The organism is Pseudomonas sp. GV071 (assembly GCF_003050835.1).
Classification (GTDB): Bacteria; Pseudomonadota; Gammaproteobacteria; order Pseudomonadales; family Pseudomonadaceae; genus Aquipseudomonas.
In genome coordinates, this window is sequence record NZ_QAOJ01000013.1 from 1 (window position 1) to 56,400 (window position 56,400).

Below are 56,400 nucleotides of genomic sequence, written 5' to 3' on the forward strand. Positions count from 1 at the left end.
CGAATTGCTTGACGACCATAGAGCGTTGGAACCACCTGATCCCATCCCGAACTCAGTAGTGAAACGACGCATCGCCGATGGTAGTGTGGGGTTTCCCCATGTGAGAGTAGGTCATCGTCAAGCTTAAATTCCAAACCCCTCATTCGCGAAAGCGAGTGGGGGGTTTTTTTTTGCGCCGAGAAAAGTGGGCGGCAGGCTGATCATTGCCCCATCCGGCCAGCAAACGAAGAAATAACAGGTCGCGATAGACGCATTCCTCCTTATTGCGTCTAGGATTGCCAGCAGTGGTCCGCCACGCGCAGACCTGTTCGTTTACCCTGTAGGCAAAACCCTCTAGAGCTTTTTCCATGTCTGATGTTGCAGATGCTGGTGAACTGTCCGAGATGCCATTGGAGGCGTTGACCGCCTGCCATGAGTGCGACTTGCTGATGCAAAAACCCGAGCTGCAGGTCGGCGAAAGTGCTCACTGTCCGCGCTGCGGTTATGAGTTGTATATGAGCCGCCCGAAGGTGGTGAAGCGCAGTATGGCGTTGGTGATTGCAGCACTATTGCTGTATTTCCCGGCCAACTTTCTACCGATCATGGAACTGAGCCTACTCGGCCAGAACAGCACCGACACCGTTTGGAGTGGCGTCCTCGCCCTCTACGAGTCCGGCATGCAAGGCGTGGCCGTGGTGGTATTTCTCGCCAGCATGGCGGTACCGTTGCTCAAGCTGGTCTGCCAATTCCTGGTTTTGCTCAGCATCCAATTGAAATTCGGCCGCAGTTACGGCCTGCTGCTTTACCGCATTTATCACCATATGCGTGAGTGGGGCATGCTGGAGGTCTATCTGATGGGCACGCTGGTATCGGTGGTGAAACTCATCGGTCTGGCGGACATAACGCTGGGCGTCGGCTTGGCCTGTTTTGTATCGCTGCTGCTGATTCAGGTCTGGCTGGAAGTGACCATGACGCCACATCAAATCTGGGATGCGTTATCGGGAGAGGATGACCATGCGGGCCATTGATGCAGGCATTCTGGTGTGCCACGAATGCCACCAACTGAACCGGGAAGAGCCCGACAGCCACAGCCAGTTCTGTACTCGCTGTGGTGGCAGCGTGCATGCGCGCAAGCCTAATAGCCTCACACGGACCTGGGCATTGCTGCTGACCTCTGCCGTGCTTTATGTCCCCGCCAATCTGCTGCCGATCATGACCGTCAGCACCCTCGGTAAAGGCGAGCCCGACACCATCATGTCCGGGGTGATCGCCCTGGTTCAGTTCGGCATGATCCCCATTGCCGCCGTGGTGTTTATCGCCAGTATTCTGGTGCCCACTTTCAAGCTGGTGGGCATTGGTTTGCTGCTGTACTCGGTGCAACGCCGGCTACCGATGTCGCCCCGCCAGCGCATCGTCATGTACCGCTTTATTGAATGGATAGGCCGCTGGTCGATGCTCGATGTGTTTGTCATCGCCATCCTGGTGGCCCTGGTCAACTTTGGCAGCCTGGCCAGTATCGAACCGGGTTATGGCGCCGCCGCTTTTTGCAGTGTGGTTATCCTGACCATGTTGGCTGCATTAACCTTCGACCCGCGCTTGCTCTGGGACAACACCGAAACGGACGACGATGACAATGACTGATCTGCCCAAAGCCAAAATCCGCCCGGCCTCCAACTGGTCCGCCATCTGGGTCCTGCCGCTGATTGCCCTGCTGATTGGCGGCTGGTTGGCCTGGCGCGCCTACGACCAGGCAGGCATCGATATTCAGATCATCTTCGCCACCGGCGATGGTATTCAGGCTGGCAAGACCGAAGTTATCTACAAAGGCATGCCGGTCGGTAAGGTCAAAACCCTCACCCTGGACGACACCGGCGCCCGCCGTGGGGTCATCGCCACGGTGGAAATGGATAAAGACGTCGAGAAATACCTGCGCACCAACACCCGCTTCTGGCTGGTCAAGCCTAGCGTCAGCCTGGCCGGTGTGACGGGTCTGGAAACCTTGGTGTCGGGTAATTACATCACCGCCGCGCCGGGCGACGGCGAGCCGGAACGTAAATTCACCGCCCTGGACGAAGTGCCGCCGATTGCCGATTCGGTGCCCGGTTTGCACCTGACCCTGAAGGCCGAACGCCTGGGCTCGCTGAACCGCGACAGCCCGGTGTTCTACAAGCAAATCCAGGTGGGCCGGGTGAAGAGCTACAGCCTTGCCGCCGACCAGACCACCATCGAAGTGAAGGTATTCATCGAGCCGCAGTACGCGCAACTGGTGCGTAAACACACGCGCTTCTGGAACGCTAGCGGCGTGACGGTGAACGCCGATCTGAGTGGCTTCAAGGTCCACACCGAATCGCTGGCGAGCATCGTGGCCGGTGGTATCGCATTCGCCACACCTGAGCACCGTAAAGACAGCCCGCCCACGGACCCAAGCCTGCCGTTTCGTCTATACGAAGATTTCGACGCCGCCCAGGTGGGTATCAAGGTCAACGTCAAACTCGCTGACTTTGAGGGCTTGCAGGCAGGCCGCACGCCCGTGATGTACAAGGGGATTCAGGTCGGCACGCTGAAAACCCTGAAGATCAATGACGACCTGTCCACTGCTTCGGCCGAGTTGGCGATGGACCCTCGTGGAGAAGACTATCTCGTAGAGGGAACCGAATTCTGGGTGGTCAAACCTGTCATCTCGCTGGCGGGAATCACCGGCATCGAAGCCTTGGTGAAGGGCAACTACATCGCAGTGCGGCCGGGGGAGCGGCCTAACCCGCCGGCCCGCGACTTTGTCGCTCGCCTCAAGCCTCCACCGCTCGACCTCAGTGCCCCTGGCCTGCACCTTGTACTCTACAGCGAAGTATTGGGCTCGCTGGAGGTTGGCAGCCCGGTGCTCTACAAACAGATCAAAGTCGGCACCGTGCAGAGCTACCAACTGGCCCGCGACCGCAAACGCGTGGCCATCGGTGTGCATATCGAGCCGGAGTACGCCAATCTGGTGAACAACTCCACGCGCTTCTGGAACGCCAGCGGCATCACCCTCACCGGCGGCCTGTCCGGCGTCACGGTGAAAAGTGAGTCGCTGCAAACGCTGCTCGCCGGTGGTATCAGTTTCGAAACCCCAGACCCCAAAGCCGCGCCGACCAAGCGGGTGCAGCGTTTTACCTTGCACACCGATCGCGAAAACGCGCTGCAAAAAGGCACGGTGATCAACATTCGCGTCGACTCGGGTGACGGTCTGAAACCCGGCACGCCGATTCGCTACAAAGGCATTGATCTGGGCAAAGTCGAAACCGTGACCCTCACCGACGATCTGCAAGCCGTGCAGCTCACCGCTCGTATCACCGAGGGCGCGGACAAAGTTGCCCGCGTCGGCTCGCAGTTCTGGGTGGTGAAACCGGAGTTAGGCCTGATCCGCACCGCCAACCTCGACACCCTGGTCAGCGGTCAATACCTGCAAGTGCAGCCGGCGGCCAAGGCTGTCACACCACAGACCAACTTCGTCGCACTGAGTGAACCGCCGGTGCTGACCACTCAGGAAAGCGGGTTGCGTCTGACCCTCAGCGCACCGCGCCGCGGCTCGATCAAGATTGATGTGCCGGTCACCTACCGCGAAGTGCAGGTTGGCAAAGTCACTGGCATTGAACTGGGCTCCAACGCCGACCGCGTGCTGATCCGCATCCTGATCGAGCCGAAGTATGCCGCTCTGGTCCGCAGTGGCAGCCGCTTCTGGAGTGCCAGTGGTTTCTCGGTGGATTGGGGCCTGTTCAAGGGCGCCAAGGTGCGCACTGAGTCGGTTGAGTCGTTGCTGCAGGGCGGCATTGCCTTCGCGACTCCAGATGGCGAGCAGATGGGTGCGCCGGTGAAGGCGGAGCAGACCTTTGCGCTGAATGAAGAGGCCAATGATGAGTGGCTGAAGTGGGCGCCGAAAATACCTGTGGGTAAATAAACAAAAAGGGCCGCAATAGCGGCCCTGTTCCATGGTGGTCAAAAGCTTCGCGGCTAAAGCCGCTCCTACGAGATCGCACGATTCGTAGGAGCGGCTTTAGCCGCGATTGGTCTTTACGCCGGTTCAACCTCCGCCTCAGCCTTCACCACCGGCGCATGCCGACGGATGTACTTCCAATCCGCCTCATCGATGTAAATCCCGTTCGGCCCACTGCCGCCTTCCAGGTCGATGGCGATATGGGCGCTCACCTGCGGTTTCACACTGGCCAGAATCGGCACGAAGCCCAGCTGCAGGCTGGTTTCGATCAGTGCCTGCTGGTTGCGTTCGTCGATGTCCGCGGCTTCGTCCAGGTAGTACGGCAGGCGTACCTTGCCGGCTTGTTCGCGGTCCATCAGGTGCAGCAACAGGTACATGTTGGTCAGTGCCTTGATGGTCATGGTGGTGCCGTTGGACGCGGCGCCATCAATGTCGGTGTGCACGATCGGCTGGCCGCCGACCTTGGTGATTTCGAATGCGAGCTCGAACAGATCCTTGAGCCCCAACTGGTTATGGTTGGCCGCTACCAGGCGTGCCAGGTATTCCTTGGCTTCCTCGTTGCGCACGTCCTGATCGGCCGACTGGTTGAGGTCGAACACGCTCAGGGTTTCGCCTTCTTCGTACTGACCGGCGCTGTGGATGATCTGGTCGATGTGCTTTAGCGCGTCCTTGTTCGGCGCCAGCACGATGCGAAAGCTTTCCAGGTTGGAGACCTGGCGACGGTTGATCTCGCGGTTGAACAAGGCCAACTGGTGTTCGAGGTTGTCGTAGTCGCTGCGGATATTGCGCAGGGTCCGGGCGATATCGGTGACCGCGGCGCGGCGCGCCTTGGCCAGGGTCAGGGCTTCGTCCTGACGGTGGGCGTAGGCGTTGACCAACAGGTGCAGGCGGCGCTCGACATCGTCTTCGCTGTCGAACTTGGCCACACCCTTGAGGCGGATCTGCGCGTACAGCGCGTCGATCTGCCCGTCGATGCGCTGCAGGCTCTGCCAGGCGTCTTGGTAGTCGTTGAGCAGCGGCAGCAGGTTGTCCAGCGAGTCGTCCACCGGATCCATAAACGGCGTACCGAACGGCAGGTTGGCCGGTAGCAACTGACGGCGACGCAGGGCGTCTTCCAGGGTGCGTTCCTTGGCCTCCAGATCGGCCAACTGGCGACCAACCAACTGCAGCTTGGCCGACAGTTGCTGGACGCGTTCGGTGAAGGCATCACTGGCGCGCTTGAGGTCATCCTGGGCCGCTTCGGCCTGCGCCAGCTGCTCCAGTTTGCCCGGCTCTTCGACGGCCAGGGTCTGGCTGCGACGGAAGTCTTCCAGGGCTTTCTGTGCGTCCAGCACCTGGTTGTACAGGCTTTCGGCCTGGGCCTTGCTGGCGGCACGGTCAGACGCCACGCTCTGCTGGGTCTTGAGCTGTTTCAGCTCTTTCTCCAAGCGTTCTTTCTGATCGCGCAACGCGGCACGGTCAGCCAGGGCTTGCAGGGCCGGCGGTTCGATATGGCTGAGGTCGATGCTCAAGCCCGGCACTTCGAAGCGCTCGGCTTTGAAGCCGTCGAGGATCACTTCCAGGGATTTCACCCACTTGCCGTCTTCGTCCAGGCCAATGCCGTGTTCGCCCAATGGCAGGCTGAACAGCGCACCATTGAACAGGCGCATCAGGCGCTCGACGTCCTGTTGGCTGAACTCTTCACGCAGGCGGGCGTAGCTGTTGTTGTCGGCGTGTTCCAGTTGTTGGCGCACCGACTTCAAGCGTTTCTCCAGGTCACGCAGACGCTCGTCGAGGTCTTCGCTGCTGAACTGCCGCGACTGCGCCAGGGCGCCAGCCAGTTCGTCGTGGGCATCCTTGGCGGCCAGCAGTTGCTGCTCCAGCACCTGGGCATTGTCGACCAGGGCGAAGCGCTGCTTGAGCACGCCGAACTCGCCGAGCCAGCGTTGAATCTCGCTGATCTCGCGCTCCAGACGCATCAGCTCCTGGGTGCCGCCGCGCTGGTTCTGTTGCAGGCCATCCTGCTCGCCACGGTAGTGCTCGGCTTGAATCACCAGCTCTTCGCGGCGGGCGCCGGCGTAGTCCTGCCAGGCGCCGAGCAAGGAATCGAGCAGCGGCGAAATGCGGTGCAGCTTGCCGCGCAGCACTTCGCGCTGGGCCACGCCGGCACTCAGCGCTTCCACCAACGGCCCGGCAGCGACCAGCGATTGGTAGTCGGCTTCCATCCGGCGTACATCGCGGAAGGCTTCTTCGCACGCGGCAATGTAATCGACGCTACCCGAACGCAGGCTGTGCTCGAAGGCATCGAGGAACAGCTGCTTGAGTTTGGCCGCCGTGATTTCGCGCATGTGCAGCAGGTTGATAAACAGCGCGCGGAAGGTCTTCAGGCTCTGTTCACTGGTGGAGCGCAGCGGGATCAGGGTCAGGTCCAGCGGAATCGAGGTGTGCCCGCCCACCAGCAAGCGCCGCAGCTCTTCGGGCTTGAGCTCGTAGGCCTTGATGTTCTCGCGTTCGAGGTTGGCAAACAGCTCGCGCTGACGCAGGCAGGTGCCGTTCTTCTGGTAGTGCTCCAGGTGCAGCTCGCCGGCATAGGCGAAGAACTGGTGACCGAAACCGCCACCCGGGCCACGACCGGCCACGCCGATCACGTGCGGGCCGTGCGGCAGGGACACTTCGACGAGGATGTAGCTGGTGTCGCTGGCGAAGTAGAACTTGCGCGAGGCTTCCAGGCTGTACTTGCCGAAGCTCATGTCGGACATGCGCGCCAGAATCGGGAATTGCAGGGCGTTGATCGAGGCACTCTTGCCCAAGTTGTTGGCGCCGTACACCGACAGCGGCTGTTCCAGCGGGAACAAGCCCAGGCTGTAGCCGGCGGTGTTCAGCAGGGCAAAGCGGCGAATACCGTAGCGTTCCTGGCTCATGCGTCGTTCTCCTGATTGGCACGCTCTTCAGCCATGGCGCGGACCAGGGCCTGTTCTTCGCTTTCTTCTTCCTGAACCAGCGCAACGACGGCGCCGGGCAACGGCGGTATATCGCCGTCGTCTTCGCCCTCGATCAGCAGAATGTCGTCTTCACTGCTGTCCTCATCCACCAGTACCGGGGTGGGCAGCGGCAACACGCTGTGCAGGCTGGCCGCCAGGTCGCGGTCCTGTTGCACCGACAGGCATACATCAAGGAAGCGGTGCATCGGCGGCAGAAAGCGGTAGATGCCGTTGTCTTCGCTGGCGAAACCCAGCTGCGTCATACGCCGCATGACCTTTTCTTCCAGCTCTTCCTGGGTGGTGACTTCGGCCTGCAGAAACAGGTCGCGGTACTTCTCCAGCAACGGTGGCAGCTCATCGCGGCCGAGGCTGCCGCCATCGAGCACCGCCAGCGGGTCGCGGCCCTGGTCGGCGAGGTGCTCGACCAGAATGAAGGTAAACAACGCCAGACGCTGGGCGGTCTTGTTCACCTGGGCGCCCATCTGTTCGGGCACGAAGTAGTAGAAACCGCGGCTGTCGCAGACCAATTCAAACCCCAACGCGCGAAATAGCGCGCGGTAGGCGTCCTGCTGGTTGGACAGTTGGCTGTACAGCTCGGCGTCGCGGTGGCTGACGTGGTAACCCTTGAACAGCTCGCGAAAGATTGGCGCCAGTTGGCTCAGTTCGGACAGGTCAATATTCATACACAGGCTTCTTCAGAAAGTCGGCTACGGGCTTACGCATGTTTGCTGGCCACCAGGGCAAACGAGCACAGGCTGACCTGGTGCTCGGCGGTGAGGTAATCGCGGCGCTCCAGGCGTTCGCGCTGGAAGCGGCCGTCACGCGACAGGCGCGAGAACCAGTACAACAGCTCGTCGGTGGCGCCAGTGGGCTCCTGCTCCAGCAGCCAGACCATCAGGTCCGGCAGCGGCAGGGCGCTCTGGCAGCGCTCGAGCATTTCCCGCGCGGTGCGCGGCGCCTGGGGCGCATCGCCACCTTTGCGGGTGCCGCTGGCCTTGGGAAATTGCGTGGGTTTGGGTTCGAAACGAGCCAGGGCATAGACATACGACTCGACCTGGCTGGTACTGCCGAGAAAGGTGCTCTGCGGCCGGGTGAACAGCGGCATGGCCGCCTGCGGTACGGCGTCCAGGCCCTTGCGGCGAATCGCCGACAACGCCAGCGCCGCGCCGCGGGTCACGGCATTGTGCCGGCGCGCTTCTTCACGCAGCGGCAGCAGCAGCTCGCGGGCGCGGCGCAGGGTCAGTTGGGCGGTGGTCTGCATTTCCAGAATGCGCGCATGGGTGCGCAGCAGCAGGTCGTCATCCACCAGTTGGCCCAGGCGATGTTGCTCGCTGAGCAGCTTCAACAGCACCTGCTCGACACGGCGCACGCCCTGTTCGAAGGCACCGTCGGCGTTGACCAGCTGAATCATCGGCTCGACGTACTCGTCCCAGGTCGCCAGGACTTCGGCATAACGCTGACGCAGGGGAATCTGCCGGTCGCTGGTCTTGGCCCGATCGGCTACGCCGACCAGCGCCTGTTCGTCATTGGCGAGTTTTTTCAGCACGTCGCGCACGCGCATATCCAGCAGCCGCAGTTGGCGGGCCAGGTCGCTGGCGTCGCGAATCTCGAAGGCATCCTGAATGTAACCGGCCAGGCGTTCGAGGTGGCGCAGATAGGCTTCGATTTCCAGGCACAGGCCAAGGCGGTGTTCGCGGCGCAGGTAGGCGAGGAAGTCGTGAATTTGCGCATTGAGCTCGAAGCGGTTCGGGCTCTTGGCCACCGGCACCAGGATGTCCAGGCGGATCCAGGTGTCCAGCAGGCCGGTGATATCGGCCGGGGTGCTCTCCACCAATTGCACCGCCAACTGCGCGCGCAGTTCGATCAGGCTCATGGTGCCTTGGTCGAACCGCTCACAGAGCGGCTCGAGTAACGTCCAGTGTTCAGCGAGGGCGCGCAATACGCGCTTGGGCTCGATCATGTGCACTCGTTTTTTTGATTAGGGGTGGGGCAAAGGTCGCGATTGTACTGCATGAGGGGTGGGGCGCTTCATTCTCAGGTGATCAAAGGCCATCCGATTCAGCCGCGATGCATTTACCCTGCAAAAGTGACCAATTACGGCACTTAGCGACCCCCGCGCGAACCTTTGTTTCAACCCTGTTACCTCCCCAGTCAGCGTTTCAAGTACTTGAAACCGTTGGCATGTTTTCTGCGATAGGGTTGGCAACTGCACTTTCTGGAACGCCCATGTCCGCTAACACTGCCGCCTACGCCCAAGCCCGCTGGGATGAGTTGGAACGCCAGAGCGACCTCGACTGGGACCTGGACGCGATCACCGATCGCCGCGAGGCCGTGGCCTTTTTGCAGCGTTTCGAAAACCGCCTGTGCATCTATTCCAGCTACGTGGAAAAGCTCTACAGCAATTACAGCTTCGTGGTGCCGGAAGCCGAAGAGGGCAGTATCACCATCCTCCCCGACGAGCAGGCCTGGCACGACACCTTCAACGACATTCCCGCCGACGCGGTGGAGCCCACCGGCATCCACATCCTGCCCGGCGAAACCATGGGTTACAGCGGCCTGTACTTGAAGATTCCGGGTGAACACCGTCTGGTGGCGTCCAAGGAGTTGCCGTTTCAGGAAGGGCTCAAGCTATTGATCCAGCGCTACCAGGCCAAGGGCGAAAGCTTTCTGCCGGTGCTGATCAAGGGCGACCTGCGTGAGTACGAAGCGCGCATGCCCTCGCTGCACCTGCACCGCATCAACCCGGCCAAGCTGGGTAACAGCTCCAAACTCAGCGTCGACGCGATCAAGGGCGCGATTGCCGATCACCTGATCGCGCTGTTCCGTCAGCACTGATCCCCCGCCTGCCAGGGTGGCGTTACGCCAGTGTGATTTTGCGTAACAGTCGCCCAGCCTCCCGCCCAAATTCTCCTGTGCAAACTCGACTATGGGTCGGGCGTGTGTGGCGACCGAGCTTCTTATAGTGATGCCGTGGATTCCTGCCGCGTTTACGCCTGGGGTCCGGCCACAATAAGAATAAGGAAATCACCATGCGCTCGCCCCGTAGCCTTGCCGCACTTGGTTATGTCTCTCTGCTCACTGGCGCTCTGCTGGCTGGCCCTGCCCAGGCCAAGCTGGAGGCGTTGGCCGATAGCGAGTTGTCGAATGTCACCGGTCAGGCGTTTATCAACCTGACCACCGACGCCAATGCCGGCATCAACTACACGCGGGTGAATCTGGGGGTCAACCTCGACACCCAGCTGAACATGAAAAAGCTCCAGCTCGGCCAATACAACGACAGCACCACACGGCCGGGTGAAGTCGCGGGCTCTTCCGACATCCTGATCAACAACTTTGCCCTCGGCACGGTGAATGCCGACGACAGCATCAACGCCTTCAAGATCGCCAACCCGTTTATCGAACTGGCCTACGAAGGCAACAAGGTGGTCGGTGTGCGCATCGGTTTTGGCGAGGCCAAGGGCACCTTGTCCGGCGACATCGCCAGCCTCACCGGCAACGTGCCGGTGCATATCAAGGGCAGTGGCCAGGCGATTTACGACGTGGCCAACGTGGGCCAGAAACTGATCTTGGGCATCGGCGGCATCTACACCACCAGTACGCTTGAGGCCGATGCGCAACTGGTCAACAGCAGCGGCGCTGCCGACCCGGTTCGCGGCACCCAGGCCGGGATCAAGAACGGTGATGGTCTGACCTGCACCAGCGGTTGCCTGCCGATTCTCACTGACGCAGCGCTGGGCATTATCAAATCTGACGGTTGCGCCCTGTTGGGCATCCAGACCTGCTTCAACCTGGCTCAATTCAAGTCGTTGCCAGTGGGCAATATGGCGGTGGTCGACCAGGCCAACACCGCCGCCATCGAGGGCGCGACCAAAGGCTTCTTCATTTCCTTGCAAACCAAGGATGTGGCCTGGCGCGATCTGGACAGCAACTCCTTCATGACCGCCCTCAAAGGCGCCTTCATGAACATGCCCAAGTACAAAGACGCCAACGGCAATATGGTTTCGCCGATCAACATCGACTTCAACCAGGCCTTCAATGGAATTCCGCGGCAGGACACCTGCCTCGGTTCCGCGACTTCCGGGTGCTGAGATGAGTGCCCCGTTGCGGTTTGCCGCGTTGGCGCTGCTGGCGGTCAGCAGCCTGGCCCGTGCCGAGATGCAAGCCCTGGATGACCAGGAACTGTCCGGCGTGCAGGGCGCCGGGTTTGGTTTCGTCCTGGAAAACATCCTGCTGGATGCCAACAACTCGACCATCACCATCAACGACATCACCAACGGCAGCGGCCAGAACGTGCCGATCTCGGTGAAGGAGTTTTACCTGGGCGCCGCCGGCAGCAACAAGGGCGCCAACCTCAACCCGGTGACCATCGGCCGTCTCAGCTCGCCGTTCACCCTCGACCTGAATAAAGGCGAAAACCTGCGCACCCTGCGCGATGACGGTGTGTGGGTGCAGACCACGCCGAGCAACGTCGCGGTGCTGGCCCTGACTTTTCCTGAGCGCCTGACCGGTGCTGCCGGCCAGGCCTGTATTTCCGGTTACGCCGCCGCCGGCAGCAACTGCTCCAGCCGCGCCAGCGAGAAGGCTGACCTGGGCATTCGTTTCGACTTCCAGGTGGCCGCCGGGCGCACCGACATTCTCAATATCGACATCGCCGAGCTGGCCATGGACGGCTCCTACCTGCGCCTGTGGGGCGACAACGCGCGCAGCCAGCTGGTCGGCGAAATGCGCCTGAACCTGTATGCCAAAAGCCTCACGGTAATGTCCTGCGCCGCCGGTGCCACCAACTGCACCAGCGCCGCCGAGCAGGAAGCGCGCACCATCACCCTGAGCAACACCTACGCCAATATTGCCCTGGGCTACGGCAAAACCCAGCCGTTGCTGTTCGACGTCAACAGCAATGGCCAGTTTGTCCTCGAACTGCCCAACCCCACTGCTGGCGGCACCACCACCGCCCAGCGCAATACCCTGGCCAGCGACTTCTACGCCAACGCGCCGCGCACCAACATCATCATCGACAACCTCAAAGTCGGCAGCGGCAACTACAACACCGGTGGCTACAACTTCGGCTACAACGCGCTCGAGGGCCTGAGCATCAACTACCTGAAGGTGACCAGTCATGACCTTTAGACGCATCGAGTGGTTGTTCCTGTGGATCGCGCTGTTGCTGCCGGCGCTGGCGCGCAGCGAGCTGCAGCCGATGGCGGACGACGCCTTGAGCGCCACCAGTGGCCAGGGCGGGGTGTACTTGTCCGGCGACTTCAGCATCAACAAAAACGGCGGCGTGTTGTGGACCACCCCCAGCAGCAACACCGCCAGCACCTGGACTGCCACCCAGCGCAGTTGCGCCACCCTTGGTTCCAGCTCGCCGGAAGACTGCGGCATGCGCCTGGCCATTCGCGCCGAAGCGGCCGGCGGCTGGTACGTGCTGGACAACATGAAAGGTATTTTCAGCTTCGACGGCCTGACCCTGCGCACGCGCTTTATCGACAGCGGCTTCAATGGCGATGGCGCCACGTTCGGCCAGGACACCCTGGAGTTCGGCCTACCCAACGAAATGAAATTCCAGGACGCACGCTTCACCTTCGCCGTGGCCAACCAGGGCGGCTGGCGCAACAAGGCCGGCACCGCAGCCAATGGTGGCGACGCGACGTACCAACAGACCAATATTTTCTCGGCGAAGATCGACGGCAGCATTCGTATGCAAGGCAACGTGCTGGTGTTCCCTAAAAACTGAGAGCCTAAAAATTGAGGAGTAAGCGGATGCCCAGAAATCTGCTGCTATTGCCACTGCTCTGCCTCAGTTTGCCGAGCCTGGCCATGCAGGCGCTGGACGACGACAGCCTGGCCAGCGTCAACGGCCAGTCCGGCATCAGCATGGAAATCAGCGGCGGCGGCTGGTCGGCGAGCAACGTCAGCTACAGCGAAGACGGCAAAACCGTGGCGCTGAAAGAGGTCAGCAACCGTCCGGCCAGCGGCAGCACATCCACCTCCACCACCAAGATCGACGTGGTCGGCAACCAGTTGGTGGTCGAACACAAAGCCAGCCCGCAAGTGCTGGCTGTGAACAACGTGGAAATGGCCGGCAGCAGCAACAGCTTCGGCAGCTTCCGCGCCTTCTACATCCTCGGCGCCACCCTCAAAATCAAAGGCGGCGGTGCCAGCGGTGTCAGTGGAATCGGCCTGGATGACAGCAAGCTGTCGCTCACCGACGTGACCTTTTACTACCGCGACAACGGCTACGACCTGATCGTCAACGGCATGTCGTTCGACGCCTACCTCAACGCCGCCTACCTGGACATCGTCAGTGGCGGCAGCGGCAAAGAGGTCAAACTCGACCTCGGCAACTCGCGGTTGGTCGCCAACATCGGCGGCATCAGCCTGGACCTGGCCCACAGCGACGCGGTCAGTGGTGTGCCGGCGACGCCGACCAGCCCGGATACCCGCGACCCCAACTTCAACAAAAGTTTTGGCAGCCTCAACCTCGACCTGCGCCTGGGCGGCAGCCTTAGCATCGGCAGTGGCGGCGCCAGCGGCCAGGGCATCCGTATTCGGCCGAACCTGACCATCAGCAACAGCCTGTTCCAGTACCAGGACGAAGGTGTGCTGCGCGCCGAAAACTTCTCCGGAGTGCTCAGCAGCACCAACGGCCTGTTTCTCGACCTGGCCAGCGACACCACGGGCAATTACGCCCAAGTCAAATTCCCCGACCTGCGCCTGAACGCCACCCTCGGCGGCCTGATCATCGGCAACGCCAGCAACCAGAAACTCGGTAGCCTGGGCATCGACCTCAACTTCCTCGACGATGGAGCCAAACAGAACTGGCTGAAACTGCGCCCTGGCGGCGACCCCAATTCCGGTCTCAAAGGCATCACCGCCGACGTCAGCTGGAACATGGTCAACAGCTCGGTATCGCTTACCGATAATGGCAACAGCATGTGGTTCAGTGGCCTGCGCACCAACGGCACCGGTCAGGTCACCCTCGACCTGACCAAGAGCTGCGCCGCCGGCGCCAGCACCGGTTGCTACTCAGGCACCCAGAGCGACATGAGCAAGGGCAACTACAACGGCCATTTCGACGGCCTGCGCCTGGGCTTGAACAACATCAAAGGCAGCTACAGCTTCGATGGCCTGCGGGTTGGTAGCGCCACCGCGCCGCTGCAGGGCGGCACCGAACTGCTGGTGCTGATGGAAATCTTCCCGGCCTACGACTTCACCATGAACGGCCAACTGACTATCCAACCGGGAGGTTTCAGCGGCAGCGGCGTTCGCTACAACGCCGACTTCTACGTTACCGAAGCGCGCGCGGCGATCACGGTCGATGAGGCAGGCAGAGGCCTGTGGCTGTCCGGCACCAGCTACGACATGCACTTTCGCGACGGCACCCTGGACATCAGCAGCGGCGCCACGGGCGAGAAGGGAGGCGTCGAACTGCGCAAAGGCACCTACTGGTCGAAACTCGACGTCAGCGATGTACGCTGGGGCGACCGCGCCACCGGCACCAGCCTCGGCCGGATCATGCTCAAGCGTTATGAGCAGGGCTCGACCTTGGCCCTCAGCTCGGGCGGCGCCGGAGCGCTCTGCGTCGGTGCATCCGGCGGCACTGCCAGTGCCTGCGGTGCAGCGGGTGGGCGCTGGGAAGACCGTGGCAACGAAGGCGTGTCGGTAAAACTGAAAAGCGTTTTTGTGCGTGACACCGCGGTGGACAGTTCGGTGAATGGCGTGGCCACCGACGAGAAGCGCAACCAGATTCTGTGGGAGACCAACCGCACCGGCGGCAATGGCACCGGCGCGCAGTTGGTGATCGACAACTTCTCCACCTCCGATGGCGATCCGAACAATCCCAACGCCAACACCTATGGCGTCAATGCCGACCTCAACCTTGATGTGGCGCCAACCAAAGTGAAGGTCAAGAGCGGGGCCAATGCCGGCACCAACGTGACGCCGGACCCGTTGGGGTTTGCCGTGAACGGCCGGATCACGTTCAAGGAAGTGAACGTGGACCGCTTGCAGAATGTGCACCCGACCGGCGGGGCGGTGACGGCCATGTACGGGATCAAGGCGCAGAACGCGGATATTCGGGCGAACCTTACGGCTACGCCGATCAACTAAAACGGCCCCTCTCCCCCGGCCCTCTCCCGCAAGCGGGCGAGGGGTGACTTATGCTTGCGGCTCTGCGCGGTCAGCTCCCTCGCCCGATTGCGGGAGAGGGCTGGGGAGAGGGGCCTTTGATCTGCGTTTGAAATCACCACATACCAGAACCCGACACGACCCTTTCCCCCCACCCGTCTTTGCGGCGACAATCGCTCCCTTTCTTGCGTCAATCACGCAGACCCAGCGCCTGCGTGTGGAGCCTAAATGATCACCGAATTGCGCCGTCGCGCTTATCTGAATGCCATGCAGGTCGCCAACTGGCTGCCCCGCGTGTCGCTGCCATTCGCCGCGCCGTCTCGTCCTGAACTGTTCGAAGCGCTTGAGCCCGAGCCGCAGCCGGTAGCCGTCAGCGTCGAACCGGTGCAGCAAACCGCTGCAGCGCCGCAAGCAACCGTCGAGCCCAGCCCGCCCACCGTTACCGAACGGCCAAAAATCGAAGTCCCGCGCCCAACCGCACGGGTTGAGGCCAAGCCACAGCCTGTGGCCGCCGACGAAGAAACACCCGCTGCACCGGCCAAAGTGGCCCCGCTGCCGCCGCCCCGTTTCAGCCTGCAACTGCTGCGCGCCGGCTCCTGCGTAATCCTGGCCGAGTTGGCCACCGGGGAGCCTTTCGCCGCTCGTGATCCGGCCTACCTGCTACTCAAGGATCTGCTGCGCGCCGCCGGCCTGCCCGACAGCCCGCAGATTCTCGGCGAGCCAGTACGTTGGCCGCTGCTGGCCAAGGGCAATATGGACCAGGGCCCGCAGGCTGCGCTGGAGTACGTGCAAGGCTTTCTGATGGCGCGTATGGAGCAGGAGCAGGACTGCAAATGCTTGTGGCTGGTCGGTTTGCCGGCCATCCGGTTTGCTGGTGAGGCGGACGAAGACGCCTATAACCGCGAGCTGCAGGTGGAAGGGCTGGGCGCTGCCTGGGCCATGCCGAGCCTGGAGCTGTTGATGGACGAGCCGGTGCGCAAGGCGCCGTTGTGGCAGGCCATGCAGCGGGTGATGCGCCGCTGGCAGACGCAGGGAGCCGAGTCGCTGCATGAATGACACCGTTACCATCCGCCCGATGACCGAGGCGGATCTCGATGAAGTAGTCCAGATCGAATGCGCCGCCTACAGCCACCCCTGGTCGCGCAAACTGTTCCATGACGGCCTCAGCAGTTACGACTGCTGGGTGATGTTCGAAGGCGAGCGCCAGGTCGGCCACGCCATTCTCAGTGTGATCATCGACGAAGCCCATCTGCTCAATATCGCCATCGCCCCCCACGGCCAGGGCCGGGGGCTGGGCTTGCTCCTGTTGGAGCGCATTATGCAGCGCGCACTGGAACTGAAAGCCGGCGAGTGTTTCCTCGAAGTGCGTGCCAGCAACCTGGCGGCGTACCGGTTGTACGAGCGTTATGGCTTCAACGAAATCGGCCGCCGTCGCGATTACTATCCGGCCCCGGGTGGCCGTGAAGATGCCTTGGTGATGGCCTGCACCCTGTTCGACTAGAACCGGTTTTCGATTTTCTGGCACTGACGTACTCTCTGGCCCCATAACCATAAAAAAGGATCTGGGGCATGGGTGATACCGATGTGATTGTGGTCGGCGCGGGCATCTCCGGACTGACCGCCGCTTGGCGTCTGGCCCAGGCTGGCCAGCGGGTCAAGGTGCTGGAAGCCAATGCCCGGGTCGGTGGCCGCACCCTCAACCACCAGTTCGCCAGCGGCGAGGTCGCCGAAGTCGGTGGTCAGTGGGTGGGGCCCACGCAGGAGCGTATTCTCGCCTTGCTCGCCGAGCTCAAGCTGGACACCTTTCCGACCTGGAATCAGGGCGACAACCTCACCCTGTTCGGCGGCCGGCTCAAGCCCTATCGCGGCACCATTCCCAAATTCGCCCCGCACGTGCTGCTGGACATCGGCCAGGCGCAATGGCGGCTGGATCGCCTGGCCCGGCAGATCGACCTCGACGACCCCAGCCGCCACCCCAAGGCGCCGCTGTGGGACAGCATGAGCTTCGCCGAATGGTTACGCCGCCAGGTGAAAACTGAGCAGGCGCGCACGGTGTTCGACCTCGCCAGTGCTGCCGTCTTCGCCGCCAAACCTCACGACCTGTCGTTTCTGCATGTGCTGTTTTACATCAAGAGCGGCACCAACCTCGACACCCTGCTGGGCGTGGACAAAGGCGCGCAGCAGGACCGTATTGTCGGCGGCTCGCAGCGCATCAGCGAGGAACTGGCGTTGCGTCTGGACGGCGCGGTGCAATTGGCGCAACCAGTGCGGGCGCTGAAACAGGGCCTCGATCACGTCGAGCTGATCACCGACCAGGGCAGTCATCGCGCCAAGCGAGTGATCTTCGCCGTGCCGCCGACCCTGCTGCTGCGCATTACCCAGGAGCCGCTGCTGCCCGGTTGGCGCGACCAGTTGCTGCAACGTTTGCCGCAAGGTGCGGTGATCAAGTGCATGGCGATGTACGAGCGGCCGTTCTGGCGCGAACGTGGTTTGTCCGGGCAGGCCACCAGCGAGATCGGGCCGGTGCGCTTGACCTTCGACAACAGCGTGCCGGGCTCGAGCAAAGGTGTGTTGATGGGCTTTATCGAAGGCGACGAAGCCCGCCACTGGAGCAGCTGCGACGAAGGCGAACGGCGTGCACAGGTGCTGCAATGCTTCGCCCGTTACTATGGCGAGCAGGCCCTGCAGCCCCTGGAGTATGTGGATAAGTGCTGGGCCGACGAACCCTTTGCCCGTGGCTGCTACGCCGCGCTGTTTCCACCGGGCGTGTGGGGCAGCGGCGCGGCGCGCTTGCGCCAACCTCAGGGCCGTGTGCATTTCGCCGGCACGGAAACAGCGACGCGCTGGATGGGCTATTTCGATGGCGCGGTGCAGGCCGCCGAGCGAGCGGCGGCTGAGGTGCTGGCGCTGACTTGATTGGCTACAACGGCCGGCGCGTTCGGTCGCTGTGGCCGCTTCGGTGGTCGCCCATACTTCGCAGCCTATTTGCCTGCGCGGTCCTTGTGGGAGGGGCTTTAGCCGCGATGCTGTAGATCTAAAAGCTCGCGGCTAAAGCCCCTCCCACAAGAGCGTGGAGCGGCCCCACAAGATGATGAATAAGGACCTGTTCATGCACCTGCTCCGCCCCCTGCTAGTTGGCCTGTTGCTGACCTCTACCCTGGCCACCGCCGCCCCGCGCGATTTCACGATCTTGCACACCAACGACTGGCAGTCGCGCCTGTTGGGTTTTGGCCCTAACAACGAATACACCCCGGCCACCACCAACGACGACGGCACCGTCGGCGGTGTGGCGCGTCTGGCGACACTGGTCAAGGAACGCCGCGCCGCTGCCGGTGAGCAGCCACTGCTGTTGCTCGATGCCGGTGACTTCACCATGGGCACCCTGTTTCACACCATCACCCGCGAGGCTGGCAGCGAGCTGCGTCTGATGAGCGAGATTGGCTACGACGCCACCACCCTCGGCAACCACGAATTCGACTTCCGCCCCATGGGCCTGGCCGCCATGCTCAGCGCCGCCGCCAAGGCCGAAGGCGACCAGCTGGTGCCGGTGATCGCCAGCAATATCCAGTTCGACCCCAACAATCCTGGCGACGACAGCCTCAAGGCGCACCAGGATGCCGGGCGCATCGTGCCGTACAAAATCGTCGAGAAGGGCGGGATCCGCTTCGGCCTGTTTGGCCTGCTCGGTTACAACGCCATCACCGTGTCGCCGATGACCAAGCCGGTGACCTTCGCCGACCCGATCGAAACCGCCAAGGCGATGGTGAAAAAGCTCCGCGAGGAAGACAAGGTCGATGTGGTGATTCTGCTATCCCATATGGGCGTGGCGCAGCAGGACGACGGCAGCTGGCGCGGTGAAGAAGTGGAAATGGTCGAGCAGGTGCCGGGTATCGACATCGTCGTTGGCGGCCACTCGCATACCGCCTTGCCGCAGCCGGTGCTGGTCAACGGCCACACCCCGGTGGTGCAGGCCGGTTCGGAAATCCAGTACCTGGGCGAGTTGCATATGCGCCTGGGCGAGGACGGCAAAACCCAGGTGCGCGACTACAGCCTGCACCCGATCAACGACCAGACCCAAGGCGACGGGGTGATCACCACCCTGGTTGACGACTTCAAGCAACACGTCAGCAAGCAGATGCTCGAGCCCAAGGGCTATCGCTTCGACCAGCCGCTGGCCAAGGTCGATAAAACCCTGACCCGCGAGCACGACGATCCGATTCTCGCCAACCTGGTCACTGACGCGCTGCGCGATGCCACCGGCAGCGACATTGCCTTCACCGGCAACGGCACCATCCGCGACGACATGATCCAGGGCCGTACCGGCGTGCAGGCGGTGTCTGATTTGTTCCGCATCGCACCACTGGGCATCGGCCAACTGGACGACGCACCGGGTTACCCGCTGGTGAAGGTGTATGTCACCGGGCAAGAGGTGAAAGACATCCTTGAGGTGTTGCTGCTGGCTTATCAGATGCGCGACAGCGACAGCTACTTTCCCCGTGTGGCGGGGCTACGTTTTAGCTACAACCCCTACCGCGTGCCATTCGACCGCGTCAGCCGGGTGGAGCTGGGCGATGCCGTGCACGGTTACCGTGACCTCGACCTGAAAGACTCCAGGCTCTACAGCATTGGCGCCAGCAGCTACGTGGGCAGCTTTACCTGGCTGATTTCCGACCTGAGCAAAGGCCTGATGACCGTGGTGCCCAAGGACGTCAACGGCAAGCCGCTTGCCGAGCTCAACGACGCCATCATCGACGCAGACCCCAACACCCCCGGCATTCAGGAGTACAAAGAGTGGCAGGGTTTGCTCGACCATATCCGCCGTCTACCGGACGTCGACGGAGATGGCCTGGCGGACATTCCCACCACAGGTGCTGCCGCTGAACAGCGTATGGTGCGTGCACCGAGCTTTGCGCCGGCCGAGCTGTTCCGTTATGCCGGCACCTTGCAGTGGGGTGTGAGTGTGGTCGTGGTGCTGGGGTTGCTGCTGATTCTCTGGCTGCTGCGCCAGGCCGTGCGCCGCCGCCGGAATTAATGCTGTGACCCAAGCATCCGGCGGCTTGTCAAAGGCACCAGGCGCACCGTAGGGTGCGCATCGGATTTTTGGGAGTACTGATATGAGTGACGATCTGCAGCAGCTGTTTGACAACAACGCGCGTTGGGCGGAGTCGATCAAACAGGAAGACCCGGAATTCTTCGAAAAACTGGCCCGCCAGCAAGTGCCCGAATACCTGTGGATCGGCTGTTCGGATGCACGGGTGCCGGCCAACGAAATCGTCGGCATGTTGCCAGGGGATCTATTCGTTCACCGCAACGTGGCCAACGTGGTGCTGCACACCGACCTCAACTGCATGTCGGTGATCCAGTACGCGGTGGACGTGCTCAAGGTCAAACACATCCTGGTCACCGGCCACTACGGCTGTGGCGGCGTGCGTGCTTCGATGAAGGACGTGCAACTGGGCTTGATCGACGGCTGGATCCGCTCGATCCGCGACCTCTACTACGAACAGCGCGACCACCTGGCGCAGCTGCCGACTGAAGAAGAGCAAGTCGACCGTCTGTGCGAACTGAACGTGATCCAGCAAGTGGCCAACGTCAGCCACACCACCATCGTTCAGAACGCCTGGCACCGCGGCCAGAAACTGTCCGTCCACGGCTGCATCTACGGCATCAAAGACGGCCGCTGGAAAAACCTCAACGTCACCGTCAGCGGCATGGAGCAACTCCCGCCGCAATACCGCCTGCGTCCGCTCGGCCAGAGCTGAATCAAAAGCATCGAGGCTGAAGCCTCGATGCTTTTGCTCTGCTTTTCGTAGGGGAGGCGATTGCGGACTGGATTACTGAACGCGCTCGTTGTGTTCCATCTGCTCGCAGGTCATAAAACCTTTTCCATCGACGCGGTCGTTGGCATCAAAGCTCACGTAGTACACCTGCTTGGAACCATCCTTCTCCATCACATAGTTGTTGCAGGTGCCTGAGCGCACGGTGCGATGGATTTCGGTGGAAGGTGGACCACCCACGGTCAGCACCTGAGACTTGGTCATGCCCACGTCCACTTGCTTGGCCAGGGGTTCGTCGCGGTAAGTGACGTAGTCGACCGGGTTTTCCATTTTGCTGGCGCAACCTGTGACCGCTGCCAGTGCACAAAAAGCCGCGAGGAGTTTGGTTTTGTACATGGTGTCGTTCCTTGTGGGGAGCCGTTGTCGGCTTACTGATTTTTGAGCTGCTTCGCTGTCACTAAGTTCGAGTTATTTGCCCGCTCACAAACGCACGAAGCGCGGCACCAGCATCAGGCCGACACCGATGGCCACCAGCAGATACGGGTCGCTGACAAAGTAGCTGTAGCCCATCAAGGCCAGGCCGCAAACCCAGGCCACGGCCTGCCCTTGGCGTTTGCCGTAGATCAGGTAGCCCAGGCCGATCGAGCCAAACACCAGGCCGGCGAGCAAGGTGGCGGTGGAATCCATGCAGATACCTCGGGGTTTATCGGGGGCGCGCTGAACCTGGCGGCCTGGCGCGTTGCCTAAGTATGCCGCTGGCGCCGTCCAGATCACTCAAGGATTTCCCCATGTTTGCCCACTGCCTGCGTTTTTTGCTGCTGCCGGTGCTTGCCAGCCTGCTGCTCGGCGCCTGTTCCGAGCCACCGGCGCCGGTCAGTTTCGTCAATCGGGTGTGGAGCGTCAGCGAGTCGCCAACCGTGAGCAAGGGCATGCTCTACGTGTTTCTCTCCGACGGCACGCTGGTGCTGGCTTCGAGTGGCAACAAACCGGCCTTTGGCCAATGGCAGCAGGATGGCACTGATCTGGTGATGATCGAGGAGGGGCAGCGCCACAAGACCGAAGTGCTGATGGCCACCAAGGACATTCTGCAACTGCGCCAGCACAACCCCGGCGAGCCGGTGGAAATGACCCTGGTGCCGGCCGAGTAAGCAAAGCGCCAGGGGGCTGGCTAAGCTCAAGCGGCAGCGCGTCATTTACCCAGGAGAACTGCCATGCACCGCTTAGCCACTGCCTTGTTGCTGTCTGCCCTGAGTGCGTCGATTTTCACTACCTCGGCCTTCGCCACCACACCGCAGGAACGGATGAAAACCTGCAACGCCGACGCCACCACCAAAGCGCTCAAGGGCGATGAGCGCAATGCGTTCATGAGCACCTGCCTGAAGGCTGATAGCAAGCCCACCAACGCCTCGCAGGAGCGGATGAAAACCTGCAATGCCGACGCCACCACCAAAGCGCTCAAGGGCGATCAGCGCAACGCGTTCATGAGCACCTGCCTGAAGGCTGACAGCATGCCCACCAACGCCTCGCAGGAGCGGATGAAAACCTGCAACGCCGACGCCGCCACCAAGGCGCTCAAAGGCGATGAGCGCAAAGCCTTTATGAGCGACTGCCTGCAGAAAAAATAGGCCGCCGTGGGGCGACCGTTACTGCTGTTCGGTCGCCTGCTTCAACCGCTCGTTGTTCACCGCGTTGGCTGCATCGATCTGTTGCTGCATGTCTTTCATCTGCTGTTGCGCTTGCTGTGCCTGCTTGGCTTGCAAGGATGCGGTGGCGGCGGTTTCGCCCAGGCCGCAGGCACTCAGAGCGGTGGCGCAGGCGAGGATGGCAAGGGCCTTGAACGGGGACATGATTTACTCCAATGGGGAAGGCCGCAGCCAGTTGCCGAACTCTAGCAAAAGCCTTTCATAAACACTGCGTGGGGCGACACAATGGCAGCCACTGCGATGGCGTAGGAGCGGCTTCAGCCGCGATTCCTGCAAGCCTCGTTTTCAGGTCTGGCCACTCGCGGCTGAAGCCGCTCCTACGAACCCCGTCCGTGTCTATGAACAAAACCCACCTTCACCAGCGCTTTGTCGAACGGCTCAACGTCGATTTGCATAACGCCCAGCTTGCCCTGCAAACCGCCCACGAAGCGGCTACCCACGAAGAGAACGTGGCCGAAAACAAGTACGACACCTTGGGGCTGGAGGCGGGTTACCTGGCCCATGGGCAGGCGCGACGGGTGGCAGAAATCGAACAGGCGTTGCTGGCCTTTCGCGCCTTGCAGCTGCGTGAATTCGATGCCGACAAGGGCATTCAACTGAGCGCGCTGGTGCTGCTGGAAAATGATAGCGGGCAACAGCGCCGGCTGTTCCTGGTGCCCGACGGCGCGGGAATGAAAGTGCCGACCGAGGAGGGCGAGGTGATGAGCATCACCCCGCAGTCACCGATGGGACAGAGCTTGCTTGGCAAGGCACCCGGCGATGTGGTCTTGGTGAATGGCCAAGAGTCGGAAATCATCGCGGTCGCGTAGGGCGAATAACCGCAGAGCGGTTATCCGTCCTACCCGTATCTCTTCTTCGCTTCGATGGCCAGGCCACTACCGATGCTGCCGAACGTATCGCCTTCTGCATGGCGGGCATTGGGCAGCAGCCGCTGGATGTTGGCGCGCAATGCCGGAATACCGCTCGAACCACCGGTAAAGAACACTGTATCGATATCTTCGGTACTCACCCCGGCGTCGGCCAACAACTGCAACACGCTGCCATTCACCTTGCCCAGCAGGCCGTCGATGGACTCATCGAACAGCTCGCGGTTGAGCTCGGCCACCAGGCCTGGCTCGACGCGCTCCAGGGAGATGTTGCGGCTGTCCATTTCAGTCAGTTCGATCTTGCTCTGTTCCACCTGCATGGCCAGCCAGTGCCCGGCGCGCTGCTCGATCAGTTTGAAGAAGCGGTCGAGGCCGTCGGTGTCCAGGGCGTCGTAGCGCATGTTCTTCAACGCCGTCTGCGCTTGCTGCGAGTACACGGCGTTAATGGTGTGCCAGGTGACCATGTTGAGGTGGTGGCTGGTGGGCATGTAGGCCTGGTTTTTCATCCGGCTGCCGTAACCGAACAGCGGCATCACCCCGGCCAGGCTCAGCTGTTTGTCGAAGTCGGTACCGCCGATGTGTACACCGCCGGTGGCGAGGATGTCGTTCTGCCGCTCGGGCTGCATGTGGCGCTCGGGGGCCAGGCGGATCAGCGAGAAGTCCGAGGTACCACCGCCGATGTCGACGATCAGCACCAACTCTTCGCGGCTGATGGTGCTTTCGTAGTCGAAGGCGGCGGCGATGGGTTCGAACTGGAACGACACGTCCTTGAAACCGAGTTTCTTGGCCACGGCCACCAGGGTGTCTTCGGCTTCCTTGTCGGCTTTTTCGTCGTCATCGACGAAAAACACCGGGCGGCCCAGCACCACTTGTTCGAACGGGCGCTCGGCCACGGCTTCGGCGCGGGTTTTCAACTCGCCAATGAAGTAGCCGAGGATGTCCTTGAACGGCAGGCTGCTGCCCAGGACCGCGGTTTCGCTTTTCAGCAGCTTGGAGCCCAGCAGGCTTTTCAGCGAGCGCATCAGGCGCCCTTCGTAGCCTTCCAGGTATTCGTGCAGGGCCAGGCGGCCGTAGACCGGGCGGCGTTCTTCGAAGTTGAAGAAGACCACCGAGGGCAGGGTGATTTTTCCGTCTTCCAGCACCAGCAACGATTGCTCGCCGGGGCGCAGCCAGCCGACGGTGGAGTTGGACGTGCCAAAGTCGATGCCAATGGCACGAGCAGATTGCGCGTTGGTCATGATCGGTTCCGGGTACAAAAAACGGCCGCGCAGTTTACGCGAAGGTGTGGGGTGATGCGCGGGAAGGTTTGTGCAAGCGATGAAGGGTTTTTGCCTTTTCTCGCCCCTCTCCCGCGTGCGGGAGAGGGGCGACCTGCTACGGGGTGATGAGGTAACCCTTGATCCCGGTAAAGATGATCTGCGCCGCCAGTGCGCAGACGAACAGGCCCATCAGCCGGCCGATGATCTCCAGGCCCTGGTCGCCGAGAATCCGTTCGAATTTATCGCTGAGGTACAGCACCAGGCCGACGGTGATGCTGGCGAAGAGGATCGCCACCAGGGCGATCAGTTTGCTGTCCCAGTGCGGCTGGCCGGCGCCCATCACCAGCATGGCACCGATGGTACCGGGGCCGACGGTGAGCGGAATGGTCAGCGGCACGATGGTCACGTCCTGCTGCTGGTTTTCGCTCTGCACCACCGGGCGGCCTTGCGCCATGCCTAGGGCGGAGATGAACAGCACGCTGCCGGCGCCAATGCGGAAGGCGTCGATGGTGATGCCGAATACAGTGAAGATGCTCTGCCCGAACAGGTACAGCACGCTGCTGGCGATGACCACACCGGTGGCCACTTTCCACGCCAGTTTCTTGCGCTCTTTCACCGTGTAGCCGCGGGTCATGCCGATAAAAACCGAGAGCACGAAGAACGGGCTATAGAGCACCAGCATCTTCAAATACAGGCTGAACAGGGTGGACAACATCGGCAGGCTCGCAGGCAAAAAAGGGTGGGACGACGTCAGTGCGGCAGCGCCGAGTCGGATTGTTCCTGACGCCGTGCGTCACGGGCGGCCACCCAGTGCTCGACCAGCTCGCGCAGGTTCGACAGCTCCACGGGTTTGGCCATGTGGCCGTCCATGCCTACCTGCTTGGCGCGTTCCTTGTGCTCGGAAAGAATATGCGCGGTCAGTGCCACCACCGGGGTGCGCTGGCGCTGCTCGCGCTCTTCCCAGGCGCGCAACTGTTCGGTGGCGGAAAAACCATCCATCACCGGCATTTCGCAGTCCATCAGCACCAGGTCGTACTGCTGGGCTTTCATCGCGCTGAGGGCTTCTTCGCCATTGCTGGCGGTGTCCGGCTGCAGGTTGAGTTTGCCCAACATGCCGCGAATCACTTTGGTGGAAATGCTGTTGTCCTCGGCCACCAGAATGCGGAAGTCTTCAGGGAAGTCCTGGGTCGCCACCACCGGGGCATAAGAGCGTGGCTCCAGGCCCGGTTTACGCTGGGCGAGTTCGTCGGCCAGGGTGGTTTTCAGGGTGTAGCCGGCCACCGGTTTGGCCAGGATGCGTTTGATCCCGGCGTTGCGCGCAATGATCTTGCTCGGCGCGTTGCTGATGCCGGTGAGCATGATCAGCAGCACGTCGTGGTTGAGGCTCGGGTCTTCTTTGATCTTGGCTGCCAGCTGCATGCCGGTCATGCCGGGCATGTCCTGGTCGAGCAGGACCACGTCGAAGTATTCGCGGATGTTGGCCTTGGTGCGCAGCAGCGCCAGGGCCTCTTTGCCCGAAGGCACGGCGCTGACGGTCAGGCCCCAGGCGCTGCACTGTTGCAGCAGCACCTTGCGGCAGGTTTCGTTGTCGTCGACCACCAGCAGACGCGCGCCTTGCAGCGGGCCATCGAGGTCGGCGGTGGGGTTTTCCAGGCGCTCGGCGTCCAGCGGCAGGGTCAGCCACAGGGTGTTGCCCTGGTTGCCGCCACTCTGGATGCCGAAGGTGCCGCTCATCAAACGCACCAACTGGCGGGCGATGATCAGGCCCAGGCGCGCGCCGAGGCCGGTGGCGGCGAGGAAGTCTTTGCTGTGCAGTTCGGCGTTGAGCAGGGCATCGCGTTCGTTGCTGTCCAGCGAACGGCCGCTGTCCTGTACGGCAATGCGCAGGCGCGGGGCGTCGCCAGTGGTGTCGACCGCGACCACCAGCAGCACTTCACCTTCGTCGGTCTGTTTGAAGGCGTTGTCGAGCAGGCTCAGCAGGGTCTGGCGCAGGCGGGTGGGGTCGCCACTGACCACCCGTGGCACTTGCGGCTGCATAAAGCTGATCAGCTCGACCTTCTGCTGCTCGGCCTTGGCGCGGAAGATATCCAGGCAGTCGTCGATCAGCGCATTGAGGTCGAACTGCACGTCGTCGAGCTCGATCTGCCCGGACTCTAGTTTGGAGATGTCGAGGATCTCGTTGATCAGCGTGAGCAGTTCGTTACCGGAGCTGTGGATGGTCTGCACGTAGTCGCGCTGCTTGGTCGACAGCTGGGTGCCGAGCAGCAGTTCGGTCATGCCCAGCACGCCGTTCATGGGGGTGCGGATTTCATGGCTGATCTTGGCCAGGAATTCCGCCTTGGCTTTCAGCTCGGCGGAGCTGGCGGCCAGGTCGCGGCTGACGGCGAAGTGCTCCTGCTGCAGGCGCAGTTGCCGTTCGGCCAGGGCCAGACTTTGCAGAAAGCCGCTGGCCACCGCCACACACAGCAGGTTGTAGGCCAGCCAGTCGGAGTCCGCCGGCCAATAGCCGAACAGTGGCGGCAGGGCGGCGACGAAGGCCAGGTTGAAGATCAATTGCGCCAGGGTGAACAGGCGGGCCGGCTTGTAGCCGCGCAGCCAGTGACGGGCAGCGACCACCAGCACACTCAGGCTGCTAACGGCGGCGACCAGGTAAACCAGGCGGTTGAACTGCAACTGGCTGGCCACCAGGATCACCAGCAGCAACAGACCGATGGCCGCGCATTCGGCCAGCAGTACGCGGCGCCACAGGCCGTTGGGTTGTACGCGCTGGAAGAAACTCAGGGTGAAGCCCAGGCCGCAGAGCATGGCCAGCAGAATCGACAGGTTGCCGGCTTGCACCTGCAAGCCTGGCCATCCCGCCAGCCAGGGTGAGCTGATACCGAGCAAGATGCTGCTGGTGCCGAGCAGGCTCAACTGCGCCAGGGCCAGCCACAGGCTGCTGCGAATGCGGGTGTAGGCAAAACGCACGAGGTTGTACAGCAGCAACAGGCCGAACGCGGCCAGCAGCATGCCGTAGAGCAGGGCGCGACTGTTGTCGGCGGCCATTGCGCTGGCATCGTCGATACTGATGGCCGGGCGCAGGCTATGGCTGCTGGACAAGCGCAGGTAGAGATCGAGGGTGTCGTTACTGACGGGCAGTGGCAGCAGCAGGTCGCTGCTCGGCAGCGGGCGTTCGGCCACAGGCGTCTGGCTGCCGGTACGGGTGGTGGCGATCAGTTCGTCGCCGCGCAGCACGTACAGGTCGAGGTGAGTGAGGTACGGGGCGAACACCCGCAGCAGGCGTTCGTGGCTGTTGCCCGGCAGGCGGTAGTGCAGCCATTGCGCGGCGTTGCCGCCCGGGGTGTACAGCTGTTGGATATCCAGTGGGCTGAAGCGGCTGACACTGGCGTTGGCGCGCACGTCATCCAGTTGCAGGCGGGCTTCGGGGTCGAGCAGCACTGACCATGGCCCGTGCTCCGCCGCCTGGGCAGGCAGTGGCGACAGTGCGGCCAACAGCAGACTGACAATGAGTCCTATGGCGATCCTGAGCCCGTGCACAATGAAATCCCTTCAGCTTTGAGTGGTCGGATTATAGCCAACCTAAGGTGGGCGGTAATACGCAAAAGGCAGCTGTATTAGCTGCCTTTTGCGCGAATTTGCCGACCAATTGCGTAATTACGCCCTCAGTCTTCGCCACGCTCGCGGGCAATGGCGCGATAGCCGATGTCGTTACGGTAGAAGCAGCCGTCCCAATCGACCTTTTTCGCCAGCTCGTAGGCATTGGCCTGAGCGGTGGAAACGGTTTCACCGAGGGCGGTGGCGCAGAGCACACGGCCGCCGGCAGTGACCACCTTGCCATCGTTGAGGCTGGTGCCGGCATGGAACACTTTGCCGTGTTCGGAAACGGCAACGTCCAGGCCTTTGATCTCGACACCCTTGGCGTAATCGCCTGGGTAGCCGCCGGCCGCCAGAACCACGCCGAGGCTCGGCCGTGGGTCCCACTGGGCTTCGATCTTGTCCAGGGCTTCAGCCAGTGCGCCTTCGATCAGCAGCACCAGGCTCGACTGCAGACGCAGCATGATTGGCTGGGTTTCCGGGTCGCCAAAACGGCAGTTGAACTCGATGACCTTCGGCTTGCCGGCCTTGTCGATCATCAGGCCTGCGTAGAGGAAACCGGTGTACACATTGCCTTCAGCGGCCATGCCACGCACGGTCGGCCAGATCACTTCGTCCATGGCGCGCTGGTGCACCTCGGCGGTGACCACTGGGGCTGGCGAGTACGCGCCCATGCCGCCGGTGTTCGGCCCGGTGTCGGCATCGCCGACGCGTTTGTGGTCCTGGCTGGTGGCCATTGGCAGGACGTTCTTGCCGTCGACCATGACGATGAAGCTGGCTTCTTCGCCGTCGAGGAATTCTTCGATCACCACGCGCGAACCGGCGTCACCAAAGGCGTTGCCGGCGAGCATGTCGCGCACCGCGTCTTCGGCTTCTTCCAGGGTCATGGCAACGATCACGCCTTTACCGGCGGCCAGGCCATCGGCCTTGATCACGATCGGCGCGCCTTTTTCACGCAGGTAAGCCAGGGCTGGCTCGACTTCGGTGAAGTTCTGGTAATCGGCGGTAGGGATGTTGTGGCGCGCCAGGAAGTCCTTGGTAAAGGCTTTGGAGCCTTCCAGTTGCGCGGCGCCAGCGGTAGGACCAAAGCAGCGCAGGTTACGGCTGCGGAACAGGTCGACCACGCCTTTGACCAGCGGCGCTTCCGGGCCAACGATGGTCAGGCTGACGTTCTTCTCGGCGAAGTCGGCCAGTTGCTCCAGGGCCAGCACGTCGATGGCGACGTTCTCGCACTTGGCTTCAGTGGCGGTGCCAGCGTTGCCTGGGGCCACGAATACTTTTGCAACGCGCGGGTCTTGCGCGACTTTCCACGCCAGGGCGTGTTCACGACCGCCACTGCCAATGATCAATACATTCATGCTGCGAGCCTCTGTGGGGCGCCGAAGCGCGGGGGCTAAAAATTCAGACGACGCCTATCGAGGGTGCGATGACGTAGGTAGATGCAAGGCGGATTGGGCTTTTGCGAGCGGAATTGCCGCCTGGCAACGAGCATCGCAAAAGTCCAATCCAACGCAGCAGATGCCTGCGTCAGCGCAGCCGTCTTAGTGTCTAAAGTGACGCATGCCGGTGAAGACCATGGCGATGCCGGCTTCGTCGGCCGCCGCAATCACTTCGTTATCACGCATCGAACCACCTGGCTGAATCACGGCAGTGATGCCGTTCTTCGCAGCGTTATCGATGCCGTCGCGGAACGGGAAAAACGCGTCGGAAGCCATGACCGCGCCCTGCACTTGCAGGCCAGCGTGTTCAGCTTTGATCGCGGCGATGCGGGCCGAGTTGACGCGGCTCATTTGGCCTGCGCCGACACCGATGGTCTGGCGGTTCTTGGCGTAGATGATGGCGTTGGACTTAACGTACTTGGCCACTTTCCAGGCGAAGATCAGGTCGTGAATTTCCTGCTCGGTCGGTGCGCGTTTGGTCACTACCTTGAGGTCGTCGGCGCTGATCATGCCGATGTCGCGGCTCTGCACCAGCAGGCCACCGTTGACGCGTTTGAAGTCCCAGGCAGCGGCGCGCTCGGCGCTCCACTGGCCGCACTCAAGCAGACGCACGTTGGCTTTGGCGGCGACCACTTCGCGAGCTTCGGCAGTTACGCTCGGGGCAATGATCACTTCGACGAACTGACGGTCGACGATGGCTTTGGCGGTGGCCGCGTCCAGCTCACGGTTGAAGGCGATGATGCCGCCGAAGGCCGACTCGGTGTCGGTGGCGTAGGCCAGTTCGTAGGCCTGGCGAATGCCGCCTTCGCTGTCCAGGGCCACGGCAACCCCGCATGGGTTGGCGTGTTTGACGATCACGCAGGCCGGCTTGACGAAGCTTTTAACGCATTCCAGCGCGGCGTCGGTGTCGGCCACGTTGTTGAACGACAGTTCCTTGCCTTGCAGCTGGGTGGCGGTGGCCACGCTGACTTCGGCCGGTTTCGCTTCCACGTAGAACGCCGCGCTCTGGTGCGGGTTCTCGCCGTAGCGCATTTCCTGGGCCTTGATGAACTGGCTGTTGAAGGTGCGCGGGAATTCGCTGCGACCTTCGGTGCTCAAGGTTTCGGCGGCCTGGTTAACGGTGCCCATGTAGTTGGCGATCATGCCGTCGTAGGCCGCGGTGTGTTCGAAGGCCTTGAGCATCAGGTCGAAACGCTGAGCGTAGGTCAGGCCGCCGGCCTTGAGGTTTTCCAGGACATTGGCGTAGTCGCTGGCATTCACCACGATGGCCACGTCTTTGTGGTTCTTGGCTGCCGAGCGAACCATGGTCGGGCCGCCGATATCGATGTTCTCGATGGCGGTCGGCAGGTCGCAGCCTGGCTTGGAGATGGTTGCTTCGAAGGGGTAGAGGTTGACCGCCACCAGGTCGATCGGCTGGATGCCGTGCTCGGCCATGATTGCATCGTCGGTGCCGCGGCGCCCGAGAATGCCGCCGTGGATTTTCGGGTGCAGGGTTTTCACCCGGCCATCCATCATTTCCGCAAAGCCGGTGTAGTCAGCGACTTCGACGGCGGCTACGCCATTGTCCTTGAGCAGCTTGAAAGTACCGCCGGTGGACAGAATCTCCACGCCAAGGGCAGACAGCTCACGGGCAAACTCGAGGATGCCGGTCTTGTCGGAAACGCTGATCAAGGCACGGCGAACGGGTAGGCGGGTGGTTTGGTCGGTCATCTCAGTTTCCATCTAAAGCGAAGAAATCAGCAAAAAAGGGCGGCTTGCAGGCCGCCCTTTTTCGATTGAATACATGCTTACAAAAGATCGTATTGCTTGAGCTTCTTACGCAGGGTTCCGCGGTTCAGGCCGAGCAATTCGGAAGCCTTGGTCTGGTTGCCCTTGACGTAATTCATCACGGTTTCCAGCAGCGGCGCTTCGACTTCGGAAAGCACCAGGTTGTAGACATCACACACATCTTGCCCGTCCAGGTGGGCGAAGTAGTTGTGCAGCGCCTTTTCCACATTGCCGCGTAAGGTCTGGCCTTCATCGCTCGGCGTGTTGAGGTGCTGTTTCAAATTGACGTTATCGGTCACAGGTGCAATTCCACTCACTAAAGTCTCAGTCATCATCGTCATGCGGCCACCTCTTCTCCATCGTTGTGACGTTCGGCGAAGAACTGCCGAACGCTGGCGCATTGCACGTCCGTGTTTTCCAGACGATTGAATTGGGCGCGAAACTCCCTGGCGCCCGGCAGGGTGGCGAGGTACCAGCCAACGTGTTTGCGCGCTATTCGCGGGCCCATCACGTCGCCGTAGAAACTGTGCAGTTCTGCCAGGTGCTCAAGCAGAATGCGTTCCACCTCATACAAACTCGGCGCCGGCAGGTGAGTGCCGGTGCGTAAAAAATGCTCGATCTCGCGAAAGATCCACGGCCGGCCCTGAGCGGCACGACCAATCAACAGCCCATCGACCCCAGTGCTATCGAGCACCTGGCGGGCCTTCTCGGGCGAAGTGATGTCGCCATTGGCGAACACCGGAATCGACACCGCCTGTTTGATCGCGGCGATGGTCTCGTACTCGGCCTCGCCGGTGTACAGATCGGCGCGGGTACGGCCATGAACGGCGAGGGCGGTGATGCCGGATTCTTCGGCAATACGCGCAACGGTGATGCCATTCTTGTTGTCGCGGTCCCAACCGGTGCGAATTTTCAGGGTTACCGGTACGTCTACCGCGGCAACCACTGCCTGCAAAATCGCGCTGACCAGGGCTTCGTCTTTCAGCAGCGCGGATCCTGCTGCCTTGTTGCAGACCTTTTTGGCCGGGCAACCCATATTGATGTCGATAATCTGCGCGCCCAGGTCCACGTTAGCTCGTGCCGCGTCGGCCAGCATCTGCGGATCACCACCGGCTATCTGAACAGAGCGAGGCTCCGGATCACCGGCATGAATCAGACGCAAACTGGACTTGCGCGTGTTCCACAAACTCATGTCGCTGGTGACCATCTCCGATACCACCATGCCGGCTCCGAGGCGCCGGCAGAGCTGGCGAAACGGGCGATCAGTGACACCCGCCATGGGGGCGAGAATCAACTGATTGGGCAATGTGTATGGGCCGATGCGTACCGCCGACATGGGGCTTCCCTGCTGAGAAAGGCGGATCTGAGAGTGCGAAAAAGGGTTGGCATGATACCCGCTCTCGATGACCGGATAAAGGCTGTTTTGGATAAATTATGAACAGTTTTGGCGAGTCGAAACGTCGCGGGCCGCGCGTCGAAGTGGCAAAAACGTCGTGTGGAAAATCACTCGGGTGAGTGAAAACTCAGGCTGTAATTCACGGCCTTGTTGCCCGGATCGAGGATGTCCAGGGAGATATGAATCGGCGTTTGCGGTGGCATTTCGGCCTGGCCGGCCAACTCGCCAGCCAGGTATTCGCTGGGCTTGAAGCGACGACTGGCAAGTAGTTGACCGTTGAGGTCAGCAAAGCGGATTTCCAGCAGCGGGAACGGCTGGGCGAAGGTGGCGCGGTTGTAGATGATGGCATCGACCACCAGGGCGCCATTGAAGTCCGGGTGGCTGCGTACCACCAGGTTGCTGCTCTTGATCAGGCTGATCTCGACCTTGGACGGCAGGCTGCAACCGATGTTCGGGCACAGCTCTTCGAACCAGGGGCGGTATTGGTCCTGACGGGCCAGCTCGTCGAAGTGGTAGGCGACATACTGGGTGACCAAGGCGGCAGCACCAATCAGATTCAGCAAGCCCCAGCCGAGCCAGCGACCCCAGGGTTTGCGTTGTTCTTTCCAGTCCAATTGCAGTGGATCATCAGCCAGGTGGAACAGGCTGTCGTCGCGCAGGGGCGGTTCACTGCGCGTGGGTTTGTTGAGGTCTTTGACCGCGGAGAAGTTGTCGCGCTCGTGGCGCTCCTCTTCGTCTTCTTCCTCGGCGCGGTGCTCGAGTTCGCGATCGGCGCTGAGGGTGAAGGCGGGCTCCAGGTCATCGTCTTCGTCGTCGATGCGGCCATTGCCGAGGGTGGGTTCATCGTCGACTGGCAGCGGCTCGCTGACTTCAGGCGCGGGTGCTGGTGCTGCCGGGCGGGCACGGAATACCGGTGGCGGTGGCGCCAGGCTCGGCGCGGGCGGCGCGATGCCATCGCTGGCGGGTGCCGGCGCGGTTTCTGTTTTCAGCAGGGCTTCGGCCCAGCCCTCGTCGTGGTGATCGTCGATGCGATCCGGGGCTTTGAGGAAATCGTCTTTGGCTTTGCTGGTCGCCGGCGCCAGTGACATGAATTCCTGGGACAGCTGCAGCTCTTGCTGCTCCAGCTTGGCCAGTTCCTCATCGAGGCTGTCGAGGTCCAGATCGTCGTGAATCCACAGAGTTTCGCTGGTGGCTTTACCGGCGGTGGGAATCGCGGCGGTCGCAGATTTCGGCGCTGCTGGTGCCACGGCGACTGCCGCGGCCACCGGTTTTACCGGGGTACTGGCCGGCGCAGTAGGCATCGTGGTTTGCACCGGATGCTCATCGAGAATCTGCTGGGCCGCGTTGAATACATGCAGGCACGCCCCGCAACGCACAGCGCCATGCGCGGCAGCCAGCTGCGTACTGCTGACGCGAAAGCTGGTGCGGCAATGTGGGCATTGGGTGACGAAGCTGGCGGTCATGCAGTATTCCGGGGGTTGCGCGAATCGATCGGGGGCTAGTTTAACTCAAGGCTTGCTTCAGCGGCGGCGGCCGCTGATGCGCACCCAGCCGTCTTTTTCGGCGGTTGGGTCGAGCTCGAATTCTGCGCTGTAGGCGGCGCGAACTTCTTCGGCCTGCTCGGCGAGAATGCCCGACAGTGCCAGGCGGCCATTGGGTTGTACCAAGGCGGTAATGGTGTCAGCGAGTTGGACCAGCGGACCGGCGAGAATGTTCGCCACCACCACTTCGGCCTGTTGCTGTGGCAGGTCTTGCGGCAGATAGAGCGGGAAACGTGCGGGGTCGATGCCGTTGCGCCCGGCGTTATCACGCGAGGCTTCCAGGGCCTGGATGTCGATGTCTGTGCCGACCGCCTGCTTGGCCCCGAGCAGCAAGGCGGCGATGGCGAGAATGCCCGAGCCGCAGCCGAAATCCAGCACGTCGACACCGTCCAGTTCCTGGCCGTCCAGCCATTCCAGGCACAGCGCGGTGGTCGGGTGGGTGCCAGTGCCGAAGGCCAGGCCCGGGTCGAGCAGCAGGTTGACCGCAGTAGGTTCCGGCGCGGCGTGCCAGCTCGGCACAATCCATAGGCGCTGACCGAAACGCATGGGCTGGAAGTTGTCCATCCAGCTGCGCTCCCAATCCTGGTCTTCGATGCGCTCGACCTGGTGGTCCGGCAAGGTGCCGCCAGTCAACAAGGTGAGGTGGGCGAGCAGATTGGCTTCATCGACATCGGCTTCGAACAAGGCTAGCAGGTGGGTGCGCGACCACAGCGGTGTGGTGCCCAGGTCCGGCTCGTAGATCGGTTGGTCTTCGGCGTCCATAAAGGTTACCGACACCGCGCCCACGGACAGCAGGGCGTCTTCGTAGGTTTCTGCCTGTTCCGGGCTGATGGCGAGACGGACTTGTAACCACGGCATAACGAACAACCTCGAAGACGATGCTTATAGAAGAGCGGGCTTTAACAGGGCGGCAAGCTTACTTGAGCAGCCGCCCCCGCACCAGCCGCGCTTGGCGCGGGGTTCAGCCCACGATAGCCCAGGTGGCAGGCGCCGCCGGCGAGCAACGCCGGGAGCAGCAAATTGACCACAGGCACCAAGGCTAGCAGCAGAACCAGCAAACCAAATGCCAGCATGGCGCCGCGCTGGCCGTTGATGGCTTCGAGCTGCTCGCTGCTGGACACCAGGCTGGCAAAGGCACTTGGCGTGAGAAAACGCACGTTCAGATATGCCAGCAGCATCACCAGCAGCACGCCATTTACCAGTGGAATCAACAGGCAGGCCAAGGTGCCGAGGGTAAAACCCAGCCAGGGGCCGAGAATGTAGCGCGCGCCGAGCAGCAGGTTGCCATCGCCCTTCGCCCGTTGTTGCAGGGCCGGGTAATGGCGCAGCCAGCGGGCCCGCACCTTGCCCATCAACACCCAGCGCAACGCCACGCGAATGCTCAGCACAATCGCGCCGCTGTACAGCACAACCGCCATCACCAGTGCCAGCGCCGCCACGTACAACACCAGCATGCCCAATGGCCCTGCCATGCCCGCCATACCGCCGCCCCCGCCGCCACTCAGGCTCGGCAGAAAGCCCAGCACGGCGCCGCCATAGACAATGAAAAACGACAACGCGCCGCAGCCGATACCGATCTGTTCGTAGTAATGGAAAAACACCCAGGTCCAGAACACCGACGCCAGTATGCAGATACCCGCCGAGCGCAGCAGGATGCCGGGACGCAGGCTGTCCCTGAAGGCCAGGCCGAGGCAGGTAAATGCCTCGCGAAAGGCGGCGACGACGTTATCGATAGCGGCTTTGATGGCCATGACTCATGTCCCTATGAAACGAGAAAGGCCGCTTTATGCGGCCTTTCTCTAGAGCGGTTCCAATTAATGGATGCCCAGTTTTTTCTCGAGATAGTGGATGTTGACCCCACCTTTGCAGAAACCTTTATCTCGAACCAGATCACGGTGCAGCGGGATATTGGTTTTGATCCCGTCGACCACAATCTCATCCAGGGCATTGCGCATACGTGCCATGGCCTCGTCACGGGTGGCCCCGTAGGTGATCAGCTTGCCGATCAGCGAGTCATAGTTCGGCGGTACGCTGTAGCCGCTGTACAGGTGCGAGTCGACCCGCACGCCATTGCCGCCAGGGGCATGGAAGTGCTTGACCTTGCCGGGGCTCGGCATGAAGGTCGAAGGGTCTTCGGCGTTGATGCGGCACTCCAGGGCGTGCCCACGGATCACTACATCTTCTTGCTTGATCGATAGCTTGTTGCCAGCGGCGATGCTGAGCATCTCCTTGACGATATCGATGCCGGTGACCATCTCCGATACCGGGTGCTCCACCTGAACGCGGGTGTTCATCTCGATAAAGTAGAACGCGCCATTCTCGTAGAGGAACTCGAAGGTGCCGGCGCCACGGTAGCCAATGTCGATACAGGCTTTGACGCAGCGGGCGAATACTTCCTGGCGAGCTTTTTCGTCGATGCCTGGGGCCGGCGCTTCTTCCAGCACCTTCTGGTGGCGGCGTTGCAGCGAGCAGTCGCGGTCACCCAGGTGAATGGCGTTGCCTTGGCCGTCGGACAATACCTGCACTTCCACGTGACGTGGGTTGGTGAGGAATTTTTCCAGGTAGACCATCGGGTTGCCGAACGCAGCACCGGCTTCGGTGCGGGTCAGCTTGGCCGATTTGATCAGATCGTCTTCGTCATGCACGACACGCATGCCACGACCACCGCCGCCGCCAGCGGCCTTGATGATCACTGGGTAACCCACTTCACGACCAATACGCAGAGCAGTTTCTTCGTCTTCCGGCAGCGGGCCGTCGGAACCCGGCACGGTCGGCACGCCGGCAGCGATCATGGCGTGCTTGGCCGAAACCTTGTCGCCCATCAGGCGAATGGTTTCGGCTTTCGGGCCAATAAAGGCAAAACCGGATTTCTCCACCTGTTCGGCGAAGTCGGCGTTTTCGGCGAGGAACCCGTAGCCGGGGTGAATGGCGGTGGCGCCGGTCACTTCGGCCGCGGCGATGATCGCCGGAATATGCAGGTAGGATTTGTTCGCGGGGGCAGGGCCGATACACACCGTCTCGTCTGCCAGACCCAGGTGCATCAGCTCACGGTCGGCGGTGGAGTACACCGCGACAGTCTTGATCCCCAGTTCCTTGCAGGCGCGCAGGATGCGCAGGGCAATTTCACCGCGGTTGGCGATCAGCACTTTTTCCAACATCGCAGGCTCTCCGCGGTTCAAACGATGGTGAACAGCGGTTGGTCGTACTCAACCGGCTGGCCGTTTTCCACCAAGATGGATTCGATGACGCCGCTGGTTTCAGCTTCGATGTGGTTCATCATTTTCATCGCTTCGACGATGCACAGAATGTCGCCTTTCTTCACGCTCTGGCCGACTTCAACGAACGCTGGCGAAGTCGGTGCCGGGGTGCGGTAGAAGGTACCGACCATTGGCGAGCGCACCACGTTGCCATTGAGCTTGGCAGCTGCCGGTGCAGCATCGGCAACCGGCGCAGCAGCCACAGGGGCGGCAGCAGGAGCAGGGGCGGCGAAGACTTGTGGAGCGGGGGCGTATTGCGGCTGTTTGCCGTGACGGCTGATGCGTACGGACTCTTCGCCCTCACGGATCTCCAGCTCATCGATGCCGGACTCTTCCAGCAGCTCGATCAATTTCTTAACTTTACGAATATCCATAAGTAGCAACTCCCAAGGAAGAGGTCAGGGGCGTTCAAGTTGTTCCAGGGCAGCCTCCAGGGCCAGCCGGTAACCGCTGGCGCCAAGGCCGCAGATCACACCTACAGCAACATCCGAAAAGTAGGAGTGATGGCGGAAAGGTTCTCTCTTGTGCACGTTAGAGAGGTGCACTTCGATGAATGGGATGCTCACCGCCAGCAACGCGTCACGTAATGCGACGCTTGTATGCGTAAAAGCTGCCGGATTGATAAGAATGAAGTCCACCGCTTCGCTGCGGGCGGCGTGAATACGCTCGATCAGCTCGTACTCGGCATTGCTCTGCAAGTACATCAGATGGTGGCCGGCTTCACGGGCACGGCGCTCCAGATCGAGGTTGATTTGTTCCAGCGTGGTGGCGCCGTAGACGCCTGGTTCGCGTGTGCCCAACAGATTCAGGTTGGGGCCATGCAGCACCAGCAAGGTGGCCATGAGGGTATGTTCCTTATTGTTTTTGCCATTCAACGCTGCGCCGGACTATGCCGCAGGCAGGTTGGGCATGTCCAGTTCTCAGCAGTAGCTAGCACGATAGCAGCAGATTGCTGCAAATATAGGTCTGCTCGTCAGCGCGCGCCGGCCGTGCGCAGGCGTTCGGCGAAGGTCGCGGCGTCAACTTCACCTACGACACGGATATCCGCCCATTCGTCACCGTTGGGGGCGAAAAACAGAATTGCCGGTGGGCCGAACAGTTTGTAGCGGTCGAGCAGAGTGCGTTGTTCTTCCGTGCTGTCGGTGATGTCGAAGCGCACCAGGCGGTAGCGGCCGAGCTGGCTGGTGACCTCCGGGGCGTGCAGCACTTCGCGTTCAATCACCTTGCAGCTGATGCACCAGTCGGCGTACCAATCCAGCAGCAACGGTTGGTTGGCGGCTTTCGCGGCGGCGAGGGCGGCGTCCAGTTCGGCTGGGGTTTTGACCGTTTGCCAGGTGCTGGTCACAGGTGCCGCACCGGCCACCGCCACCGATTCAGACGGGCGACCAAGCGGGCGCAGCGGATCACTTTCACCCCGTAAGGCGCCGACCCAGGCGCTGATGCCGTACACCAGCAAGATCAGGCCGAGCAACTGTGCCAGGCGCGCACGCGGCGCCTTGTAGCTGAACTCCAGCGCACCGAGGAACAGCGCCACGCCGACTGCCAGCAGACCCCAAAGCGCCAACGCCAGACTTGGCGGCAACACCCGCTCAAGCATCCACACCGAAACGGCCAGCAGCAGCACGCCAAACGCATTGCGCACGGTCACCATCCAGGTGCCGCCTTTGGGCAGCAAGGTGCCGCCGCCAACAGCGAACAATACCAACGGTGCGCCCATGCCCAGGCCCAAGGCGAACAGCTTCAAGCCGCCGCCCAAGGCATCGCCGCTGGCGCTGATATAGAGCAGTGCGCCGGCCAGTGGCGCCGACACGCAGGGCGAAACCAGCAAGCTGGAGACCACGCCCAACAACGCCGCACCCCACAACGAGCCGGCTTTGGCAGTGCCGGCCATGCGGTCCAGCGGCTCGCTGATAAACCGCGGCAGACGCAGTTCGAAGACGCCAAACATGGCCAAGGCAAACAGGCTGAAAAACAACGCGAACGGCACCAGCACCCAGGCCGACTGCAGGCGCGCCTGCAGATTCAGCTCAGCGCCGAACACGCCCATCAGCGCGCCAAGCAAGGCAAAACACGCCGCCATCGGCAGCACATAGGCGAGCGACAGGCTCAATCCGCGCAGCCCGCCAATCTGCCCACGCAGCACTACGCCGGAAAGAATCGGCAGCATCGGCAGCACACAGGGGGTGAACGTCAGGCCCAGGCCGGCGACAAAAAACAGCAGCAGTTCATGCCAGCTCCAAGCGGTTACCGGCGTGCTTGCCGGGCTACTGATAGCGGCGGATGGATTGCTCGGCGCCGCCTTGCCATCGAGTTCCAGGCGCTCGGTTTCCGGTGGGTAGCACAGGCCTTTATCGGCGCAGCCCTGGTAGGTAACGAACAGGGTGTAGGGCAGGTTGTAGGCGTTTTTCAGTGGCAGCTCGACATCGAGAATGCCGTGGTACACCTCGACGTCGCCAAAGTATTCGTCGTGCTTTTTTTCACCGGGCGGCAATTGCGCCGCACCGTTGCCGACGTCGGTCGGTTCGATGCGGAACTGAAAGCGGTGGCGGTACAGGTAGTAGCCGTCGGTGGCGACGAAACGCAGCGTGACCTTGTCGGCGGTGTTTTCCACCACGCTCAATTTGAACGCTTCACGCACCGGCAAGAAATCGGCGCTGTTATTCAGCGGCGCACCGAGGGTGGCGCTGGGGCGGTTATCCAGAAGACTGGCGCTGACAGGCAGGGCGAGCAACAGCAGAAACAGGCTGAGCAGGCGGCGCATGGAAATCTCGCTAAGAAGAAAGTGCGCGCAATCATAGCGGAAAGCGTCAGCGCGTGGCCTTGGGCGAATCGCCACAGGGATTTTCGGGGGAGCAAAAAGCATCGCGGCTAAAGCCCCCCACAAAAGACCGCAGTTCCCTGTGGGAGGGGCTTTAGCCGCGATGGCCCTGACGCGATGTCCCGATCAAACGCGAAACGCCTGCACGGCGGTGTGCAATTGCCCACCCAACGCCTGCAACTGCTCACCCTGGCTACGCCCGTGATCAATGCGCTCCAGGTTGTCGCCACCCAATTGGTGAATGCGCTCGCTGTGCCCACGAATCTCACTGACCGCGCCACTCTGCTGGGCCGTGGCATCGGCAATCCGCTCGGCCATGCTGGCGATGGTGCGGATCGCGGTGACGATTTCATCCAGCGCGCCATCGGCAGCCTGGGCCTGGTTGGCGGTGGCTTCGGCATGACCGACCTGCGCCCGCATGGCCTCCAGGGATTGCCCCGCTGCCTGCTGCAGACGACCAATCAACTGCTGGATCTCACCGGTAGCCCCCGCCGTGCGTTGTGCCAGGGTGCGCACCTCTTCAGCCACCACGGCAAACCCGCGGCCACTTTCCCCGGCCCGTGCCGCTTCAATGGCTGCGTTCAGGGCGAGCAGGTTGGTCTGGTCAGCAATTGATCGAATTACCGTCAGCACACTGCCGATGGTGGCGGTTTCGGCGGCCAGGCGTTCGATCGCCTGGGCGTTGCCCTGCACCTCGCTGACCAGGGTATGCATGCCGGTCAGGCTCTGACCAATCACCGTCTGGCCTTGCTCCAAGGCACGGCCGGCTTCGCGGCTGGCATCGGCGGCCTGGCTGGCGTCGCCGGCCACTTGTTGAATGGTCGACTCAAGATCGCCCAAAGCGTCGCGAATCTGCTCGGTGTCGCCGGCCTGGCGTTCGGCGCCGCTGTGCAGGCCGTTGCTCAGTTCGGCCAGGGTGCGGCTGCTGCCGGCCACTTGCTCGGCGTGCTGGCGAATGGTGCCGACCAGGTCCACTAGATACGCGCGCAGACGATTGAGCGACTCTTCGATATCGCGCAGCTCGCGGGTTTTCGAGTCGAGCACAATGCCCTCGGCGAAGTTGCCCTGGGCCCAGGCCGACAGTGAGGGCGCCAGGTGGCCAAGCACGGTGCTCAGACGGCGCTGAATACGGTCGATGACCAGCGCGATCAACAGAATCAGGCCGATCATGGCGCCCTGCAGCATGCGCACCTGCCACTGGATACGGCCGTATTCGGCGCGTACGGCTGGGGCCAACTCGTCAAGGGCGTGCTGGCTGGCTTTGACCTTGTCCTGGGTTTTGCTCGCCAACGCAGCGCGGTTCTGAATCAGCTCGCGGGTACGGGTCAGCTCGGCGGGGTAGCGTTTGATCAGGCTGACCAGGTCGCGTTTCAGCGCGATGCCGCGGTCCTCTGCTGCGCTGGCACTGGCGTCGCTGGCGATGCCCATCATCGAGGCGAAGTCGTCTGCGCTGGAGTTGCTGGCCTCGGCCACCCCCAGCAACGGCAAAGCCTGCAGGGCGTCGGCTTGCTGGTTGAGGAGCGCCACTTCGCGTTCCACGTCGCCGGCCAGTTCGTCGCGGCCGCTGCTCACCAGTTTGCCGCGGGCATGGCTCAAGCGCGAAAGGTGCACGGCGGCGGTGAACAGTGGCGCGCGGTAGGCGGCGCTGCTGTCTGCCGAGCCGCTGTCGGCGTAGCTGCTGAGTTGTTCCAAGGCGCCGGAAATTTCCCGTTCGGCTTGCAGCAGCAGCCCTTGCGGATCGCCGGCCAGCTTGCCGGCCGCGAGCAGTTCGCTGCTGGTGAAGTTCTGTAGTTCGCTGAGGCTGGGGCGCAGGTTGGCAGCCAGTTCCGGCGGCAGTTCATCGGTGGCTTTCTGTAATGCTTCGATGGCCTGGCTGGCGCTGCTATGGCGCAGGGCGTCGCCGCTGCCGAGGTAGTCCTGAATATTGTTCGCCACCTCAACCTGAAAACGCTGCGACAGATTCAGGTATTGCTCCATCAGCTGGTAAGGGCGCTCCAGCGCGCGTTGCGACCACCAGAGCGTGGCGCCCAGGGCCACGCACACGGCAACGAGCAGGGCGGTGTTGAGGTTGGTGAGGTGTTTCAGGCGCATAGACAGGACCCGACCGGTAACACATGGCGTCAAAACGCCATGACTGGCTGTAAAGTCCTGAATTTATTGCTCTTTCATTGCAGGCTGATGACAGCGTGACGGGCGTCACGCTTTTTCCTGGGTGGCCAGTCAGCTTTGGAAGATTTCCACCCGGTTGCGCCCGCCATGCTTGGCCACATACAGGGCCTGGTCGGCCTGTTTGGACAAGGCGGCGCTGTCGACTTCGTCGTGCATCTGGGCGATGCCGCAGCTGAAGGTGCAGGACAGATCCTGCGGCGTGGCCGGGTAGTGGATTTCGGCAAAACGCTGGCGAATGCCATCCAGTACTTTGGCAGCGGTGGCCGCATCGGTGTTGGGCAACACCACGGCAAATTCTTCGCCGCCATAACGGCCAATGTGATCGGTCTTGCGCAGGCGTTGCTTGAGGAACAGCGCCAGGCTTTTGATCACCCGGTCGCCCATGGGGTGGCCATAGACGTCGTTGACCTTCTTGAAATGGTCGATGTCGAGCATGGCGAAGGTCACCGGCTGATTGTCGCGGCGGGCGCGGGTGCGCGCGTCGTCGAGCAACTGCAGGATGTGGGTGTGGTTGTAGAGGCCGGTGAGGCTGTCACGCACCATCCGCGACTTCAGGTTGCGCGCCCGCTCGGCACGGTTGCGCACGGTGGCGATCAGATGGCGTGGCTTGATCGGTTTGGTCAGGAAGTCGTCGCCGCCTTCGCTCATGGCGTCCAGCTGTTTATCCAGATCGTCTTCGGCCGACAGGTAAATGATCGGCACGCTCACATAACGGTCGTTGTGGCGAATCACTTGGGCCAGCTCGGTGCCGCTGCACTCGGGCATGTACATGTCGAGAATGATCAGGTCAGGCTGAAATTCGGCCAGCGCGCTCATCGCCTTGATGGGGTCGGTGAGCGTGTGGGTAATAATGCCGGCGCTGTTCAGCACTCGCTCGGTGTGGGTGGCCTGGGCGCGGGAGTCGTCGATCACCAGCACGCGGAACGGCTCGTACTGGCTGACATGGGTCAGCACTTCGATGCGCTCGAGCAGGGTCGAAGCGTCCAGGCTGCCGGTGAAAAACTCCTGGCCGCCGGCACGCACAGCGGCGAGGCGGGTAGGGGTGTCGGTTTCTTCTTCGCTGTAGAACAGCAGGGGCAGTTTCTGCTCGAGGTCCTGCTGCACTTCGTTGGCCAGTTCCAGGCCAAGGCCTACACCTGCGAAATCCACTTCCATGACGATGGCCGCCGGGTGGCGCTCACGCATGGCGGCGCGAAAGGCATTGGCATTGGCGAACGACTGCGCGCTCAAGCCAAAGAACTCCAGTTGCTGAGCCAGGCGCTCGGCGCGCTCGCGGTCTTGCAGCCCCAGGTACACGGGCTTGCGCAGTGGCGGCAGAAAGGTTTGTTCGTATTGATCGCCATGGCGCAGCCCGGTGCGCGACAGGCGTTGCATCAACTGATTGAGTTCGGTGATCAGGGCGCTGTTCAGGCGGCCTTTGTTGGCGCCGCTGGCTTCCAGGCACTGGCCGATGCTGCGCGCCAGCTGTGCGTGTTCGTCCTGACCGAAGCGCTCGGCGTAGCGCAGCAAACGCAGGTTGGCCTCGGCCAGTTCGCTGTCGTTCCACTCCCGCTCCTGCAGCCGTTGCCACACTTCCAGCACTTGCCGCGCCTGGTGAATGACGCGCTGGGCGAAGTGGTGTTTGAGGCGATCACTGCTGAGGTCTTCTTGCTCGGACATGGCCGGACGTCTTCTTTAGTACGCGGTTGCCGCTAAGGCGGCTCGAATGGTGGCTCTATGCTACCAATGCTTGTTTTGTACGCTAGTACCGTCGATCAATTGACGCCAGTAAAGCAGCAGAATTTTGACGGGCGGTGGAAAAGTCTGACAAGTGTCAACGCTGTTACTTAACCGGCGGTAAGTTTGCGTCGTCGCGCTGCGCATCCGCAAGCGCTTCCCTTATAGTGCCAAGCCGACGGCACCCTCCCGGGAGGCTGTGGTCGAACTGCTGACTTCGATTGAAAGGACAAGGCCATGTTGAATTGGAAGAACCGCGCCAGCACCATGCGCGATGGCGTCGGTAACTCGGTAGACGGCGCTCGTAGCTACTTTGGCGGCCTGTGGGTAAGCCGCGCACTGGGCACCTTGTTGGCGCTGTATTTGATCATCGCCGGCCTTGTGGGCTGGTGGTGGAGCCAGGAGCCGGGGCTGTTTCAAGTGCAACAAAATGCACAACAGGCCGCGCAACAAGCCAATCGCCAACTGGTCAGCGGCTACACCACGGTCGAAACCCTGAAAAAAGTAGTTTCCACCCTGCTCGACAAACCCGGCGGCTACCTCTCCAACGACCTCACGCCGCCCGGCCTGTGGCTGGATAACATGCCGAGCTTTGAATATGGCGTACTGGTGCAGGTCCGTGACCTCTCGCGCGCCTTGCGCAAAGACTTCGCCCGCTCGCAAACCCAGTCCACCGAAGACCCGGACCTGGCCAAGGCCGAGCCGCGCTTCAACTTCGACAACAAGAGCTGGGCCCTGCCAGCGTCCGAGGCTGAGTATCGCGAAGGGATCAAATCCCTCGACCGCTACCTGGCGCGTCTTGCCGACCCGAAACAACCGAGCGCGCAGTTCTACACCCGCGCCGACAACCTGAACAACTGGCTGGGCGACACTGCAACCCGTTTGGGCTCGCTGTCGCAGCGCCTGTCTGCCAGCGTTGGCCAGGTGCGTTTGAACAGCGCGGTGAAAGAGCCTGATCAAACCGTTACCGCGGGCGACGTGCCGGCGGTACGCGAAGAAGTCTACGAAACCCCGTGGATGCAGATCGACAACGTGTTCTACGAAGCCCGTGGCCAGGCCTGGGCGTTGTCGCATATCCTGCGCGCCATTGAGGTGGACTTCGCCGACGTGCTGGCGAAAAAGAACGCCACCGTCAGCGTGCGCCAGATCATTCGTGAGCTGGAAGCCTGTCAGGAACCGCTGTGGAGCCCGATGGTATTGAACGGCAGTGGCTACGGCATTCTCGCCAACCACTCGCTGGTGATGGCCAATTACATTTCGCGCGCCAACGCCGCGATCATCGACCTGCGTCAGTTGCTGAGCCAGGGGTGATGGTTGCTGTGTCCCAACAGGAGGTCGCGCACCGTGCGGCCTCCGATGCCGAACAGATTGCTTGGGTCGACGACGCCGATAACGAACTCGGCGCGCTGCCGCGGGCCGAGTTGCGCGAGCGAGGGCTGATCGGCCGTGGCACCTTTATTCTGCTGTTCAACAGTGCCGGTGAGCTTTGTGTACACCGGCGCACCTTGAGCAAAGCCATCTACCCGGGTTACTGGGATGTGGCGGCAGGCGGCATGGTGCAGCAAGGCGAAAGCTACGCCGAGTCGGCCGCCCGTGAGCTGGAAGAAGAGCTGGGCATCGGCGGCGTACCGCTGACGGCACATGAGCATTTCTTCTTCGACCAACCGGGCAACCGCCTGTGGTGCGCGGTGTTTTCTGCCGTCTCCGATGCTCCGCTGCGCCTGCAACCGGAGGAGGTTTTGGAAGCGCGGTTCATGCCCATCCAGGCCGCGTTGGCCGCCGCCGACAGCCAACCGTTCTGCCCCGACTCCCTCGATGCGCTGAAACGTTATTTGCGCAGCACAGAAGCAGGTCGCGAATTCGGCGTTTAATGGCGCAAATTGGCTATTAGCAACAGCGATATTTATCGGTACACTGCGCCGCCTTTCAAGCCTGAGCCTCCCGGCCCAGGTGCGCTGCCCCTGCCAGAGTGGGGCTTCGCGGCTGACACCTTTGTCAGCCAGTCGCTTTCAGGTCCATCAACTACATAACGCTGCGCTGGACCTTCCTGACCGAGGAACAACCCGGTGGTCAAGAAAGCTTCGTCCTTTTCCGCCCTCGGCGGTTTGGTGTTTTCCACCGATGCAGGCCGGCATTGCCCGGACTGCAGCCAACCGGTGGACGCCTGCATCTGCAAACAGACCGCCATTCCCGATGGGGATGGCATCGCCCGTGTACGCCGCGAAACCAAAGGTCGCGGCGGCAAGACGGTGACCACCATCACCGGCGTGCCGCTGGCCGAAGAACCGCTGAAAGAGTTGGCCAGCCAGCTCAAACGGCGCTGCGGCTGCGGTGGTTCGCTGAAGGATGGCGTTATCGAAATCCAGGGCGACCATGTGCAGTTGCTGCTCGATGAATTGCTCAAACAGGGCTTCAAAGCGAAGAAATCTGGCGGCTGACAGACTGCCTCCTAAACTTCGCCTTTAACCCGTTTGCCATCGACGCGTCTGAACACCTCAGTAATCGTCATGTCCACTGCTTACCTTGCACGAGTCGGGGCTGCCCGGCGCTTTTGAATTCTTTTAAGAAGGGAACCTGAATGTCCGTACGACGCACACGTAAAGATGACGGCAGCCAATGGACAGTCGCGGACAGCCGCAGCGTCTACGGCATTCGCCATTGGGGCGCCGGTTATTTCGCCATCAACGAAGCAGGCCGTGTCGAAGTGCGCCCCAGCGGCCCCAATAGCGCACCGATCGACCTGTTCGAACAGGTTGAAGAACTGCGCCAGAGCGGCCTGTCGCTGCCCTTGCTGGTGCGCTTCCCGGACATTCTGCAAGACCGCGTGCGCCAGCTGACCGGCGCCTTCGACGCCAACATCGCGCGCCTCGAATACCAGAGCCAATACACCGCCCTGTATCCGATCAAGGTCAACCAGCAGGAAGCGGTGGTAGAAAACATCATCGCCACCCATAACGTTTCCATCGGCCTCGAAGCCGGCTCCAAGCCTGAGCTGCTGGCCGTGCTGGCGCTGGCACCGAAGGGCGGCACCATCGTCTGCAACGGCTACAAAGACCGCGAGTTCATTCGCTTGGCGCTGATGGGCCAGAAGCTTGGCCATAACGTGTTTATCGTCATCGAAAAAGAATCCGAAGTGCAGTTGGTGATCGAAGAAGCCGCTGAACTCAAAGTCGCCCCGCAGGTTGGCCTGCGCGTGCGCCTGTCGTCCCTGGCCTCAAGCAAATGGGCCGACACCGGTGGCGAGAAATCCAAATTCGGCTTGTCCGCCGCGCAACTGCTGTCGGTCGTTGAGCGCTTCCGCGCCGCCAAACTCGACCAGGGCATTCGCCTGCTGCACTTCCACATGGGCTCGCAGATCGCCAACCTGGCCGACTACCAACACGGCTTCAAAGAAGCCATTCGTTACTACGGCGAACTGCGCGGCCTTGGCCTGCCGGTCGACCATATCGACGTCGGCGGCGGCCTGGGTGTGGACTACGACGGCACCCACTCGCGCAACGCCAGCTCGATCAACTACGACATGGACGACTACGCCGGCGTAGTGGTCGGCATGCTTAAAGAGTTCTGCGACGCCCAGGAACTGCCGCACCCGCACATCTTCTCGGAAAGCGGCCGCTCCCTCACTGCTCACCACGCGATGCTGGTGGTGCAAGTGACCGATGTGGAAAAACATAACGACGATGTGCCGACCATCGATGACAAGGAAACCTTGCCCGAGACCGTGCAATGGCTGGTCGACCTGCTTGGCCCGACCGACCTGGAAATGGTCACCGAAACCTACTGGCGCGCCACCCACTACATGAGCGACGTGGCCAGCCAATACGCTGACGGCAAAATCACCCTGACCCAGAAAGCGCTGGCCGAGCAGTGCTACTTCGCCGTCTGCCGCCGCCTGCACAACTCGCTGAAAGCTCGCCAGCGCTCTCACCGCCAAGTGCTGGACGAACTCAACGACAAACTCGCCGACAAATACATCTGCAACTTCTCGGTGTTCCAGAGCCTGCCGGACACCTGGGCCATCGGCCAGGTGTTGCCGATTCTGCCGCTGCATCGTCTCGGCGAAGAACCGCTGCGCCGCGCCGTGCTGCAGGATCTGACCTGCGACTCCGACGGCAAGATCAAGCAATACGTCGACGAGCAAAGCATCGAAACCAGCCTGCCGGTGCACGAAGTGCGTGAAGGCGAAGACTACTTGCTGGGCATCTTCCTGGTCGGCGCTTACCAGGAAATTCTCGGCGACATGCACAACCTGTTCGGCGACACCGATTCCGTGAACATCTACCAGAACCCGGATGGCAGCGCCTACCACGCCGGCATCGAAACCCACGACACCATCGAAGACATGCTGCGCTACGTACACCTGTCGCCGGAGGAGTTGATGACCCACTACCGCGACAAAGTCGCCAGCGCCAAGATCAGCCCGCGGGAACGTACCCAGTTCCTCGATGCACTGCGCCTTGGTCTGACGCGTTCGTCGTACCTGTCCTCGTAACCCGAAGCAGGCTCAGGTTCCCCTCTCCCGCGTGCGGGAGAGGGGCTAGGGCAGAGGTTAAAAGAAGGTTAATCAGGTAAGCGAGGACCTTCATGCGTCGACTGCTCACCCCACTTTTTCTCGCCATCAGCGCGCTGCTTAGCGCCTGCTCCCCGGTCGGCCTGCTCAATGCAGTAACCCCCACCGACAGCTATACAAAAACCAGCGCCATCGCCTACGGCAGCGACCCCCGGCAACAGCTCGATATCTACACCCCAACCGTCAAAAAAGCCGGCCCTACGCCCGTGGTGCTGTTCTTCTATGGCGGCAGCTGGAACAGCGGCGAGCGCAACGACTACCGCTTTGTCGGCGAGGCATTGGCCAGCCACGGCTACGTCACCGTGATCGCCGACTACCGACTTTATCCACAGGTGCGTTACCCCGACTTCCTCAAAGACGGCGCCCACGCCTTCGCCTGGGTACACGAGCACATCAGCAGTTACGGCGGTGACCCCGAGCACCTGTTCCTCATGGGCCACAGCGCCGGCGGCTATAACGCCGCGATGCTCGCCCTCGACCCGCGCCTGCTGGCCGACGTGAACCTCAACGCCAGTGCGATTCGCGGCTGGATCGGCCTGGCCGGCCCCTATGATTTCCTACCCGTCAAAAACCCCGATGTGCGACCGGTGTTCTTCTTCCCCAGCAGCCCGCCGGACTCACAACCGATCAACCACATCAGCGCCAGCGCACCGCCGGCATTGCTGATGGCCGCCGCCGAAGACGACCTGGTCAACCCGCAGCGCAATACCGGCGGCCTGGCCAAGCGCCTGCGGGAAGTGGGTGTGCCGGTGAGCGAGCATTACTACGACAACGTCAGCCACATCACCCTGGTGGCAGCCTTGTCCCGGCCGCTGCGCTACAAGGCGCCAGCGTTGGAGGAGATTGTGCGGTTTATCGACAGCGATGGCGGGCGTAGGCCCTGAACAGCATCGCGGCTGAACACTTACTTATCGGGTGGCACTGCGGTTGGCGTTGTGTGGCAGCGCGGCGCCGCCAGCGAAGTGGGAGAAGGTGAGCAATCAGGGTGACGTTTAAGGGCGCTGTTAAGGCGTCCCAAGTTTCAGCCCGCTCAACAGCAGATGTGACGTGACCGCCCAACCAATCACGCTCAACACCCCCAGCACCACATACCCCACCACAATGCCCAGGGCGATCTGCTTCCACAGGCCGGCATATTGATTCGAGCCACCGCTGTTGGAGCGGATAGGGCGGTCCCGTTCTGCGCGGATGTCGTCGAAGTCGTCTCTCATATCGTGTCCTCTGCGCTTCTCGGCGCTTTCAAAATTTCGATCGGCCTATCGAGGCGCGGGTGTTGCTGGCCATTCTACGGTTCGGCCTCCAATAGCCGAACGTCTACTTGCGCCGATAACGCTTGTTACCGGACCTCACCGCAGCCCGGCACTTCGCCAACAAAACCATTTCTGCCATCATCTGCCCACTGAACAGGCAAGGAGTGCTCACGGGTGAGCCAGGCGCAGTGGTTTTACGAAGACAACGGTTCGCGTGTAGGGCCGATTAGCGAAGAGACGATCAAAGCGTTGTTGCAGGACAAAAAGATCGGCCATAACACCCTGGTGTGGCGGCCCGGTCTGGATGGCTGGATTACCCTTGAAACCTCGGACCTGCAAGGCGAACTTGCGGCGATGCCGCCGCCCCTAGGCACAGAAAACATCTCGGGCTTGTGGGTGTGGTTTCTTGCCTGCTCGCCGCTATTCTGGATGGTTACCCCCTACGGTTACGAGCGCACCGTTTTCGTGGTGCTGTGGCTGCTGAGCATATTTCTCTGCGCCATGGACATCAGAAAAATTCGCCTCGCCGGCTACAAAGCCCCGTCGATCTGGTGGAGCTTTTTTGTTCCAGGCTATCTTTTTGTACGCTCGCAAAAATTGCAGGTGCACTACGTACCGCTCATTGTTTGGCTGGCCCTCACCTTCCTGCCCGCCGACTACGGTTACTGGTAGATAACAGCCCTGGGCCTGACCCCGCCAAGCAGCAAGCAGGAGACGAGCATGTTCAAAGCACGAATTGCCATTGTCCTCCTCGCGATACTGCTGCCCTACCTGGCGCGGCTGCCTGGCGGAATGGCTTGGCTGGCTCAATACACCAACGCTGATGTCCGTGGCTGGCTGTTTCTGCAGGCATTCAACGCCATCGCCTGGGGCAGTATTCTGGCCATCAGCCTTTTGTATCGTCGGCCGGTGCCGTTGTTGGTGCCGGCGCTGTTTGGCTTCAGTTACCTGGCCTGGGCGCATTACTCGCTAGATGTGGCTGGGGATGCGCAGGCGGCGGTGGGCATTGTGTTTATCCCGATCTATGCGCTGGTGCCGATTTTTGTCGGAGGCGTGGGCGGATATTTACTTGATAGACGCTTGAGAATGGCCGCGAGCGACTAGCTGTGGGCAGCGGGCTTGGAACCATGAACCTCACCATTGAGCAGGGCCGATCAGGATGTACGGTATCCCCAAGGAGCTAGACCTCTCGCCGGTAATTGGCCAGTTCACCACCCAGGTGCGTGTTGGCCAGTTCGATCTTCAGTTCACATTCGGCATTGTCCACTTGGCCGTTCAAACCCCAGTGACCCTTTTCCGTGACGGCAAACCGTTTGCCCGCTGGGAAGAAGGCCGATGGCCTGATCCTGGGTTCTACGAAATCATGAATCGCAACGTGCTGCGCTGCGAGGTCGTCAGTGACCGGTTGATTGTGTTCGAGTTCGAGAACGGCGTGGTGATGCACCTTGAAGATAGCTCGGATACTTACGAATCCATGCAGATATATTTCAATGGCGATGCAGATGGATGGATTATTTAGAGGGAGGATTCAGCGGCTGTTGCATCTCATCAATAAGCTGAATTGCCTCAGGAGACATCAGGAAGCTCGCTAATAAAGTCCTGCGTTCTTTGAGCTCATTCCCGATCTCATTTATCTGAGTCACCGCTCTTTTCGCCTGCTCATTCAAGTTATCTAGATAGGCCTTCGCCGCCAAACATCCGCTTTCGGTTGATAGCCTGAACTCACTGCGGAAATGATGAACCAGAAAATTTCGCTTCTGCAGAAGGTCGTTTAGATCGTCGCAAGCCTGCTTGGCTTGCTCTGCGTTCATCGGGATTCTGAAGCGCGAGCGAAACGCTGTGGTCTGGCCGGGCAGCAGCTTCGGCTCTTCGGGCTCTTCGTCAAATTCGGCGGTCTTTTCTAACAGCTGGCGGATGAGGAAGCCTAGGGTTTGCAGTGCAAGCTTCTCTCGCTGCTGCTCAGGCGTTGGCCCGTTGCTCGACACGTCAAAGTGCGGCAGCAGATTTTTAAGCGCCTGCTCATACAACTGCAGGTTAAGAATGCATTTCCCTATCAACACAAAAACAGCTGTTTGCGCTCGTTCGAGTTCATCTGGGGGGAGGTTGGTCATCCGTTTCCAGCCGTGAAGGGGTGGCTGGATTCTAGGCGCGGGGGACGGAAATTTCGAGGTGAGTTGTGGGGCGACGATGTAGTCACCTGTCCCGCTTTTCTAGCGCGCACAAAAAAGGGCTTAGCTTTCGCTAAACCCTTGTTTTGTTTGGTGGCTACACAGGGACTTGAACCCCGGACCCCAGCATTATGAATCCTCGCAGTAGGACCATGTAAGGCCAGAGAGGCCCATAAAACGAGGGTTCCAGCTCTGCCGCATCCTAGTTAATCCAGAGCACAGCAGAAAAAGCGGTCGATGTAGTCACCTGGCGCCAAGGTGCATTGAGCATCGTCTGTCTGGATTGGGCTATTGAGGAGCCTGTAACGAACACTTGAATTGCTTGTCGTGATCGTCCAAGGAAGATACGTTAGTCTCTGGTGGCTTAATGATACTGTTTTGAATGCAAACAAGGAGGTGAGATTTGTCCAGTTTTGAGTTGGTTGAAGAGTATGAGGATAATTTAGAGTTATATACAGGGTTTTCCAGGTCAATGGACGCGCTTTTTCGAGTGCTTCTCGACTCCTTTTCAATTAAACCTCATTCGATAAGTTGTCGTGTCAAAGATAAGTCTAGCTTTCAGAGAAAGATAAACGAAAAGAATAAATACTCTTCTATGGCGGAAGTTACGGATGTCGTTGGTCTTCGAGTTATATCTCATTACGCCGATGATGTAGATGCCGTTGCAAGAATTATCGAGAACGAATTTCAGGTAGATGTTAAAAATTCTATCGATAAAAGAGTGAGTTTAGATCCTGATCGCTTCGGCTACTTATCTCTTCATTATGTGGTGTCGTTGAAGAAGGAAAGGTTCGCCCTTGCGGAGTACAAGAGATTTAAAGGCCTTAAGTTTGAGATTCAAGTAAGATCCATTTTGCAACATACTTGGGCTGAGATAGAGCATGATATTGGTTACAAGGCTAAGATAGAAATACCTAAGCCTATTCGTCGTAAGTTTTCTAGGCTGGCGGGATTGCTGGAGTTAGCCGATGATCAGTTTGTTCAAATTCGTGACGATTTAGCTAAATATGAAGTGGAAGTTAAAGAGAAACTGTATTCTCAGCCCGAGACTCTAAGTATCGATGCCGTCTCCTTGCTTGAATACATATCTCGCAGTGAGGTTGTTAAGGGGTTGGATCGCGAACTATCCAATATAACTGAATTAGTGTTGGTGCCGGCTGATAAAAGTAATATGGCTGTGCACTTGAAGGCACTTAAGTATTTCAATATAGAATCGGTTTCTATGCTTGAACAAGAGTTGATTGTAAATAAAGAAAATATAATTATTAGAGCGATTGACGTCGGTAGGCAAACAGCTAGTACGGCGGAGGGGCTGTGTGTTTATTATTTGGGACAAGTGTTAGCGGCTATACGTTTAAAATATCAAAATGAAATTGCTGAATATCTGCGTCTCGTATCTATAACTGATGATGCGGGCGAGTTTTCTAAATACCTTTCAGAGCTTTCTAAGCGTATATCTTCACCAAGATAATTTTGGCGGAAATTCAAGGGGTGTTTGGTTGGGTTGGTTGGTGGCTTTGATGTATGTGGATATAGGAAGCTTCGTTGGAGGATCGGAGCGTTGAGTAAAATGGATTCTTTAGTGTCCTGTTGATGAGCTAAATTTTTATGAATGCAGCTGAGCGGTGGGAAAAGCTGGTAGCGCTTGACGATGAGTTTCTTGCCGGTGGCGTTGTTCTTTCTGAGTGGTGCTGCGTTATTGTTCGGGATACCGATTTAGCGTTTGCGAATGGGGCGAACTTGTCCGCCGTGCTTATGGCAGTAGCAGCAGTTGAGACCTATTTCCGAGCTGAAGATTTGATGGGAATAAAACATCGACTTGTTGAACTGATAAATTCCGCTGCTATCGATGACGAATTGAAGGCTGACCTGCACACGTTGAGACGTTATCGAAATAAATGGGTTCATGTTGATGAACCCTTGGACGATATTTCCATTTTGCAAAATCCAGAAAGCTTGTGTGGAGAGTTAGAGCAGATGGCGTTGTTCGCCGTTCGAGCGCTTCGAAAAGTTATATATTCTGCTCAGTGCGTCTAAGGGGGAATTTTCCCGATAAGTATTCTGGTTTGTTTATTAGGAGGCGATAATGACTGTTTTTGTGGCGGGGATTCATGGAGTGGGGAAAAGTTTTCTTTGCCAGAAATATGCCGAAAATTTCCCCGTTACATACGAGAGTGCGAGCGGGTTGATACGCAGGGAACGCGCTCAGGCAGCATGGAGCAATGATAAGAAGGTTTCGCAGATTGATGATAATCAACTTGCGCTGAAAACTGCAGTGCAGAAAATTAAAAAAGAAGGTGAGTCGCTACTGCTAGACGGTCATTTCGTTTTAATTAACGAGAAATCGGAGTTCGTCGCACTAGAGTCGTCGGTGTTTCGAGATTTGGGTATTTTAGGAGTAATATTATTGGAGGCGGCCCCTGACGTGATTGCCTCGCGCCTTGAAGCTAGAGATTCTTCAAAAAGCTCGGTCGATATCGTCGGGTTTCTTCAGAAAGAAAGAGAGCAAGCACGAAATATCTGTGAGTCTCTTAATGTCGGTCTTTTTATATTAGAACAGCCAGGATTTGCGGAGTTTTCAAGGACTGCTAGTTCTATTTTTGATTTTTAGAAGTGGAATTGCTTGTTCGTCAACTATGATGTTGGTTCAGGTTTTAAAGCCAAGCTTGGCTCTTTCGAGTAGTTTTTGAAGACTTTCTTTTATCTCAAATATAGACTGAGGGGGATGAGCTCCGAAGACTCCAATTTCTTTTAGCTCTCCTATGCTAACGGGAGGTTCTATATAGCCAGCTAATAGGTAGTTTATTACCTTTATTGGGTCTGCTTTGGACGCGTTCCAGCTTTCAAGTTCTTCTTCGCTATATACGGATCTTCCTCCTGAAAGAGTCATGAGCTCCTTTGTTGAGCTGGCACTTGCCACTTCTTCAAAAATCCCAACTGCGGTGATTGCTTGTGATGGGTCGTGTTTCGATTTCCCTTTATAGAAAAATAAAACCGATCCGGGTTCGCCAAGGTTCGACTTTGCCCTGCAAAGGTAAACTTTTCTTATAGTGTTTCCAGGCCGTTGTGGGCCGCCAATTATTCCGGCATTTTCAAATAGGTCCGCTTGCGGGCGGAATTTAAGGTCTGGATATAATGTGTCGTGATAGCCTTCTTTTATCGGTATCCCGAATGCTCGTACTTTATTGTCAGTTACAAATCGCGGATAGCTAATCCTTGCCGTCGTGAAAAGGTCATTCCCAGGTTGCCGATTTAGCTTTCCCTGAGAGAAGGTTTTTTCGTAGATTAGCTCGCCGTCCGGTTTAGTTGCTGTGTGCTGAAATCCATAGTATTCCAGCAGGTCAATCAACGAGTTTTGGGTCTTGTAAGTTGTTACATATACTAAGTCGTATGCATTTTTTTGAGCGAACCAAAATACTTTTTTTAATAGTAGTTCGCCAAGCTTTACACCTCGGCTTTCAGGGCGAACTTTGAATGTGCATATCTTCAGTATTTTATTGGCTGGTAATGTTGCGTCCGTGTTTTCAGGTGTCTCGTCTTTTCTGACGATAAGGCCTGCGATGCTTTTCGTGTTGTTATCCGCTACGATCCAACACTGTCTATGTTCGCGTACACACTTCTCCTTCCACCATTGGTCGAAAGGCTCGTAGTCTTCCCGCAAACTGTCAAATATTTTGTCAGTTAATGGGATAGTATTTGCAGCAACTTCCTCAACGAAGCGTACTGGACTTTCTTTGGGTTCAAAGGTTGTTTGTAGAAGGTCTACGGCATCTGCGATGTGGAGTACGCGTCGTCCTAGCTCTGACGAGTGACGTCGTGCTCTGTCATGTAGCCCTCTATCCTGAGTAACAAGAAAGTCCGCTGCGCCAATGTGCAAACAATGTAATAAGGTTACATCTACTACGTCATTGGGCTTTCTAATATGTCCGAATTCAGCGCCTAGTTGGGTGGCATCAAACCCGCGAACTTTGTCTATGTGGCTGAATTTCTGTAATTTACTTTCGGAAATAGTTCGTCGCTCAACATTTTTATCGCGCGCGATGTCGTCCCTCGCAGCGGCATGGATAAATATGT

52 protein-coding genes, 1 tRNA gene and 1 rRNA gene (1 of these 54 only partly in view) are annotated in these 56,400 nt (G+C 60.3%); 28 read left to right on the forward strand and 26 right to left on the reverse strand.

What is annotated here, in order from left to right; all coding sequences use genetic code 11:
• The first annotated feature begins 7 nt into the window (after positions 1 to 7).
• The 4 genes from rrf (at position 8) to C8K61_RS21765 (ending at position 3,913) form a co-directional block, all read left to right on the forward strand.
• Positions 8 to 123: ribosomal RNA gene (gene rrf, locus C8K61_RS21750) — 5S ribosomal RNA — on the forward strand.
• A 224-nt stretch (positions 124 to 347) separates the two neighbouring features.
• Complete coding sequence (locus tag C8K61_RS21755; RefSeq protein ID WP_108098396.1) at positions 348 to 1,007, forward strand: paraquat-inducible protein A; 660 nt, start codon at positions 348 to 350, stop codon at positions 1,005 to 1,007.
• Entirely contained in the window at positions 994 to 1,620 is a 627-nt protein-coding gene (locus tag C8K61_RS21760; protein WP_108098397.1) for a paraquat-inducible protein A, read from the forward strand. Before C8K61_RS21755 ends, C8K61_RS21760 begins: the two co-directional genes overlap by 14 nt.
• Positions 1,613 to 3,913: a PqiB family protein gene (locus tag C8K61_RS21765; protein WP_108098398.1), complete on the forward strand. Its 2,301-nt coding sequence runs from the start codon at positions 1,613 to 1,615 to the stop codon at positions 3,911 to 3,913. Before C8K61_RS21760 ends, C8K61_RS21765 begins: the two co-directional genes overlap by 8 nt.
• 113 nt (positions 3,914 to 4,026) lie before the next feature.
• On the opposite strand, the gene mksF is transcribed toward C8K61_RS21765, so the two are convergent.
• From mksF to mksB, 3 genes are read right to left on the reverse strand one after another with little or no spacing between them, the layout of a single operon-like run.
• Positions 4,027 to 6,849 carry an Mks condensin complex protein MksF gene (gene mksF, locus C8K61_RS21770; protein ID WP_108098399.1) on the reverse strand — a complete coding sequence of 941 codons (2,823 nt, stop codon included), beginning with the start codon at positions 6,847 to 6,849 and terminating at the stop codon, positions 4,027 to 4,029.
• Complete coding sequence (mksE, locus tag C8K61_RS21775) at positions 6,846 to 7,592, reverse strand: Mks condensin complex protein MksE (protein WP_108098400.1); 747 nt, start codon at positions 7,590 to 7,592, stop codon at positions 6,846 to 6,848. Before mksE ends, mksF begins: the two co-directional genes overlap by 4 nt.
• A gap of 32 nt (positions 7,593 to 7,624) precedes the next feature.
• A complete protein-coding gene (gene mksB, locus C8K61_RS21780) occupies positions 7,625 to 8,869 on the reverse strand; it encodes an Mks condensin complex protein MksB (protein ID WP_108098401.1) in 1,245 nt (414 codons plus the stop codon).
• 266 nt (positions 8,870 to 9,135) lie between these two features.
• Here mksB and C8K61_RS21785 point away from each other — a divergent pair, with 266 nt between their 5' ends.
• The 10 genes from C8K61_RS21785 (at position 9,136) to can (ending at position 20,798) form a co-directional block, all read left to right on the forward strand.
• Positions 9,136 to 9,744 carry a hypothetical protein gene (locus C8K61_RS21785; RefSeq protein WP_108098402.1) on the forward strand — a complete coding sequence of 203 codons (609 nt, stop codon included), beginning with the start codon at positions 9,136 to 9,138 and terminating at the stop codon, positions 9,742 to 9,744.
• Positions 9,745 to 9,938: 194 nt separating this feature from the next.
• Entirely contained in the window at positions 9,939 to 10,997 is a 1,059-nt protein-coding gene (locus C8K61_RS21790; protein WP_108098403.1) for a DUF6160 family protein, read from the forward strand.
• Between the two features lies 1 nt (position 10,998).
• The gene (locus C8K61_RS21795) at positions 10,999 to 12,036 is read left to right on the forward strand and encodes a hypothetical protein (RefSeq protein ID WP_108098404.1); all 1,038 of its coding nucleotides are present in this window, start codon (positions 10,999 to 11,001) and stop codon (positions 12,034 to 12,036) included.
• On the forward strand, positions 12,026 to 12,643 hold the full coding sequence (locus C8K61_RS21800; RefSeq protein WP_108098405.1) for a hypothetical protein: 618 nt from the start codon (positions 12,026 to 12,028) through the stop codon (positions 12,641 to 12,643). Before C8K61_RS21795 ends, C8K61_RS21800 begins: the two co-directional genes overlap by 11 nt.
• A 26-nt stretch (positions 12,644 to 12,669) precedes the next feature.
• The gene (locus C8K61_RS21805) at positions 12,670 to 15,018 is read left to right on the forward strand and encodes a DUF6160 family protein (protein ID WP_108098406.1); all 2,349 of its coding nucleotides are present in this window, start codon (positions 12,670 to 12,672) and stop codon (positions 15,016 to 15,018) included.
• A gap of 246 nt (positions 15,019 to 15,264) precedes the next feature.
• Positions 15,265 to 16,092 (forward strand): energy transducer TonB, encoded by an 828-nt coding sequence (locus C8K61_RS21810; protein ID WP_108098407.1) that lies wholly within the window; start codon positions 15,265 to 15,267, stop codon positions 16,090 to 16,092.
• Positions 16,085 to 16,537 (forward strand): ribosomal protein S18-alanine N-acetyltransferase, encoded by a 453-nt coding sequence (rimI, locus tag C8K61_RS21815; protein ID WP_108098408.1) that lies wholly within the window; start codon positions 16,085 to 16,087, stop codon positions 16,535 to 16,537. The genes C8K61_RS21810 and rimI overlap by 8 nt, the downstream gene beginning before the upstream one ends.
• A 68-nt stretch (positions 16,538 to 16,605) precedes the next feature.
• A complete protein-coding gene (locus C8K61_RS21820; RefSeq protein ID WP_108098409.1) occupies positions 16,606 to 17,952 on the forward strand; it encodes a flavin monoamine oxidase family protein in 1,347 nt (448 codons plus the stop codon).
• Positions 17,953 to 18,145: 193 nt separating this feature from the next.
• Entirely contained in the window at positions 18,146 to 20,068 is a 1,923-nt protein-coding gene (locus C8K61_RS21825; protein WP_108098550.1) for a bifunctional UDP-sugar hydrolase/5'-nucleotidase, read from the forward strand.
• 82 nt (positions 20,069 to 20,150) lie between these two features.
• A complete protein-coding gene (can, locus tag C8K61_RS21830; RefSeq protein ID WP_108098410.1) occupies positions 20,151 to 20,798 on the forward strand; it encodes a carbonate dehydratase in 648 nt (215 codons plus the stop codon).
• Between the two features lie 72 nt (positions 20,799 to 20,870).
• On the opposite strand, the gene osmE is transcribed toward can, so the two are convergent.
• On the reverse strand, positions 20,871 to 21,209 hold the full coding sequence (gene osmE, locus C8K61_RS21835; RefSeq protein ID WP_108098411.1) for an osmotically-inducible lipoprotein OsmE: 339 nt from the start codon (positions 21,207 to 21,209) through the stop codon (positions 20,871 to 20,873).
• 84 nt (positions 21,210 to 21,293) lie between these two features.
• Positions 21,294 to 21,500: a hypothetical protein gene (locus tag C8K61_RS21840; RefSeq protein WP_108098412.1), complete on the reverse strand. Its 207-nt coding sequence runs from the start codon at positions 21,498 to 21,500 to the stop codon at positions 21,294 to 21,296.
• Positions 21,501 to 21,601: 101 nt separating this feature from the next.
• Between C8K61_RS21840 and C8K61_RS21845 the strand changes: the two genes are divergently transcribed.
• Positions 21,602 to 21,961, forward strand: coding sequence for a hypothetical protein (locus tag C8K61_RS21845; RefSeq protein WP_108098413.1), 360 nt, complete (start codon positions 21,602 to 21,604; stop codon positions 21,959 to 21,961).
• Positions 21,962 to 22,024: 63 nt separating this feature from the next.
• Positions 22,025 to 22,438 carry a PsiF family protein gene (locus C8K61_RS27130; RefSeq protein WP_108098414.1) on the forward strand — a complete coding sequence of 138 codons (414 nt, stop codon included), beginning with the start codon at positions 22,025 to 22,027 and terminating at the stop codon, positions 22,436 to 22,438.
• A gap of 18 nt (positions 22,439 to 22,456) precedes the next feature.
• On the opposite strand, the gene C8K61_RS21855 is transcribed toward C8K61_RS27130, so the two are convergent.
• Entirely contained in the window at positions 22,457 to 22,660 is a 204-nt protein-coding gene (locus C8K61_RS21855) for a hypothetical protein (RefSeq protein WP_108098415.1), read from the reverse strand.
• Between the two features lie 194 nt (positions 22,661 to 22,854).
• Here C8K61_RS21855 and C8K61_RS21860 point away from each other — a divergent pair, with 194 nt between their 5' ends.
• Positions 22,855 to 23,325, forward strand: coding sequence for a GreA/GreB family elongation factor (locus C8K61_RS21860; protein ID WP_108098416.1), 471 nt, complete (start codon positions 22,855 to 22,857; stop codon positions 23,323 to 23,325).
• Between the two features lie 29 nt (positions 23,326 to 23,354).
• Here the strand turns inward: C8K61_RS21860 and C8K61_RS21865 are convergent, their stop codons facing one another.
• The 16 genes from C8K61_RS21865 to C8K61_RS21940 form a co-directional block, all read right to left on the reverse strand.
• Positions 23,355 to 24,620, reverse strand: a complete 1,266-nt coding sequence (locus C8K61_RS21865) for an Hsp70 family protein (RefSeq protein ID WP_108098417.1) — start codon at positions 24,618 to 24,620, stop codon at positions 23,355 to 23,357.
• Positions 24,621 to 24,756: 136 nt separating this feature from the next.
• Positions 24,757 to 25,356, reverse strand: a complete 600-nt coding sequence (locus tag C8K61_RS21870) for a MarC family protein (RefSeq protein WP_108098418.1) — start codon at positions 25,354 to 25,356, stop codon at positions 24,757 to 24,759.
• A gap of 35 nt (positions 25,357 to 25,391) precedes the next feature.
• Positions 25,392 to 28,178 (reverse strand): hybrid sensor histidine kinase/response regulator, encoded by a 2,787-nt coding sequence (locus C8K61_RS21875; protein WP_108098419.1) that lies wholly within the window; start codon positions 28,176 to 28,178, stop codon positions 25,392 to 25,394.
• A 125-nt stretch (positions 28,179 to 28,303) separates the two neighbouring features.
• On the reverse strand, positions 28,304 to 29,593 hold the full coding sequence (purD, locus tag C8K61_RS21880) for a phosphoribosylamine--glycine ligase (protein WP_108098420.1): 1,290 nt from the start codon (positions 29,591 to 29,593) through the stop codon (positions 28,304 to 28,306).
• 183 nt (positions 29,594 to 29,776) lie between these two features.
• Positions 29,777 to 31,384, reverse strand: a complete 1,608-nt coding sequence (purH, locus tag C8K61_RS21885; RefSeq protein ID WP_108098421.1) for a bifunctional phosphoribosylaminoimidazolecarboxamide formyltransferase/IMP cyclohydrolase — start codon at positions 31,382 to 31,384, stop codon at positions 29,777 to 29,779.
• Between the two features lie 77 nt (positions 31,385 to 31,461).
• Positions 31,462 to 31,782 carry a DNA-binding transcriptional regulator Fis gene (fis, locus tag C8K61_RS21890; protein ID WP_108098422.1) on the reverse strand — a complete coding sequence of 107 codons (321 nt, stop codon included), beginning with the start codon at positions 31,780 to 31,782 and terminating at the stop codon, positions 31,462 to 31,464.
• Positions 31,779 to 32,777: a tRNA dihydrouridine synthase DusB gene (gene dusB / locus C8K61_RS21895; RefSeq protein WP_108098423.1), complete on the reverse strand. Its 999-nt coding sequence runs from the start codon at positions 32,775 to 32,777 to the stop codon at positions 31,779 to 31,781. Before dusB ends, fis begins: the two co-directional genes overlap by 4 nt.
• A gap of 167 nt (positions 32,778 to 32,944) precedes the next feature.
• Entirely contained in the window at positions 32,945 to 34,300 is a 1,356-nt protein-coding gene (locus C8K61_RS21900; RefSeq protein ID WP_108098424.1) for a DUF3426 domain-containing protein, read from the reverse strand.
• A 57-nt stretch (positions 34,301 to 34,357) separates the two neighbouring features.
• On the reverse strand, positions 34,358 to 35,236 hold the full coding sequence (prmA, locus tag C8K61_RS21905) for a 50S ribosomal protein L11 methyltransferase (RefSeq protein ID WP_108098425.1): 879 nt from the start codon (positions 35,234 to 35,236) through the stop codon (positions 34,358 to 34,360).
• A 41-nt stretch (positions 35,237 to 35,277) separates the two neighbouring features.
• Complete coding sequence (locus C8K61_RS21910; RefSeq protein WP_108098426.1) at positions 35,278 to 36,129, reverse strand: EI24 domain-containing protein; 852 nt, start codon at positions 36,127 to 36,129, stop codon at positions 35,278 to 35,280.
• A 63-nt stretch (positions 36,130 to 36,192) separates the two neighbouring features.
• Complete coding sequence (accC, locus tag C8K61_RS21915; RefSeq protein WP_108098427.1) at positions 36,193 to 37,536, reverse strand: acetyl-CoA carboxylase biotin carboxylase subunit; 1,344 nt, start codon at positions 37,534 to 37,536, stop codon at positions 36,193 to 36,195.
• A 17-nt stretch (positions 37,537 to 37,553) separates the two neighbouring features.
• Complete coding sequence (accB, locus tag C8K61_RS21920; protein WP_108098428.1) at positions 37,554 to 38,009, reverse strand: acetyl-CoA carboxylase biotin carboxyl carrier protein; 456 nt, start codon at positions 38,007 to 38,009, stop codon at positions 37,554 to 37,556.
• Positions 38,010 to 38,033: 24 nt separating this feature from the next.
• On the reverse strand, positions 38,034 to 38,477 hold the full coding sequence (gene aroQ / locus C8K61_RS21925) for a type II 3-dehydroquinate dehydratase (RefSeq protein WP_108098429.1): 444 nt from the start codon (positions 38,475 to 38,477) through the stop codon (positions 38,034 to 38,036).
• 131 nt (positions 38,478 to 38,608) lie between these two features.
• Entirely contained in the window at positions 38,609 to 40,396 is a 1,788-nt protein-coding gene (locus tag C8K61_RS21930) for a protein-disulfide reductase DsbD (protein ID WP_108098430.1), read from the reverse strand.
• Positions 40,397 to 40,579: 183 nt separating this feature from the next.
• Positions 40,580 to 42,544: a methyl-accepting chemotaxis protein gene (locus C8K61_RS21935; RefSeq protein WP_108098431.1), complete on the reverse strand. Its 1,965-nt coding sequence runs from the start codon at positions 42,542 to 42,544 to the stop codon at positions 40,580 to 40,582.
• 129 nt (positions 42,545 to 42,673) lie between these two features.
• Complete coding sequence (locus C8K61_RS21940) at positions 42,674 to 44,281, reverse strand: PleD family two-component system response regulator (RefSeq protein ID WP_108098432.1); 1,608 nt, start codon at positions 44,279 to 44,281, stop codon at positions 42,674 to 42,676.
• Positions 44,282 to 44,575: 294 nt separating this feature from the next.
• Between C8K61_RS21940 and C8K61_RS21945 the strand changes: the two genes are divergently transcribed.
• The 5 genes from C8K61_RS21945 (at position 44,576) to C8K61_RS21965 (ending at position 49,792) form a co-directional block, all read left to right on the forward strand.
• The gene (locus C8K61_RS21945) at positions 44,576 to 45,649 is read left to right on the forward strand and encodes a DUF2333 family protein (RefSeq protein ID WP_108098433.1); all 1,074 of its coding nucleotides are present in this window, start codon (positions 44,576 to 44,578) and stop codon (positions 45,647 to 45,649) included.
• Positions 45,649 to 46,209: an NUDIX hydrolase gene (locus C8K61_RS21950; protein WP_108098434.1), complete on the forward strand. Its 561-nt coding sequence runs from the start codon at positions 45,649 to 45,651 to the stop codon at positions 46,207 to 46,209. The genes C8K61_RS21945 and C8K61_RS21950 overlap by 1 nt, the downstream gene beginning before the upstream one ends.
• 195 nt (positions 46,210 to 46,404) lie before the next feature.
• Complete coding sequence (locus tag C8K61_RS21955; RefSeq protein ID WP_108098435.1) at positions 46,405 to 46,776, forward strand: translation initiation factor Sui1; 372 nt, start codon at positions 46,405 to 46,407, stop codon at positions 46,774 to 46,776.
• 140 nt (positions 46,777 to 46,916) lie between these two features.
• The gene (speA, locus tag C8K61_RS21960) at positions 46,917 to 48,830 is read left to right on the forward strand and encodes an arginine decarboxylase (protein ID WP_108098436.1); all 1,914 of its coding nucleotides are present in this window, start codon (positions 46,917 to 46,919) and stop codon (positions 48,828 to 48,830) included.
• Between the two features lie 92 nt (positions 48,831 to 48,922).
• Positions 48,923 to 49,792, forward strand: coding sequence for an alpha/beta hydrolase (locus C8K61_RS21965; protein ID WP_108098437.1), 870 nt, complete (start codon positions 48,923 to 48,925; stop codon positions 49,790 to 49,792).
• 120 nt (positions 49,793 to 49,912) lie between these two features.
• Here C8K61_RS21965 and C8K61_RS21970 read toward each other — a convergent pair whose 3' ends face one another.
• Positions 49,913 to 50,119, reverse strand: coding sequence for a hypothetical protein (locus tag C8K61_RS21970; RefSeq protein ID WP_108098438.1), 207 nt, complete (start codon positions 50,117 to 50,119; stop codon positions 49,913 to 49,915).
• Positions 50,120 to 50,332: 213 nt separating this feature from the next.
• On the opposite strand from C8K61_RS21970, the gene C8K61_RS21975 reads away from it, so the two are divergent.
• Genes C8K61_RS21975 through C8K61_RS21985 form a run of 3 tightly spaced genes read left to right on the forward strand, consistent with a single transcriptional unit; the run spans position 50,333 to position 51,677 of the window.
• A complete protein-coding gene (locus C8K61_RS21975) occupies positions 50,333 to 50,830 on the forward strand; it encodes a DUF4339 domain-containing protein (protein ID WP_108098439.1) in 498 nt (165 codons plus the stop codon).
• Between the two features lie 48 nt (positions 50,831 to 50,878).
• Entirely contained in the window at positions 50,879 to 51,262 is a 384-nt protein-coding gene (locus C8K61_RS21980) for a hypothetical protein (RefSeq protein ID WP_108098440.1), read from the forward strand.
• Between the two features lie 55 nt (positions 51,263 to 51,317).
• Positions 51,318 to 51,677: a hypothetical protein gene (locus tag C8K61_RS21985; RefSeq protein ID WP_108098441.1), complete on the forward strand. Its 360-nt coding sequence runs from the start codon at positions 51,318 to 51,320 to the stop codon at positions 51,675 to 51,677.
• Here the strand turns inward: C8K61_RS21985 and C8K61_RS21990 are convergent.
• Positions 51,670 to 52,269 carry a hypothetical protein gene (locus C8K61_RS21990; protein WP_108098442.1) on the reverse strand — a complete coding sequence of 200 codons (600 nt, stop codon included), beginning with the start codon at positions 52,267 to 52,269 and terminating at the stop codon, positions 51,670 to 51,672. The genes C8K61_RS21985 and C8K61_RS21990 overlap by 8 nt on opposite strands.
• A gap of 148 nt (positions 52,270 to 52,417) precedes the next feature.
• Positions 52,418 to 52,488, reverse strand: a tRNA-OTHER gene (locus C8K61_RS26765).
• A 241-nt stretch (positions 52,489 to 52,729) separates the two neighbouring features.
• On the opposite strand from C8K61_RS26765, the gene C8K61_RS21995 reads away from it, so the two are divergent.
• The 3 genes from C8K61_RS21995 to C8K61_RS22005 all read left to right on the forward strand — a co-directional run bounded on the left by C8K61_RS21995 (position 52,730) and on the right by C8K61_RS22005 (position 54,937).
• A complete protein-coding gene (locus tag C8K61_RS21995; RefSeq protein WP_108098443.1) occupies positions 52,730 to 53,797 on the forward strand; it encodes a GTP pyrophosphokinase family protein in 1,068 nt (355 codons plus the stop codon).
• A gap of 137 nt (positions 53,798 to 53,934) precedes the next feature.
• A complete protein-coding gene (locus C8K61_RS22000; protein WP_108098444.1) occupies positions 53,935 to 54,363 on the forward strand; it encodes a hypothetical protein in 429 nt (142 codons plus the stop codon).
• Positions 54,364 to 54,412: 49 nt separating this feature from the next.
• Positions 54,413 to 54,937, forward strand: a complete 525-nt coding sequence (locus C8K61_RS22005) for an ATP-binding protein (RefSeq protein ID WP_108098445.1) — start codon at positions 54,413 to 54,415, stop codon at positions 54,935 to 54,937.
• Positions 54,938 to 54,973: 36 nt separating this feature from the next.
• Here the strand turns inward: C8K61_RS22005 and C8K61_RS22010 are convergent, their stop codons facing one another.
• On the reverse strand, positions 54,974 to 56,400 hold the 3' portion of the coding sequence (locus C8K61_RS22010) for a GNAT family N-acetyltransferase (RefSeq protein ID WP_108098446.1). It continues 115 nt past the right edge of the window; the window shows 1,427 of its 1,542 coding nt (coding positions 116-1,542); its start codon lies off the right edge, out of view; its stop codon occupies positions 54,974 to 54,976.

Bases quoted from the DNA above. Each gene is read 5' to 3' on its own strand.
- C8K61_RS21755 (WP_108098396.1), top strand. From the start codon at position 348: ATGTCTGATGTTGCAGATGCTGGTGAACTGTCCGAGATGCCATTGGAG.
- C8K61_RS21760 (WP_108098397.1), top strand. From the start codon at position 994: ATGCGGGCCATTGATGCAGGCATTCTGGTGTGCCACGAATGCCACCAA.
- C8K61_RS21765 (WP_108098398.1), top strand. From the start codon at position 1,613: ATGACTGATCTGCCCAAAGCCAAAATCCGCCCGGCCTCCAACTGGTCC.
- mksF (WP_108098399.1), bottom strand. From the start codon at position 6,849: ATGAGCCAGGAACGCTACGGTATTCGCCGCTTTGCCCTGCTGAACACC.
- mksE (WP_108098400.1), bottom strand. From the start codon at position 7,592: ATGAATATTGACCTGTCCGAACTGAGCCAACTGGCGCCAATCTTTCGC.
- mksB (WP_108098401.1), bottom strand. From the start codon at position 8,869: ATGATCGAGCCCAAGCGCGTATTGCGCGCCCTCGCTGAACACTGGACG.
- C8K61_RS21785 (WP_108098402.1), top strand. From the start codon at position 9,136: ATGTCCGCTAACACTGCCGCCTACGCCCAAGCCCGCTGGGATGAGTTG.
- C8K61_RS21790 (WP_108098403.1), top strand. From the start codon at position 9,939: ATGCGCTCGCCCCGTAGCCTTGCCGCACTTGGTTATGTCTCTCTGCTC.
- C8K61_RS21795 (WP_108098404.1), top strand. From the start codon at position 10,999: ATGAGTGCCCCGTTGCGGTTTGCCGCGTTGGCGCTGCTGGCGGTCAGC.
- C8K61_RS21800 (WP_108098405.1), top strand. From the start codon at position 12,026: ATGACCTTTAGACGCATCGAGTGGTTGTTCCTGTGGATCGCGCTGTTG.
- C8K61_RS21805 (WP_108098406.1), top strand. From the start codon at position 12,670: ATGCCCAGAAATCTGCTGCTATTGCCACTGCTCTGCCTCAGTTTGCCG.
- C8K61_RS21810 (WP_108098407.1), top strand. From the start codon at position 15,265: ATGATCACCGAATTGCGCCGTCGCGCTTATCTGAATGCCATGCAGGTC.
- rimI (WP_108098408.1), top strand. From the start codon at position 16,085: ATGAATGACACCGTTACCATCCGCCCGATGACCGAGGCGGATCTCGAT.
- C8K61_RS21820 (WP_108098409.1), top strand. From the start codon at position 16,606: ATGGGTGATACCGATGTGATTGTGGTCGGCGCGGGCATCTCCGGACTG.
- C8K61_RS21825 (WP_108098550.1), top strand. From the start codon at position 18,146: ATGCACCTGCTCCGCCCCCTGCTAGTTGGCCTGTTGCTGACCTCTACC.
- can (WP_108098410.1), top strand. From the start codon at position 20,151: ATGAGTGACGATCTGCAGCAGCTGTTTGACAACAACGCGCGTTGGGCG.
- osmE (WP_108098411.1), bottom strand. From the start codon at position 21,209: ATGTACAAAACCAAACTCCTCGCGGCTTTTTGTGCACTGGCAGCGGTC.
- C8K61_RS21840 (WP_108098412.1), bottom strand. From the start codon at position 21,500: ATGGATTCCACCGCCACCTTGCTCGCCGGCCTGGTGTTTGGCTCGATC.
- C8K61_RS21845 (WP_108098413.1), top strand. From the start codon at position 21,602: ATGTTTGCCCACTGCCTGCGTTTTTTGCTGCTGCCGGTGCTTGCCAGC.
- C8K61_RS27130 (WP_108098414.1), top strand. From the start codon at position 22,025: ATGCACCGCTTAGCCACTGCCTTGTTGCTGTCTGCCCTGAGTGCGTCG.
- C8K61_RS21855 (WP_108098415.1), bottom strand. From the start codon at position 22,660: ATGTCCCCGTTCAAGGCCCTTGCCATCCTCGCCTGCGCCACCGCTCTG.
- C8K61_RS21860 (WP_108098416.1), top strand. From the start codon at position 22,855: ATGAACAAAACCCACCTTCACCAGCGCTTTGTCGAACGGCTCAACGTC.
- C8K61_RS21865 (WP_108098417.1), bottom strand. From the start codon at position 24,620: ATGACCAACGCGCAATCTGCTCGTGCCATTGGCATCGACTTTGGCACG.
- C8K61_RS21870 (WP_108098418.1), bottom strand. From the start codon at position 25,356: ATGTTGTCCACCCTGTTCAGCCTGTATTTGAAGATGCTGGTGCTCTAT.
- purD (WP_108098420.1), bottom strand. From the start codon at position 29,593: ATGAATGTATTGATCATTGGCAGTGGCGGTCGTGAACACGCCCTGGCG.
- purH (WP_108098421.1), bottom strand. From the start codon at position 31,384: ATGACCGACCAAACCACCCGCCTACCCGTTCGCCGTGCCTTGATCAGC.
- fis (WP_108098422.1), bottom strand. From the start codon at position 31,782: ATGACGATGATGACTGAGACTTTAGTGAGTGGAATTGCACCTGTGACC.
- dusB (WP_108098423.1), bottom strand. From the start codon at position 32,777: ATGTCGGCGGTACGCATCGGCCCATACACATTGCCCAATCAGTTGATT.
- C8K61_RS21900 (WP_108098424.1), bottom strand. From the start codon at position 34,300: ATGACCGCCAGCTTCGTCACCCAATGCCCACATTGCCGCACCAGCTTT.
- prmA (WP_108098425.1), bottom strand. From the start codon at position 35,236: ATGCCGTGGTTACAAGTCCGTCTCGCCATCAGCCCGGAACAGGCAGAA.
- C8K61_RS21910 (WP_108098426.1), bottom strand. From the start codon at position 36,129: ATGGCCATCAAAGCCGCTATCGATAACGTCGTCGCCGCCTTTCGCGAG.
- accC (WP_108098427.1), bottom strand. From the start codon at position 37,536: ATGTTGGAAAAAGTGCTGATCGCCAACCGCGGTGAAATTGCCCTGCGC.
- accB (WP_108098428.1), bottom strand. From the start codon at position 38,009: ATGGATATTCGTAAAGTTAAGAAATTGATCGAGCTGCTGGAAGAGTCC.
- aroQ (WP_108098429.1), bottom strand. From the start codon at position 38,477: ATGGCCACCTTGCTGGTGCTGCATGGCCCCAACCTGAATCTGTTGGGC.
- C8K61_RS21930 (WP_108098430.1), bottom strand. From the start codon at position 40,396: ATGCGCCGCCTGCTCAGCCTGTTTCTGCTGTTGCTCGCCCTGCCTGTC.
- C8K61_RS21935 (WP_108098431.1), bottom strand. From the start codon at position 42,544: ATGCGCCTGAAACACCTCACCAACCTCAACACCGCCCTGCTCGTTGCC.
- C8K61_RS21940 (WP_108098432.1), bottom strand. From the start codon at position 44,281: ATGTCCGAGCAAGAAGACCTCAGCAGTGATCGCCTCAAACACCACTTC.
- C8K61_RS21945 (WP_108098433.1), top strand. From the start codon at position 44,576: ATGTTGAATTGGAAGAACCGCGCCAGCACCATGCGCGATGGCGTCGGT.
- C8K61_RS21950 (WP_108098434.1), top strand. From the start codon at position 45,649: ATGGTTGCTGTGTCCCAACAGGAGGTCGCGCACCGTGCGGCCTCCGAT.
- speA (WP_108098436.1), top strand. From the start codon at position 46,917: ATGTCCGTACGACGCACACGTAAAGATGACGGCAGCCAATGGACAGTC.
- C8K61_RS21965 (WP_108098437.1), top strand. From the start codon at position 48,923: ATGCGTCGACTGCTCACCCCACTTTTTCTCGCCATCAGCGCGCTGCTT.
- C8K61_RS21970 (WP_108098438.1), bottom strand. From the start codon at position 50,119: ATGAGAGACGACTTCGACGACATCCGCGCAGAACGGGACCGCCCTATC.
- C8K61_RS21980 (WP_108098440.1), top strand. From the start codon at position 50,879: ATGTTCAAAGCACGAATTGCCATTGTCCTCCTCGCGATACTGCTGCCC.
- C8K61_RS21985 (WP_108098441.1), top strand. From the start codon at position 51,318: ATGTACGGTATCCCCAAGGAGCTAGACCTCTCGCCGGTAATTGGCCAG.
- C8K61_RS21990 (WP_108098442.1), bottom strand. From the start codon at position 52,269: ATGACCAACCTCCCCCCAGATGAACTCGAACGAGCGCAAACAGCTGTT.
- C8K61_RS22000 (WP_108098444.1), top strand. From the start codon at position 53,935: ATGAATGCAGCTGAGCGGTGGGAAAAGCTGGTAGCGCTTGACGATGAG.
- C8K61_RS22005 (WP_108098445.1), top strand. From the start codon at position 54,413: ATGACTGTTTTTGTGGCGGGGATTCATGGAGTGGGGAAAAGTTTTCTT.